Raw genomic sequence first — 57,671 nt, 5'->3', positions numbered from 1 at the left:
TAAGGCTAAAACTGCTGCTAAGATTATAGATGACTTTCAAGAAAAAGTTGAGATTTATCAAGATTTAAATTCAAATAATGTGATTATTTCAGCTTTTTTATCACTTGGTGGTTTTACTGATGAGGCTATTGGGAAATGTAAGATGCTTGGAATTGCAATTGTTTTGATGTTTATTTAGCTGCGCTGACTTCGTATCTTAATTCGTTGTACTAAATAAACGAATTAAGTTTAGTCGGATAGGGAGCATTTTATATTTTTTTCAATTCATTAATTCAATCTCCGCCTCACTAAATCCAGCCGCTAATCGCGCTTCAACATTAGGCATCTTAACACTACCTGTAAAATATTCACTCATTAACTTTTTAAAAGTTGTTTCAGATTCTAAACTACGTTGTTCACAAAAATATTTAAACCAATATGAGCCAATAGCAACATGTCCAATTTCATCACGTAAAATTATTTCTAAAATTTTCACTAAATGAGATAAGCTTTGTGATTTTAATTTGGCAATAATTGGCGGTGTTGCATCTAAGCCTCGCGCTTCTAAAACTCTAGGCACTAAAGCCATCCTAACTAACACATCATGTTCTGTTTTAACCGCCATTTCCCATAATCCATTATGAGCAGCAAAGTGACCATAACTATATTCAAGTTTTTCTAATTGTTCATTTAATAAGCTAAAATGATAAGCTTCTTCATAAGCAACTTTAATCCAATCATCATAAAATTGACGAGGCAAATCTCGAAACCGATATACTGCATCCCATGCTAAGTTAATTGCATTAAATTCTATATGAGATATTGCATGTAATAATGCCGCTTGCCCTTCAATAGTAGAGAATTTACGGCGCGGCACTTTAGTTGGTGCTACTAAAACTAGCTTTTTTGGTAAGCCGGGCATTAAAATAGTTTTAATTGAACTATTGCTATTAAGGTTTAATTGCCCTAATTGCCATGCTTTTACCGTAGATTGTGTTAATTCTAGTTTTTCAGTCGGATCAGTTGCTATAATACATTGATAAGCTGCATCAAAAAGATTTTTTGTCATATATTTATAATGAGGTAATTATGTCTAATTCTCAACAAAACGGGGCTATTTTAATAGTTGTCTTATGGTTCATTGTTATTGTCACCATCATGGTAGCTACTTTATCCAGTGAAACACGCTTGTCAACTAAAATTGTGTTTTATAACAAAATGGGTTTACAAACATGGAATGATACTCTTGCGGCTTTACGCGCTGCTGAAATGGAATTACTCATCAATAAAATGCCTGATCCACCGGGAACAGAGGAAGACATTGATTTAAGTCTGCGTCGTGATAAAAAGTTTCGTTTCAATGGTGAGGTGTTAGAACTTGCCTATCCAAGCCCAGAAACTGTCAATGTACGTATTTATAATAATGCTGGTAAAATTAATATTCAAAAATTATCTAAGGCTAAAGTACGCGAATTATTAGAAATGTTTGTTGGTATGGAAGATCTTGAAAGGCTCACAACATTAGAAAATGCGTGGCAAGACTGGATAGATAAAGATGATATGCCGCGTTTAGATGGAGCTGAAAAAGATTATTATGAAGGCTTAACCCCACCTTATGAACCGCGTAATGCACCCATAGAAACAGTATCAGAAGTTTTATTAATCAAAGGATTTGATGAAGTCTTTAAAGATATAGAGATGGAAAATGTCTTTACTGTCTATGGTGGAACCGTTGATGGTATCAATCCTAATTTTGCCAGTCGTGAAGCTTTAATGTTATTACCGGGCATGGATACGAGTATTATTGATCGTATTATGACAGTCAGACGAGTCAAAGAAATTAAGTCAGTTAAGGATTTTGCATTTTTAGTGGAACCAGAACAAATGGCATTATTTCGATCATGGGTAAAATTTTCGACAAGTAATTTTTATACAATTGCCATACAAACTAAACCGGTTGCTGAAATTGCAGCAATTCAAGCTAAAAAGGCTGAAGAGCAAGAACAAGAAGTAGAAGAAGCTAATGAATTAGAACCAGAAATTGATGATCCATTTCATATTCCAGCATCAACATCAGAAAAACAATCTGCTTATATGGTAACAATACAACCTAAAGGGAATAATCAACTACCTATAATATATAAGGTGAATCCTTATGGGGTTTTACCTGATACTCGTCATGAACATATTCCCATTGAAAGATTGCAAGAAATGTTAGAAAATGGAATGTTGGAACTTGAAGGTGCAGAATTCAATGGTGGTGGTAGCTCAATGCCCTTTTAAATAGTATTGGCATAAAATTTGAAATCCATATTTAACACTAGATAAAATTATAAATTACATAAAGTGTTAAATATGAATAAAACCATCAACCTGTTTGATCTTGATTTTATTTCTGCTCCAAATCAGATACAAATTTTGGATCAAATTATAAATGCTAAAAGTTTTACAGATAACGAGGAAAAAATTCCATTCCTCATTACACCCAATGCTGATCAAATAGTAAAATTAGATCAAGTTGAACATAGAACTTTAAAGAAGGAACTAAGCAAGGCTTCATTCATTCTACCTGATGGGCAACCTATAATTTGGTTTAGCAAGTTAGTTGGTAAACCATTACAAGCCAGATTAGCAGGTAGTGATTTATTTCCTCAAGTATGGCAACGCGCTAAAGAAAAACAACAAAAAATTTTTATCGTTGTCAGTAATGAAAGTTTAGGTAAAAAACTTAAACAAGATTACGAAAATATTGAATATTATGTGCCACCTATGTTTGATCTACATACGGAAGGTTTTAATCAGACATATCAAGAAATTCTAAATCAAATTAAAGAATTTAAACCTAAATATTTGATTATAGGTGTAGGTTTTCCTAAACAAGAATGGTTAGGTTTATTTGTTCATAAAACATTAAAACAACAAAATATTCAATCACCACTAATTCTATGCTTAGGTGCGTCTGCGGAATTTTATTTAGGAATAAAAAAACGAGCACCAAGGTTTTTACAAAAAATCGGATTAGAATGGCTGCATAGATTACTAACAGAACCAAGAAGAATGTGGAAAAGATATATATTAGGTAGTGTATCTTTATTAAGTTTGTTTATTAAGGAAAGGAAAAAACACATTTCTCAAAAAACGACTACAGATGGAGAATTAACACATGAATAAGCCAGATATATCTATTATAATAGTATCTTTTAATACTGTTGATTTGTTGCGTGATTGCCTACAATCTTTGGCTAAAGAAGCCGGTAATGTTAATTATGAAACCATTATAATTGATAATGGCTCAAGAGATGGCTCGGCTGATATGGTAGAATGCGAATTTCCAGAAGCTAAATTAATTCGTAGTGATATTAATTTAGGTTTTGGTGCTGCTAATAATCTTGGTTTTGCCAAAGCGCGAGGTGAATATGTAGTTTTACTAAATTCAGATGCTTTTTTAAAACCACAGGCACTAGAAAAATCTTTAGCTTATATGCAAGCTGATTCTACTATAGGGCTTGGTGGCGCACGTTTAGTTGGTGCAAAGGAAGAATGGCAACCATCAGCTCGTATGTTTCCAAGTTTATTAAATGAATTTATTACCACATCAGGTTTAGGGGATAAATATCCGAAATCACGGTTTTTTGGTCGTGTAGATCGAACTTGGGCTGATCCAAATCAAGCCGCTATGGTAGATTGGGTGCCGGGTGCATTTTCCATCATTCCGCGTCGTGTACTTGAAGAAGTTGGTTATTTTAATGAAGATTTTTTTCTTTATTATGAAGAAGTTGAACTGTGTAAGCGAATTAAATCCGCTGGTTATAATATATGGTATTGGCCAGATGTAGTAGTCACACATTTAGGAGGTGAATCTTCCAAAACTCTAACACAATTTAGTATGTCTGATTCTGGCAAGCAAATTTATTTATGGGAAATGCGTAGTGCCTTGTTATTTTACCGTAAACATTATGGCAAATTCTCAGCATGGCTATGGTTGTATATGAAACGCTTATGGTTTAAATTACGTACTTGGAAAAACTCCTTCAGTAAGCAAACTGAAAGGAAAAACAAAGCGGCTCTATTTACAACAGTGCAAAAATTACTAAAGCAAGCATGGGTTGATACTGAAGGTGGACGTATTTCACCACCACGCCCTTGGTAATTTATAACTTGACTTATTTTTCTTAATAAGTATAATGTATGTGGTTTTTATTTCACCCATGAAATAAAAACCAATCTATCGATACTTTCTAAATTTTTCTTCCCTTTTCCTAAAAAATACTTGATTAATTTAGTAAAGTACTCAAATATCATAAAGGATATAAAATAATGAAACTTACAACTAAAGGACGCTATGCCGTCACTGCAATGTTAGATTTAGCAATTAATCGTGATCATGGCCCTATAACATTATCTGATATTTCACAAAGACAAGGTATTTCCTTGTCTTACTTGGAACAATTGTTTTCCCGTTTACGTAAAAGGGGTTTAGTCGATAGTACCCGTGGTCCGGGTGGTGGTTATCGTCTAAGTCGTGCCGCTGAAGCAATTGCTGTTGCTGAAGTGATTTCAGCAGTTGATGAAAGTGTTGATGCTACTAAATGTAAAGGTTTAAAAAATTGTGGTGAAGATAGTCGCGCTTGTTTAACTCATCAATTATGGAGTGATTTAAGTGGTCAGATTCATGATTTTTTAGGCAGCATTAGCTTAGCTGAAGTACTTAAAAAACGTCCTAATGAAGTTTCTGAAGAACTTACACGACAAGAAGAAGCTAAATCAGTTAAAAAAGTAGCGCCGCAAGTAGCCGCTGCTTAATTGTTACTCACATGCGTGCGGGAAGCCATTTGACTTTAAATAAAACAAAGAGAGAAGTATGAATTTACCAATTTACCTTGATTATTCAGCCACCACACCAGTTGATCCTCGTGTGGCAGAAAAGATGATGCAATATTTGACTCAACAAGGTCAGTTTGGTAATCCTGCATCACGTACACATAAATTTGGCTGGGATGCTGAAAAGGCAGTAGATGAGGCAAGGGTGCAAGTAGCTGCATTAATAAATGCAGATCCAAAAGAAATTGTTTGGACATCTGGTGCCACAGAATCAGATAATCTAGCTATTAAAGGGGTTGCTCATTTTCATCAAAAAAAGGGCAAGCACATTATTACTAGTAAAACTGAACATAAGGCAGTATTAGACACATGTCGTCAGTTAGAACGCGAGGGATTTGAAGTGACCTACTTAGATCCTGAAGCTAATGGCTTGATAGAACTCAAAAAGTTTGAAGCCGCTATTCGTGATGACACAATATTAGTAAGCCTTATGCACGTTAATAATGAAATTGGCGTGATTACAAATATTGCCGAAATCGGTGAAATTACTCGTGCCCGCAAAATATTATTTCATGTTGATGCAGCTCAAAGTGCTGGTAAGGTGCCTATTGATCTACAGACTATGAAAGTAGATTTAATGTCTTTTTCAGCCCATAAAATTTATGGTCCCAAAGGTATGGGTGCGCTTTATGTGCGTCGTAAACCACGTGTGCGTATAGAGGCACAAATGCACGGCGGAGGGCATGAACGAGGTATGAGATCTGGAACTTTGCCTACTCATCAAATTGTTGGTATGGGTGAAGCCTTTCATATTGCTAAACAAGAAATGGCAGTTGAGAACGAACGTATTAATCAATTACGTAATCGTTTGTGGGAAGGCTTAAAAGATATGGAAGAAATTTATATCAATGGTGACTTCGATAATCGTATTCCGGGCAATTTGAATGTCAGCTTTAACTTTGTTGAAGGCGAATCATTAATAATGGCATTAAAAGATTTAGCAGTTTCCAGTGGTTCAGCCTGTACCTCCGCTAGTTTAGAGCCGTCTTATGTGTTACGAGCCATAGGGCGCAATGATGAACTGGCGCATAGTTCGATTCGTTTTAGCTTTGGTCGTTTTACTACTGAAGAAGATATTGATTATTCTATTCCTCTTATTCGTTCTAAAATTGAGAAATTACGTGCATTATCCCCATTATGGGATATGTATAAAGAAGGAATAGATTTAAATTCTATTAAATGGGAGCATTAGATATGGCTTATAGCGACGCAGTTTTAGATCATTATGATAATCCACGTAATGTGGGTGTAATGGATAAAGATGATCCATCAGTAGGTACTGGTATGGTTGGCGCACCTGCCTGTGGAGACGTAATGCGCTTACAGATTAAGGTAAGCGATGAGGGTGTTATTGAAGAAGCGAAGTTTAAAACTTATGGTTGTGGCAGTGCCATCGCTTCAAGCTCATTATTAACTGAATGGGTAAAAGGTAAAACTTTAGATGAAGCGGCAGCAATCAAAAATTCTGAAATTGCTGAAGAATTAGCACTTCCACCGGTTAAAATTCATTGTAGTGTGTTGGCAGAAAGTGCGGTTAAATCAGCTATTTCTGATTATCAATCAAAACAAAAAGCTGCTTAATTTATGGCACTAACACTTACTGAAACCGCAGCTAAACACATTGAAAAAAGTTTTGATAGTCGAGGTAAAGGCATAGGTTTACGTCTGGGCGTAAAAACTACTGGTTGTTCTGGTATGGCTTATGTTATGGAATTTGTCGATACTCTTGATGATCAAGATCAAGTCTTTGAATCTCAAAACATTAAACTTATTATTGATCCTAAAAGTTTGATTTATATTGATGGTACTGAACTTGATTTTGTACGAGAAGGTTTAAATGAAGGTTTTAAATTTAATAATCCTAATGTTAAAGATGAATGTGGTTGCGGTGAAAGTTTTACCGTCTAATTATGTCTTTATCTGCTAATCATTTTGAGTTATTTCAAAATGCGGTTACTTTTGAGATAGATATAAATAAACTTTCTGAAAGTTACCGCAATTTACAACGTACTATTCATCCTGATAAATACGCCAACGCGCCAGAAAGAGAGCGTCGCTTAGCGATGCAAAGGGCGGCGCAAATAAATGAAGCTTTTCAAACTTTAAAAAATCCTATCACACGCGCACTGTATATATTGCAATTGCAAGGCATTAACACCAATGATGAATACCATACCACAATGGATGGTGATTTCTTAATGATGCAAATGGAATTGCGTGAACAGTTGGCTGAAATTACGCAATTAGAGCAACTTAATGAGTTTTTAAGTCGTATTGAGCAATATCAAGACAATTTAAATCAGAAATTAAGTCAACAATTTGCTGAAGAAAATTTGCAACAAGCTCATGATTCAGTGCGTCAATTTCAATTTTTTAATCGTTTACATGAGCAAGCTCTTCAACTTGAAGAAGAACTTATTTAAAATATGGCGTTGTTACAAATCAGCGAACCGGGGCAATCTACTGCCCCACATCAACACCGTCTTGCCGCTGGCATTGATTTAGGCACTACTAATTCTTTAGTTGCTACTGTGCGTAGCGGCATTGCAGACACTCTTCCCGATGCTGACGGTTATCATTTATTACCCTCGATTGTACATTATGCTGATGAGCCGCTAGTTGGTTATGCTGCCCAAAAATTAGCTAATAGTGATCCTCTTAATACTATTGCGTCTGTGAAACGACTTATGGGGCGTGGGTTAGCAGATATTAAAACTACTGGCACACGCTTGCCTTATGATTTTGTCGAAACTGATGCAATGCCAATGATTAATACAGCGGCAGGAAAACTTAGCCCAGTACAAATATCGGCAGATATTCTTCAAAATCTGAAACAACGAGCAGAAAAAAGTTTAGATGGTGATTTAACTGGTGTAGTTATTACTGTGCCGGCTTATTTTGATGATGCACAGCGTCAAGCTACTAAGGATGCTGCTACTTTAGCCGGTTTAAAAGTGCTACGTCTGTTGAATGAACCTACAGCAGCCGCTGTTGCTTATGGTTTAGATAAAAATGCTGAAGGTATTCATGCTATTTATGATTTAGGTGGTGGTACTTTTGATATTTCAATTCTACGTTTGCAAAAAGGCGTATTTGAAGTCATGGCAACTGCTGGTGATTCTGCCTTGGGTGGCGATGATTTTGATCGTTTGATTGCTGAATGGATTATGCAACAAGCTGGAATTGCTGAAGATGCTGAACATCAGCATATTCGTCAATTGTTGGAAATAGCGCGAACTGCTAAAGAGACTTTAAGCACTGAAGATTCTGCATTGTTAAATGTTAAATTCATTGGATGGCAAGGTGAATTAAATCAGCAACAATTTAAGCAGTTAATTGATCCATTAATTCAAAAAACCATTATGCCCTGTAGGCGAGCATTGCGCGACGCTGGATTAACAGTTGGTGATATTAATGATGTGGTAATGGTTGGCGGTTCAACTAGAATGCCGCGTGTACGTGAAAAAGTTAGTGATTTTTTCAAATGTGAACCACATGTTGATATTGACCCTGATAAGGTTGTTGCTATTGGTGCCGCTATTCAAGCTGATATTTTAGCTGGTAATAAGCCTGATGATGAAATGTTATTGTTAGATGTAACTCCATTATCATTAGGTATTGAAACTATGGGTGGTTTAGTAGAAAAAATTATTCCTCGCAATACTACTATACCAGTAGCCAAGGCACAAGAATTCACTACTTTTAAAGATGGGCAAACAGCAATGGCTGTTCATGTGGTGCAAGGAGAACGTGAGTTAGTTACTGATTGCCGCTCATTGGCTAGATTTGAGCTACGTGGAATTCCTGCTATGGTTGCAGGATCAACACGAATTGTGGTTACTTATCAAGTAGATGCTGATGGTTTACTCAGTGTATCTGCAACAGAAACAATTACTGGAATACACAGTGAAATTACTGTGAAACCATCTTATGGCTTAGAAGATCAAGAAATTGAACGCATGTTAAAAGATTCATTAGAACATGCGAAAGATGATGTAGCAACTAGAACTTTACGCGAACAACAAGTAGAAGCAGATCGTGTAATTAATGCTTTACGAGCAGCACTGAAAATAGATGGTGATCGCTTACTAAAACAAGACGAATTCTTAACTATCAATACAGCCTTAGATCAGTTATTAAAATTAAAAGATGGTACAAATGCTCAGGCAATTAAACGTAGTATAGAAAAACTTGATGAAGTTACAAAAGAATTTGCAGCTAGAAGAATGGATGCCAGCATTAGTAAGGCTATGAAAGGGCATACTGTCAATGAATTTATGGAGAATTAAATAGATGCCAAAACTAACATTTTTACCAGAAGGTAAAGAGATTGAAGTAGAACAAGGAATAACTATTTGTGATGCGGCATTAAAAAATGGAGTTGAAATAGAACATGCCTGTGAAAAATCAGCCGCCTGTACTACCTGTCACATCATTATTAGAGAAGGTTTTGACTCACTAGAAGAGGCAAGTGAAATAGAAGAAGATTTGCTTGATAAGGCATGGGGATTAGAACCAGAATCACGTCTAAGTTGCCAAGCATTGGTAGCAGATGAAGATTTAGTAATAGAAATACCAAAATACACAATTAATATGGTATCAGAAAACCATTAACAGAGGATAAGACTCATGAGCTTAAAATGGACAGATACACTAGACATTGCAATAGAACTCTATGAAAAATATCCAGATATAGATCCACAATATGTAAATTTTCCAGATTTACATAAATGGATTTGTGAACTAGAAGACTTTGATGATAATCCAGAAGCTAGCGGCGAAAAAATTCTGGAAGCTATTCAGATGGCTTGGATTGATGAGGCTAGTTAGTGACTTAGACCTGACAGGTTTTTAAAACCTGTCAGGTCTTTGGACTATTATTTTAATTTTTAAAACAAATTTCCCCCCAATATCCAGCTCGTTCCAGAGCATCTTTTTTAAGTTGTTCTGACATGGTTTCAAATGGTGCAGAATAGAATTCTTTCCATGCGCAGCTCATTGTCATGTTTTTGCCTTTGTGTATTCTATATAATATTTTTCCTTTTTTGTTGTTATTCTGTATGCTTGCATATATTCCACCTATACAATTCCTTTTTGCTCGGCAGTAGATATTCATTGAATATTTTGTTATATCAATTGGTACTAATTGCCATTTGTTGTTGATTTTGTCAATAATAGCAGCCACATTGCCGTTTGGCAATTGAGTGAGTGCTGATCTAAACATTTCTGTTGCTAGTTGTTTTCTCTCGGTAAATTCCTGTACTGTTGCTGGTTTTAGCTTGGTTTTAATTAGTTTTTTTTTTCTGACTTTATTTGGACATGATTTTGTTATAAATTGCAGTGTGTCAGTTTCAGAAAATTTGATCTTATCCCATTTTGCCGCTTTGAAATCTGTGGCTGTGATTAAAGCTGTTTGAATAGATAGTTGTTTCTGTTTCAATAGTGTTGCTGTATCAAAATTAAAAGGCAGTATTTTGGTTAAATTAGCAATTGCTGGAGTTGCCGCTATACGAGTGCGTGCATTTGGTAATAGTCTAGTTGCTGGTATTTCTAATTTTGTGATCAAGATTTTTTTCAATTTCCATAAGTGATCTTCAAATGTGTTAGTTGTTTCTGGTTTTTTGAGTTTTAACAGTGAAGTTAATGACTTGGTACGTTCAACTAATAGAAATAATTTGTAATCTTTGCCATCTGCTGGAATTTGACTGGTAGCAAATCCTATTTTGATGGCAGGAATTTTTGAGTTAATTGCCAAAGTTAGTTGGTTTGGCATTGAACATTTAGTTTTTGTAGTGATTGGAGTGCAAATTTGTGCGTTGTCTGTTTGTAATTCATCTAAACAGATAGTAGCAGCACTAAATTGACTATAAATACTGATTGTTGAAATTAAGATTGCTTTTTTTAACATTGTTATTATCCTTGTATTGCCATTGCTTGTATGCCTTCTAAAAAACGTTTTTTCATTTGTTCTTCATTTTCTACAGGAGAAATATCTTCATTTATATTTATTTGTGTAGGAGCTTGGGTAATATCTCGCCCTATTAATCGTTTTGAAAAACGGCTAAGTTTTTCATGTGTACGAAAATTTGCTATTGTTAAACCATTGATATATAAATCAACAAAGCCTTGTTCGCGTATGGAATAATGATGAGATTCTAAATAACCTTCCTTTTTAAAACCAAATCTAACTGTTTGTTCTTCTGAAGATTCATTATAGTCATATACATATGTATAAATCTTATTTAAATTATAGACATTAAAGGCTAAATCTAGCATTAAAAGTGTAGCTTCAGCACCATAACCTCTTGATTGATATTGTTCTTCAAATAAACCAATTAGAAATTCAGCTCGTTTATGATGGGGTGCATAATCACCAAATGCTGCTACACCAATCGCACCATGCTCTTTATGTTCTATCATAAATTCTAAATAACCTAATTGAGTTGGATGAAGTTCAGTGCGTTTTTTTAAACCCTCAACTAGTTGTTCTTCTTTTGGAGTGACGTTATTAGAACGGTAGAGGCGGATAAAAGATTCATCGTCGTAGGCTTTTAATAAGATTGGAGCGTCTTTTGGTTCGGTTTGACGTAGGTGTAATGATTTTCCTTGGTTGGAGATAATCATGGGTTTTTATCCTCAAAAGGGCAACCACAAGGGATTGCCCCTACATTAATTAAAATTTACTACTTCTCATAAGTACTGGGAATTGATATGAATTATTATTTTCATCAATAACTTCAATCACTGATTGTATATCGCCTGAACCAAATAAGTTGGTTAAGACTTGAGTTGATAGGCTGCCTCGTGGAAAGGTTCTTATATATGTATATAATTTATCGCCATTACTTAGTTGTTGTTCTTCTGTTAATGGGAAAGAACGTTGACCATTATTTTGTTGCCATGTTACTGATTTGATAGCGGCACCACCGGGGCGAATCATAGCTTTTACTTTATAACAATTATCACCAAAATCTACTAGTGTTGGATCAAAACCTGCGGCTAATACCATTGGCATTAGGGCTGTAGGACCTTGTGCGGTGTAGATTGGTGATGTTGTATCTAAGTTATCGTTTAGTGGCATTTCAGCATTATTACCAAATTCTAAATTTGGAAATGAATGGTGATTACGATTATGATCGGCTATGGTAATTACATATTGACCAGCCTTGGTACCAAATACATTGGCTAGGGGTACATCATTAGGTAGAATATTGCTTTCTAAGCGAATTATCCATACTTGATCTCCATTTTCCCATTTACCAACTTTTCTCATTGGCCAACCTAAACCTAATGAATTCATACCGTTAGATTGAATAGGATCAACGGTAACATTAGCAATTGGATTGCTACCTTCACGTACTGTTGCTATGACATCAAAGGTTTTGGTATTTTTACCAATTACCGGTGGATCAAAGCCAGCCATAACTACTTGTGGGCGTATTCTGATTTTACGACTTGAGCATTGTCCTTTTTCAACAGTAGGTTCTTTGTTGTCAAGACAAGGGCTGCCGGGGCAAGTTCCACAACCTTCTGTGATTCTTTCAATGTCAATTGAAGTGGATTCACTTTGATTATCAGTATCAACCGCAGTAATGTTGATTGTATTTTTACCTACTGCTAAATCAATAGGTGCAGTAAAAATACCAGTACTCATTGTAATATTAGCTAAAGTATCAGTTGTCAGATTTTTAACTTCTACACTTTGAATACCAACTTGTCTAGCATCTCGAAATAATTCTGCTAATTTTTGGGGATCACTTGCAGCCATTAAGGTGCCTTTGCCTGCATCTGCAATAGCTTGGTTTTCAGGTAGATTAAATGCCTCTGGACCTAAAGCAACAACATTGACTATAGCATGAGCAGAAGCGGCTGTAGCAGCTCCAATTGGATCTGAACCTCCATCTATACCATCAGTAAATACCATTATCACATGTGTAGCACCAGCACGACCATTAGCTTTTAGTTCTTCATCAGCTATTCTAATGCCTTCACCAATTGCTGTACCACCACCGGGCTTTTGGTGATCTAGTATTTGTTGATTAATTGCAGGTATAACAGTATTTAATTTAGCTAAAGGTACATTTAATGTCGCAGTTGATGTAAAAAATACTAAACCTAATCTTAAATTAGCATCTGGACCAAAACTATTTAATAGTTCTGTAACAGCATTAAAACGTGTAGCAGCAGGATCAGTATGACTTAAACTACCTGAATCATCTAAAACTAGTATTATATCAATACCTTGACCACCACCTACTCCGGTTGCAGTACCAGTTAAAATGAAATGATTATCAGCTTGACTGCAACTAGCAGTGGGTTTATCAAGATTGATAGTTGGGGTTGCATATATCGGTGACGTGAATATTAATAGGATAAATAAAGTTAGGAATTTCTTGGACATGTTATTTCCTTAATAGGATTAATGATACTATCAGACCTGTCAGGTTTTTAAAACCTGACAGGTCTTGACTTATTCAAACTAATGTGGTTTGCACATTATTCTATTTACCACCAGTATTAGGATTAGTAGCCTCTGTCTGATCATGACCACCACCATCAGATAGTTGACTACCACCTTTACCATCAGTAGATCCATGATTTACATTATCACCAGCGGCACAGTTATTAGGAACAAATCCGATAGTATCAACTTCTGATAAAATCATTTCATCAAATCTTCCGGCATTATAATTGCTTTTACTTAATAAAGCTGCTTGGAAATAGACTTTTGAATTATCGCGTATAAAGCCGGGTAAGACGCTAGTATCGAAGTTAAAATTAAAACTTACTGCACTATGTGGTCTTGGATCAGCAGCTCCTAAACGACTAGAACCTTGAGTTAGAAGTCTTTGAGATGGAATATCCATAATTGCTACTATTTCTAATCCAGAAAGATCAATACCTAATTTATTTGTTGATTTAGGAGTAGGTATTTGTGGAGTAGGTGAAAGTTGAGAACTATATACTAGAAATAGCATCTGATCTTGACCTTGTGCTAATACATCTCGCACTAGAAATTCCACAGCCATGAAATTATGAGTAAAAGGATCAACTGCAATTGTTAGATCATTAGGTACAGTATTGGTTGAACCTTTAGTAGTGTTAGCGTCTGGATTAGCACAAACGCTAGCATTATTCCCCGCAAATTCTTCTAATGTCAAATGATTGACACCTAATTGGCTTTTGCCGCCTTCAGAAGTGCCATCACCACCGCCTTTTGCCCAAGCTGGACTTGTAGCTAACATAGTCGCGCCCACTAGGGCTTTTTGCATTGTTTTTTTATCAATTTGATTTGCCATTTTTTTTATCCTCTCATTTACCACTGGTGCTGTTAATTTCAACATTTTCAGCTGTTATGTTAGTTGATTTAGTCAATCCACCCTCATCATCATTACCTACAGTTTGCTGACCAGCTGTACAATTATTAGCAACAAATCCGATAGTATCGACTTCAGATAAAATCATTTCACTAAAGTTTCCAGCATTAAAATTGCGTTTGCTTATTAAAGCAGCTTGGAAATAGACTTTTTCATTATCGCGTATAAAGCCGGGTAAGGTGCTTGTATCAAAATTAAAATTAAAACTTACTGCACTATGTGGTCTTGGATCAGCCGCTCCTAAACGAGTAGGACCTTGGGGTAGGAGTTTTTGAGCTGGAATATCTAAGATTGACACTATTTCTAAAGCAGATCTATCAAGACCCAACTTATTTGTGGATTTAGGAGTAGGTATTTGCGGAGTAGGTGATAATATAGGGCTATAAACTAGATACAATATGTAATCTTGATTATGAGCTACAACATCTCGTACTACAAATTCTACACTAATGAAATTGCCTTCAAAAGGATCAACTGCAATTGTTAAATCATTAGGTGTAACGTTAGTTCCACCTTTACCAGTATTTGCAGTTTCATCTGCGCAAACAGTCGCATTACGCCCCGGAAATTGTTCCAATGATAAATGATTAACACCTAATTGGTTTTTGCCGCCTTCAGTGGCACCAGCACCACCGCTTTTTGCGAAAACTGGAGCTGTCGCTATCAGCAATCCACCAGCTACAGTGTTTTGTATGGTTTTTTTCTTATTTTGACTTCCCATTTTTGTATCCTCAAATAAATTTTCATTGACTTCAGTATATATATTAATACATTTTATTAAAAATGCAAACTATTAATAAATTTTTTCTGAATATTTGATGATATTTTTTTTGGGCTTAGTTTCATTGGTTTCTGAGTCACATCTCGTCCAATTAGTCGTTTAGAGTAGCGGCTAATTTTTTCATAACTTCTAAATCTAGTTTCTGTCATAGCATCTACATATAGGTTTATAAATTGTTGCCTTTCTATTAAAAAATGATGATCTTTTAATATGCCTTCATGTTCAAAACCAAATTTGAGCATATTTTTATGAGAAAAATTATTGTACTCATAAGCGTATGCAAAAACTTTGTGCAAACCATAGGCGTTAAATGCTAAATCTAGTACTAATAATGTGGCTTCGGTGCCATAGCCAATTGAACGGTGTTCTGTTTCAAATAAGCCTATCATGAATTGGGCGCGTTTATGGATAGCAGCATATTCAGTTAAAGTGGCTATGCCAATTGCCCCATGTTGTTTGTGTATTATTAGATATTCTATAAAGCCTAAGTCTTCGATGCTGTAATTTTGACGTTCGTATAATTGTTCTTCGGTTAGTGGTGTCATATTGCTACCATAAAGACTCATGAATTCTGGGTTTTTATAGGCTTCAGTTAATATTGAGGCATCTTTTGGTTGAATTTGACGAATTTCTAGTGAATTACCTTGGTTAAATAGAATCATAAATATTAGCCTCTCCTTGGGGGCGATCTTTAAAGCGTCGATGTACCCATAAATATTGTTCGGGTGCGTTTCTAGTCTGTGTTTCTATCAGTTGATTAATTTTAGTAGCGTCTTGTAAAGCCCCTTGCATGTTTATAGCTGGCAATAATATTACTTTATAGCCATTTTCTATTCTTTGAGTGAAAAATGGAATTACAGCGGCACCAGTTATTTTAGTAATACGTGAAATTGCAGTATTAGTTGCCGCTGGAATTCCAAAAAAATCTGCAAAGAGGCTATTTTTATGTCCAAAATTTTGATCGCTGGCAAACCATAATGCTTTGTTTTGCTTTAAGCTACGTATCATGTCTCGCACTGCTTCGCGAGGTATGGCTTTTTCAGCACGACTTTCTCGGCTTTTTTGCATAAAATGTTCAATTACTGGGTTTTCATGTGGGCGATAGGTGGCATGAATTGCTGTGTGCATGGTTAAAAAGCGAGTGCCAATTTCTAGTGATGTAAAATGGGCACTTAGTAAAATTACGCCTTTGCCGCGTTTTAATGCGGCATCTAAGTGTTCTAAGCCTGACACTGTTCCTAGAGATTTTAGACGTTTATCTGGCAACCACCATGCACTTAACATTTCTAGTAATCCCATTCCTAATGATTCAAAATGTTGACGTACTAGTTTATGTTGTTGTTTTTCATTTAGTTCAGGAAAACATAGTTTGAGATTTATGCTTGCAATTTTACGACGACGATTAGCAAGTTTATAAAATAATAATCCTAGTTTTTTGCCGGTAAAACGTTGCCATCTATGTGGTAAACGGGTTAAACTCCATAATAAGCCTATTCCAGCCCATAATAGCCAATAACGTGGTTTTAGTAAGGTAATAAAATTTGAGTTCATTAGTTAGTATCCAGTTGTTTATGATTCTTAATAACTCATGTTACGCACAGTTGTTCTATCTGTTTATAAATTTTGTAGGTTGGGTTAGATTATCAAGCGTAGCGCGATAACGTAACCCAACATTTAATGGCACATTTTTGTTGGGTTACGTTTTTTTACTACGTAAAAAAATCTAACCCAACCTACAGGATATATCAATGTTAGAAGGCTTGTGCGTAACATTTTATCTATCAAGTAGATTTAATTATGTGTATTCGTTTATCCACGTAATTCGTTGTACTTATTTACTTATCTTACGCTGACTCACTGCCATTAAGTTAAGCGAATTTGAACTCCTGAAGTTCTAAAATTACTTTAATTTGTTCTATTTGTGTTTTCATAAATATTAGCCTCTCCTTCCAGGCGATCTTTTGATATTAATATTGTATGCTTAGCAATATTTGAACGAATATTTTTTTCTAAGTTAGAAAATGGTGCGTTTTGTTTGTAATAAACAGCATAAAAGTTATATTCACCACTTTGAAATGTGTCAGGAATTTTCGGTAAGTTAAGAAGCCGTAATTTGGATTTTATTCGGGATTTTTTAAAAGGCTTAGGATAAATGCTAAATGGTTCTGAATTATCATTTGTTAAATACAGTATTCGTCCGTCTGGTCGTTGTATGGCAACTAGTAAGTCCACTTGACTATATGATGTAATTTGGCTTATGTCTTCAAGATCAATCGTGATTGGTTCATTAATTTGGTAAACTGTTTTGACTTCTGTAAAGTTCAGGCAAGAGATATTATGAGTATTATCATATACTAAGGATGTTTTAGCAGGCAGTTCGCTATTCAAATAATCAAAAGAATAATCTGGGCATGGTTTACAAACAGTAGGAATTTGGCTACGAAAACTAGTTCTGAAATTTTGATATTGTTGATTGTTCCAAATTTCTAAAAAATTCTGTTGAAAGATATTTCCAAAAGAAATTATGCTAGAATCTGCGCAATTCATACATGGTGTTACATCGCCATTAACGGTAATAAATACACTGTTCCATGGCAAGCTACAAGCTGCTTTATTTTCATGGAAAAATTTTATTTTTAATTTTCCTGATTGATTTATCTTTTTGCAAAGTTGTAAAACTTTATTAAGATCTTGATTAAAGTCTTGCTTTATACTTATATTTTGTTCTGTATAGGTGGTATTAAGCCCTGTAATAATTAGTCTATCTATTTCAAGAGTGGAAATAAAATTGATTATATCTATCAGTTCTTTTACATTTTCACTCATTGTAACGGTACTAATACCAATTAAAGGAGTCTTACTGTTAGCTGCTTTTTTGCAGTCAATTAAAGTTTTGAGATTTTGAATAACTTTTTCAAAATTTGAACCAACTCTAATAGATTCATACTTTTGAGGATTCACGCTATCTATAGAAATGTAGATGTTGCTCAGCCCAGCTTCAATTAATTTATTAATTCGTGTTTCATTAAACAATGTGGCATTAGATACAAATTCTGTTTCAATATTTCTATCATGACATATTTTTATCATCTCATATATGCGTGGATTATTTAATGGTTCACCAATACCATATAAACCTATTTTTGTTAGAAATGGAAACTGTGATAGAATATGTTTAAATTCATCAAGAGTTAATTTTCTTTTAGGAGCTTCAATATCATCTATTGGGCACATTATACAATGAAGGTTACAGATATTTGAGACTTCAACTTTAATAAAATTTGGGCTAGCTAATACGTTGAACGAGCGAGATTGGAATGATTTATTTAATAAATCATTATTTATAGTTTCAATTGATTTATTTTGCATAATATAACTCTTTAATCATAAACATTAACTTTTCCTTCCGGGCGATCTTTAAAGCGTCGATGTACCCATAAATATTGTTCGGGTGCGTTTCTAGTCTGTGTTTCTATCAGTTGATTAATTTTAGTAGCGTCTTGTAAAGCCCCTTGCATTTTTATCTATCAAGTAGATTTAATTATGTGTATTCGTTTATCCACGTAATTCGTTGTACTTATTTACTTATCTTACGCTGACTCACTGCCATTAAGTTAAGCGAATTTTACCTCTTGAAGTAAAATGTTCTAAAATTACTTTAATTTGCTATCCTTGTAATTTTTAAGGTAAACATAATAAGGTAATAAAATATGAGTTCATTAGTCAGTATTAAAAATTTTTCAGTTGCTTTTGGTAACAAAGAAGTTGTTCATAATATTAGTTTGGATATTCAAGCCGGCGAAAAATTAGCCTTAGTTGGTGAATCCGGTTCTGGTAAATCAGTCACGGCTTTATCTATCTTACAATTACATGATAAGCGGCGTGTTACTTATCCTAGTGGTTCTATAGAATTGAAGGGTAAAAATTTGCTCGAATTTAGTCAAACTGAATTACGCCGTGTGCGTGGTAAAGATATTGCGATGATTTTTCAGGAGCCAATGACTTCTTTAAATCCTGTTTATCCTATTGGCACACAATTAATAGAACCTTTATTAATACATGAGAATATCAGCCGCGCTGCCGCTCGTCGTCGTATGATTGAGTTATTGGATTTAACCGGTATTCCTGAACCTGATAAACGTTTTAATGTTTATCCTCATACATTATCTGGTGGGCAACGTCAACGAGTTATGATTGCAATGGCTTTGGCTTGTAATCCTAAATTGTTGATTGCTGATGAGCCTACTACTGCATTAGATGTCACAATTCAGTTGCAAATAATTGAGTTGTTGGAAAAGATGCAACAGGAATTTGGCATGGCAGTATTGTTAATTAGTCATGATTTAAATTTGGTAAAACGCTTTGCTAAACGCATTTGTGTGATGCAACAAGGCAATTTAGTTGAAACTGCCACTGTAGATAATTTATTTAAAAATCCTCAACATTCTTATACCAAACACTTATTAAATAGCCAACCTGAACGAATTCAAACTGAATATGATTACAGCTCCAAACCTGCCCCTTTATTAAAGGCTAATAATGTTAATTGTGAATTTGTAATCAAAAATAGCAAAATTAAAGCGGTTGATAATGCCAATATCCAGATATTACCCGGAGAAACTGTAGGTATTGTTGGAGAATCAGGCTCAGGTAAAACAACATTAGGCATGTGTCTATTAAAATTACAAGATTGTAGCGGCGATATTGATTATTCGCAATTAAAGCCTTTACGTCGTAGTTTTCAAGTAGTTTTTCAAGATCCTTATTCTTCCTTATCACCACGTATGACGATAGAAGATATTATTGGTGAAGGCTTAGTAATTCATTCTCCAGAATTAAGTCGTAAGCAACGACGTGAACGTATTATCAATATCTTAACTGAGGTAGGATTAGAAACTAATGTGTTAAAACGTTATCCTCATGAATTTTCAGGTGGGCAACGACAACGTATTGCGATTGCGCGAGCTGTGATTTTAGAGCCAAAATTAATTTTACTAGATGAACCAACATCTGCTTTAGATGTATCCGTACAAAAACAAGTGTTAAAATTATTAGAACAATTACAACAAAAGCATAATATCAGTTACTTATTTATCAGCCATGATTTAAAAGTAATTCGCGCAATATCTCACCGTATAATTGTAATGCGTCATGGTAAATTTGTGGAACAAGGTGAAACTGAGCAACTATTTAAGCAACCACAACATGATTATACACAGGCTTTATTACACGCATCTTTATTTACGGTATAATCATTATTTTTGCATTGGATTATAAATAATGTCATACATACTGGATGCTATCAAAAAAGCAGAACGTGAACGCAATGTAATTCAATTTATTGATTATAGGAATAAAATATCATACCAAGTACCAGCTTGGCAACGAAAAACTATTATATCCATAGTAATTATGATGTCTCTAATAATGTTATTATGGCCTCAACTACCATTGATCCCAAAAAAGACTTATATTATTAAACCTACAATTTATCAATCCATGCCTCTATATAGAGTATATAATTATACTCCTACTACATCTATGATAAGCTCTACCAAGATTTATCATCGTGATGAAAAATTAAGTTTTTATAAGAAAAGAAGCAGAAAATTGATTGATTATGAAAATTAAAAATCGTTGGAATAAACGTGCAAAACCGCAAACTACTGAAGATATAGCAGGAGCATTAGGTTTTATTAGTTGGACAATTTCTGCTAATGCAGTATTAGAATTAGAAAAGAAAGGTTATGAAACGACAAGTAATAACCATCGTCTGGATATAATAGGAGAGTTTTTAACATTTTTGCTGCAAGTTGCTGATAGATTAGCCTATAAACAAATGGATGATGAAAAGCGGCAAACTTTTATTGTTGCTTTAGCGCAACATATAGCAGATACTTTTGCTGGAAATAAAACAGATTTATTAGGAGAAGGTGAATACCGTCAAGCGTTTATTGATTTAATAAATAAACGAGCTGGAGAGTATGCTGAATTAAGCTTTAAAAATGGTGAAGCTGGCTTTGATTTTCTACGTTATTTTGGCGAACAAGTCGAAGCTTTGATGAAAGAAAAACATTTTGCCAGCCAACAAATTATGGATATAGAAGCACCAGATGCAATTAGGGAATTTAAACAGGCAATGACGAATTTATTTAAATAAAATAATTTCAGTTTCTGGAAATGGCCTATTTTTAGGCCATTTTGGATTTTGATACCATTCCGGTTTTTCGCTTGATATATACAATGTTCCCGTCTTTAAGTCTCTCCAGCTATATATAATAACTATATTAGTTATAGTGTCTTTTTCTATACGACATGTTTTATGAATCGCAATACAAGCATTACCACAAGCTTTGCCTCGTTTGCATTGTATTGCTTCAACATTTGTATAAATAATATTTAAGCTAATTATTAAAAATATTTTCAAACGCCAGTAAATCATCTATAGTCTCACGTCTCCGTATTAGAATCACACGATCTTTATCTACCATTATTTCTGGTATTCGTGGGCGACTATTATAATTAGAACTCATGACAAATCCATAGGCACCGCTACTACGTATTGCTAATAAGTCGCCTTCTTTTAAAGCTAAGTCTCTGTTTTTTCCTAAAAAATCTCCAGTTTCACATATTGGTCCAACAATATCATAGTTTTGTACTGGTTCATCTTCTCGTGGTTTGACTGGCACTATTTGTTGCCATGCACTATATAATGCTGGGCGAATTAAATCATTCATTCCAGCATCAACAATCGCAAAATTTTTGTCAGCGGTGTTTTTTAGATATTCTACTTGGGTGAGTAAAATACCTGCATTGGCTGCAATCGCACGCCCGGGTTCAATTAAAATTTCATATGGAAAGTCATCGCCTAATACTTGTGTTAATGCTTCTACATATTCATTCGGTTTTGGTGGAGTTTCATCATCATAAACTACTCCTAAACCGCCACCTAAGTCTATATGTTGTAATTTTATACCTTGAATGCTTAATTTTTCTATTAATATCAATACTCGTTTTAAGGCATCTACAAAAGGCTCAGTTTCAGTTAATTGTGAACCAATATGACAATCTATACCGGTAATTTGCACATTGTCTAATGATGCTGCTTTAGTAAAAATATTTATTGCATCATCAATTGCAATACCAAATTTATTTTCTTTTAAGCCGGTAGAAATATAAGGATGGGTGTGAGCATCTACATCTGGATTGACTCGAAATGAAATTGGAGCAGATTTACCCATGTTAGCGGCAATCTCATTTATACGATATAATTCTGCCTCAGATTCAACATTAAAACATCGAATTCCTACATCTAAAGCGCGGGAAATTTCTGCCTTTGTTTTACCTATGCCAGAAAATACGATTTTTTCTGCTTTTCCACCTGCTCGTAATACCCGTTCTAATTCTCCACCTGATACAATATCAAAGCCGCTGCCTAAACGTGCTAATATATTTAAGATCGCTAAATTGGAATTGGCTTTAACGGCATAACAAACCAAATGCCGATAATTTTTTAAGGAATTATCAAAAACCTGCCAATGTCGTTCCAATGTAGCGCGAGAATAGACGTAACAAGGTGTACCATAAGTTTCAGCAATGCTGCTTAAATCGACATTTTCAGCATATAAGCAAGCATCGCGATAATCAAAATAATCCATTAGTTTTTATCCGTTATTGTTTGTTCTGATGGTAATGGGCGTATTAAGTCGCCTTTTTGACCACAAGCAGTAATACTTATTACAAGTAAGGTAATTATTATAGTTACTATTTTCATTAAAATTGCATCCTAAAAATTATTATGGAAAATTTTAAATCAGCTCTTAAAGCCTTTTCTAAAAAGAAGTTAGATATTCAACAGTTAGCGAGTAAACTTGACGCTGTTTTACAAAAAACACCCGCTCGTGCTATGTATTTATTGTCTTATTTACAAGAATTAAAACGAGAAGGCAAAATTTCTTTAGATGATTATTTAGTTCTTAAATCTCGAATTGAACCCTTTTATGATAAAACTGTAGTAACAGCAGAAGATGAAGAACAACAACCACTACCAGTAACTGATTTATCATCAAATGATGATAGCAATATTAATTCCGGGCAAACAATTCAAGATGATCATCAATTTCGTTTAGGTGCAAAATTGTATCTTGATGATACTGGTGCTGTATGGCAAGCTACTGATATTGTTAGACAACAGTCTGAATATCCAGATACTTTTGTTAGTATTAAATTTTTTGATGATAAATTTAAAGAAATGTCAGGAGTATTAAAGGCATTAGTCTATGAATTTCATCGTTATCAACGATTAAATCATATTAATATTGCCACTGCATATCAATTAGCCAAGACGCAAGAACACTTTTTTTTAGTTACAGAATATTTTAAAGGCTTACCATTAAAGACGTTTATTGAAAAACACCCCAGTGGCATTTTAATGACAGATGCGAAGCCTATTATTCAAGCTATGGCTGATGCGCTGGAATATGCTCACCATAATAATATAATGCACTCTGATTTTAATTCAAGCAATGTATTATATACGCCTGACAATCCACAACTGAAAGTTACTAATTTTGGTATTTCTCATGTTATCAAACGTCAACAACCATCAGAATTGGATTTTGATCCTCGTGATGATGTTTATGGTTTAGCTAGTGTTACTTATGAGTTATTAAGTGGTAAAACTGTTGATAAAGATTTTTTTGAACCCATAAAAAAATTAAATCGAAAACAAAATAAAGCATTACGACGTGCTTTAGCTGAGAATGATGGAACCTCTACTGTTAGACAGTTTATAGATGAATTATTTTCTCAGAAACAGAAAAAATCTTGTTCTTCATCATCTATGGGAGTGATGATTTTTGGTTTGATGGCTGTAATGATTGCCGCTGCTGCTGGTAGCATTTTTCAACCAGTAAAAAAAGTTCAAGAATATGTGCTGGTTGCTCAAACTGAACAGATTCCAGTAGTAAGAGCAACACCAGAACCAATACCAACACCAGAACCAATTCCACAACAAGCACCTATTCCAGTAGTTGTTAATGAAGTAAATCAACAAGAAATTATTAATTTATTGCAAGAGTGTAAATCATATATAGATTCTGATAATTTAACTACTAGTATCCGTGGTGATAAATACACTGCTCTTGCCTGTTATCGAGAGGTATTAAAAAAATCACCTAATGATAGTGAAGCTATTACCGGCTTAAAATACATAGAAACTCGTTATATACAATGGAGTGAAAAACTTTTAACTGAACAAGATTTTAGAAAAGCAGGTAAATATATTAAGCGTTTAGAAGAAGTTAATCCAAACTCAATAGTTCTACTTGACTTAAAACAACGTTTAAAACAAGGTTTTTTAGCTGAAGAGTCACGTAAAATTGAAGCAATACGTAGTACAGAAGAAGCTATGAAACAGGCAATTCAGAATAATACTGATATTAAGAATAATACTGATATTACTATTGAAGTTGAAACTATCCCTGAAGAATTACCAGAAGTAGATAAAGAAAAAGTAACTCAACTGCTTGTAAAATGTACAAGATTATATAAAAAACGACATTGGACAGCTGGGCGTAATGGTAATGCTGTAGCTTGTTATAAAGATGTTTTGAAAATCGATTCAATTAACCTTGATGCCTTAGATGGAATCAAAAAGATAGAAGCTAAATATTCTAGTTGGATAGAAAATGCTATTAGAATTAAAAATTTCAGGAAGGCAGAACGTTTATTAAAACGCATGAAAAAAATCAATACTACAACTGCAAAGAATTTGAAACAACGTATAGCAGATGAACGCAAAAAATATTTAGAAGAAAAAGCGTTGACTGAAACTTTTGTTAGTGAATAGATGATTATTAGCCGCTATTTATTTCGCGAAATACTAAATACTTTATTAGCAATTGCTTTGTTGCTAGTTATGATTTATATAAGTCATCGTTTTATGAAGTATTTAGTACAAGCGTCGGTAGGTGATTTGCCTGCTGAATTTATATTTCAGTTATTAGGTTTACGTCTATTAAGTGATTTAATGCTAATTTTGCCATTAGCATTTTTTTTAGCATTATTATTATCTTTAGGGCGTTTATATAAGGATAATGAAGTTACAGCTATGGTAGCTTGTGGTATTCCATTGCCATTTAAAAGTATTATTGGTTTTGGTGTAAGTTTTGGCTTTGTCATAGCGTTATTATCTTTAGTATTAGCCCCTTGGGCTGAAGAAAAACGAGGCATTTTACAAGTACAATTAACGACTTCGGCGGAAATGGGAGGCATTGCTGCTGGGCGTTTTAAGGAGTTTAGTCATGGTAATGGTATATTTTATGTTGAGGAGTTAGACACTGATAGTAAATTGATGAAGCGGCTATTTGTGCAGGTTAATTTACCTAACAAACGAGTGGTAATGATAGCAAAACGCGGTTATCAATTGGTAGAGGATGGTGAATTATTTTTAGTTTTAGTTGATGGTAATCGTTATGAAAGTGAAATAGGCAAATTAAACTATCTTATAACTAACTTTGCTGAACATAGAATTAGAATTCCCAAACGTCTTGATGCTATACCAAAAAATACTCGAATTGAGGCGATGCCTAGTTATTTATTATTTCTGTCAGAAAGAAAGGAATTGCAAGCCGAATTACAATGGCGTTTATCTTTACCGTTATCTGTAATCCTATTAGCGGCATTAGCGGTGCCGCTATCTCATACCACCCCGCGCCAAGGGCAATATTCTAAAATAGTTTTAGGTATTCTTATTTATTTGATTTATAACAATTTATTGAATGTTGCAAAAAAATGGGTAGAACGCGGTGATGTTGCTAATTGGGTGGGAGTCTGGTGGGTGCATTTGGTGTTGTTATTTATCATAATTGTTTTGTTTAATTATGGTCATATTAAAAATGCTATAAGGGGTTTATTTAAAAAGGCATAAGAGCTGACTGGTCTGAAGTACTAGTGCAAGAAAGCGGAACTATCCATACCTTATGTTAGTACAACGGATTTACGGAAAAAACGGATTAACAATACTATTGTATGGATATTTCCGCTTTCCAGTACTAGTAGTCTGTCAACTTTGTTTTGAGGGTACGACTCAAACTAAAGTTTGGACTCCTACTAGGTTCTCATCTTTTAAGAAAGTCTAAGGATGCTAGGAATATTGTTAGTTTTCAATGGGAACAAGTTTAATTGTAGGGGTTTTAGACCTGACAGGTTTTTAAAACCTGTCAGGTCTGAAAGTATACTCATCATTGAAAAATCGGTTATAATCACCGAGATTTCAATGATGAGTATAAAATAGATGATAATTCAACGTGATATTGATTATGCTAATATTAAAAAAAGGCTATCTACATATAGGGTAACTGCCTTATTAGGTCCTAGACAATCAGGAAAAACAACCTTAGCTAGACAATTTCAATCTAATCATTATTTTGACCTTGAAAATCCAATGGATTTAGCTCAATTTCAAAATCCACAGTTGACACTGACACGTTGTAAAGGTTTGATTATTATAGATGAAATTCAGCGTAAACCAGAATTATTTGCCTTAATACGTTATTTAGTTGACACGATTCCTGAACAAAATTACCTCATTTTAGGAAGTGCATCACGAGATTTAATTCGGCAAAGTTCAGAAACTCTTGCTGGTAGAATTTCTTACTATACTCTGTTAGGTTTGAGAACAATGGATATTAATTCTGACCAAATAGAACAATTATGGTTCACAGGAGGCTTGCCTTCTTCATTTTTAGCCGCAGATGATGCTATAAGTTATCAATGGCGCGAAGATTACATTAGAACCTTTCTGGAACGCGATATTCCAGCATTAGGAATTACTATTCCAGCCGAGACTTTACGACGATTTTGGCATATGGTAAGTCATTATCATGGCAATATAATCAACTTTGCAGAAATAGGGCGATCATTTGGTATTGCTGATACTACTGTGCGGCATTATATAGATATTCTAGTTGGAACCTTTATGCTAAGAATACTACAACCGTGGTATGTGAATGTTGGTAAACGCTTGGTGAAACGTCCAAAACTTTATTTTCGTGATTCTGGCATTTTTCACAGCTTATTAGCTATTGAAACGCCAGAAGTACTTTATAGGCATCCCAAATTAGGCAGTTCTTGGGAAGGATTTGCTTTGGATTGTGTGTGGAGAAGTGTTGGAAAACCTGATTAACAAGCCTACTTTTGGGCAACTCATTCAGGAGCAGAAGTAGATTTATTTTGGCAACACCAAGCTAAAAGTTGGGCTTGTGAATTTAAGTTTTCAGATGCACCAACTTTAACAAAATCAATGCTTTCTGCTCTAAAAACCTTGAATTTAGAAAAATTATGGGTAATCTATCCCGGAAACACAAAGTATTATATACATGAAAAAATTGAAGTTTTACCATTAAAAGAGATTCCCAGTAATTGGGAATATTGAGACACTTAAAACTGCAAAATAATGAAAATTACCAACATTGAAATTGAAAATCAAACGATTTTTCAACATGCAAAACTAACATGCTCCAACTTAAATGTGATTGTAGGTGAAAATGGTAGTGGTAAATCTCATTTACTCAAAATGATTTATTCTATTTTGGCTGTGAGTGCTGAAGAAGGACGTAAACATAATGCAACTCATCCAACTAAAATTCTTTTGCAAACACGATTGGCTGATAAATTAATTAATGTTTTTCGTCCAGAAATTCTAGGACATTTGGTGCGGCGCAAACTTAAAAATCGTCAACGATGTAAAATTTCAGCCTTTTTTGATGATCAAAAACTGGATATACAGTTTAGCTTTGCTAGTCAAAGTAGAACTGAAGTAGTAATTGATCAATTACCCTCTATTTGGTTAGATAAACATCCTGTTTTTTTGCCAACTAAGGAGTTATTAACAATTTATCCAAATTTTGTATCAGTTTATGAAAATCATTATATTGAATTTGATGAAATTTATCGTGATACTTGTATTCATTTGGGAGCCTTGCCTATAAAAAATATCAATGAAACACTTTTATTAAAATTACTTCAACCATTAGAACAAGGTATAGGGGGGCAAATTAAATTAGATAAAAATGGACGCTTTTATTTAATGATGCCTAAGCAGAAGAAAATGGAAATGCCATTAGTGGCAGAAGGTTCACGTAAATTAGCAATGTTAATTCAATTAATTGTAAATGGAGCTTTATTAAATAAAGGTTATTTGTTTTGGGATGAACCAGAAGCTGAACTAAATCCACGTTTATTGAAGCTTATAGCAGAAACGCTTTTTAGTTTATGTGAAAATGGTATTCAAGTATTTATAGCTACTCATAGTTTATTTTTACTAAGAGAATTAGAAATTTTCAGACAAAAAACAGAATATAAACAACAATCAGCACGGTTTTTTGCATTAGAAAAACATCAAGACAAAGTCACAATAGAACAAGGAAATAGTATAGAAGAAATTGATCCAATTGTAATGCTAGATGAAACAATGAATCAATCAGATCGTTATGTGGAAGAAACATGGCACAACAAATAATTGAAGGTGAATTAATATTTGAATTTCCAGACAATTGGCTGGTATCAAAATATGATGATTGGACTTTTTATCGTAAACATTTTCAAAAACAATTACAAGGGCAAAAAGCTGTTGATATTATTGCAATAGAACCAAAAAACCAATGTCTATGGATGATTGAAGTAAAAGATTACAGAGCTAATCGTCGCACAAAACCTTGTGATCTGATCAATGAAGTTGTAGTAAAAATTATTGACAGTCTATCCGGCTTATGGGCAGCCAAAATAAATGCTACAATACCTGCTGAAAGAGAATTAGCAATAGCGGCAGCAAAATGTAAACAATTAAGAGTGATTTTACATCTGGAACAACCACAAAAATATTCTAAATTATTTCCAAAAGTGATTGATCCTGCTAATGCGAGTGTTAGACTTCGTAAATCCATTCGAGCTATTGATCCTCACGCCAAAGTTTATAACCAATATAATACGCCAAAACATTTATGGCATGTACGGAGTAAATTACATTAGAACCTTTCTGCAACGCGATATTCCAGATTATATACATGAAATTTTAGAACTTACTATGCAAAAACAAACAGGTTTATTAAGGCTAATAAAAGCATTTGGCTATTCATTAGCTGGTTTAAAAGCGGCATTTATTCATGAAGCTGCTTTTCGTCAAGAGGTAATTTTATCTCTTCTATTAATACCTTTAGCATTGTTTTTAGGTGCTAATGGTATTGAACGCGCATTATTAATTTCTGGTTTATTCGTGGTATTAATAGCTGAATTGTTTAATTCAGCTATTGAAGCAGTTGCTGATCGTATCAGTGAAGAAAAACACCCCTTAATTAAGCGGGCTAAAGATATTGGATCAGCGGCTGTGCTGGTTGCACTTTGTTATGCTGTTTTAGTTTGGTTGTTAGTGCTATGGGGTGGCTAACAAAACCAACAAGTTATCATCAACCACCGAAGGTGGTAAATTTTGATTAAAACGAGGCACCTTATTTTCTAATACCACTTTAATTGCATCATTTGGGCGATAATAGCTGGATTTATATCTATTGATGTTCATCATTTTATTGCCTTTCAGTCTCACATTTATATATTTTTCACCTACAATCGAAGTATTATAATAACCTTTTGCTGTTAATGTTACCCATTGCTGATGTTTAAATGCTACCATTTGTGCTATTTCTTTAGCAGTTGCTGTTTCCCATAAACGTATAGTTCCATCAGCACTGGCTGATAATATTAATTTGCCATTAGGGGAAAAAGTCACTGATTCTACAAAAGAAGAATGCCCTTTAAAATTACGAATTAAGCGTCCATTTTTGATGTTCCATAATTTTATAGCTTGATCTCTACTTCCAGATAAAGCCATTTTACCATCAGGAGAAAAAGCCACATTAATAACAGGATTTATATGGCCATGAAAATTACGAATTACTCGCCTTTTATTAATATTCCATAATTTCATAGTGTTATCAGAACCACCAGATAAAGCCATTTTGCCATCAGGGGAAAATGCGACACTATTTACACCATAACGATGATCTCGGAAAGTCGCAATTAAACCGCCTGTATATAGATTCCAGAGTTTTATAGTATGATCATCACTTGCAGATAAAGCTTTGGTTCCGTCAGGAGAATACTTAATGCTATTTATGGTTTTATGATGTCCATATAAAGTATGGATTATACCTCCATTTTTAACATTCCATAATATAATGCTTTTATCTAAACTAGCTGATAAAATCGTTTTTCCATTTGGAGCAAATGCAACACTATTTACCCAAGAAGCATGATCCTCAAAACTACGTATTAAATAACCATCTTTAATTGACCATAATTTTATCGTATCATCCCAACTTGCAGATACAACCGTTTTGCCATCAGGAGAAAAGGCAACTGATTTAATCGGTAAAAAATGTCCATAAAACTTTTTAATTAACTTACCACTTTTAAGAGACCATAGTCTTAGTGTTTTATCTATACCACCAGATAGTGCTAATTTACCATTAGGCGAAAAGGCAATAGCATTAACTGCTTTAGTTTTACCTTTGAATTCCTTGATTAATCTTCCACTATTCACAGACCATAACTTAATAGTTTGATCCGAGCTAGCGGATAAAACTTTTTTTCCATTTGGAGAAAATGTAACACTATTCACCCAAGAATCATGTCCATTAAAAGTGTGAATTAATTGCCCAGTATTCACCTTCCATAATTTCATGGTTTCATCAACACTAGCTGATAAAACAGTTTTACCATCAGGTGAAAAGGCTACCTTATTCACCCAGAAACTATGCCCTTTAAAACTACGAATTAAGCGTAATCGTTTCAGATCCCATAATTTTAGTGTCTTATCCCAAGCAGCAGATATAGCCTTTTTACCATCAGGAGAAAATTTTATATCATGTATATATGATGTATGTCCTTGAAAGGTATGAATTGTTTCTCCTGTATTAATATTCCATAATTTTATGGTTTGATCCCAGCTAGCTGATAAAGCTTTTTTTCCATTAGGCGAAAATGCAACCGCTGTAACATTCCACGAATGCCCGTAAAATGTACGTATTACACGCCCAGTTTTAATATTCCATAATTTCAGAGTTTTATCATAACTACCAGTTAATATCATTTTTCCATTAGGAGAAAATGCCACACTATTTACATGTTTATAATGTCCCTTAAAAGTACGAATTAAAGCTCCATCATTCAGATTCCACAGTTTTACTGTTCTATCTGAACTAGCAGATGCTAGTATTTTTCCATTAGGAGAAATAGCGATACTTTCTATTGATTCAGTATGTGCATGAATACTTCTAATCAAACACCCAGTTTTTTGATCCCATAATTTGATGGTTTGATCATCACTAGCGGATATAATTTGTTTGCCATCTGGTGTAAAAATTACATGATTTATATCGCCAATATGCCCTAATTGTAATAACAGTTTATCTATTGCAGGAGCTGCATATAAATAAGTTACTGTATTACAAATTAAGAATAATGTTATAAATTTTTTAAACATTCTATAAAACCATGCAATCTGAAGGCTATTTGAGTATTTTTTAATTGAAGAGATTGTTCCACAGCTCTTTGCGCTTGATCAACTTTATTTGTTGTCAATAATTTAATTGCTTGTTCACAAAAATGCGTTGCCTGAGATTCAATTGTAAACAATTGAGATAAATCAGTGCCACAACGATTACAAGTTGAATTTTCTTTGATACGTGCCTTACAAATTGGACAACGTTGCATTATGATTCCAAATAATAAAGAATATCAGATAACTGATCCATTGACTCTTTTAAATCAGTTTTATCTTTAATCGCTTCAATTAAATTTATAATATCTTCACTATCCTCAGCAGAAGCTTGATCTAACATACGTTCTGCTTTTTCTATTAAAGCTTTGGTTTGTACAGTCGTATGATGATCTTCATCATCACCACCAAATATTGCATCAATACGTTTTTGTGCCGCTGCCATTTCGTCTGCTTCAAAACGAGAAATTGCATTATCTATTACAATAGATTTTGCTAATCCAGTATTTTTTTCTACTGCTGATACATCTAAAATACCGTTTAAATCTAATTCCAATTTCAGTAAAATTGGATTACCTTGAGGCACTTCATTTAAACCCTCAACCATGAATTCACCAATTTGAATATTGTTGAGGGCATCGCTATCTTCGCCTTGATATATTTTTATATCTACCGCTTCTTGATTATCCCGCATTGTATGGAACACGTCAGTTTTCATAATCGGTAGCGAACTATTTTTTTGAATAATTGGCACATACATATAAGGATATAATTCTCCATTTAATTCACCTATCGCGCTGGTGCCATAAGTATATGGAGTAATATCAACTAATACAGCAGATGTTGCGATTTTATCGCCTGCAATTATAGCAGCTTGAATCGCTGCGCCTGTAGCAACACATAAATCTGGATCAATTTCTAGTCGTGGTTGTTGCTTGAATTCTGCTTCTAAACGTTGACTGACTAATGGTGTGCGAGTGCTACCTCCAACTAATAAAATTTCATCAATATCAGATGCAAGTAAATTGGCACCATTTAGTGCAATATGTACAGCTTCTAAGGTTTCATCTATATACTCAGCAATCATTGATTCATAATCATCTCGTGATAATTCGAGTGATAAATGTATTGGAGTACCATTTTTTTCTTCTAAATATTCTTCTTCAATCATCACAAACGGCTGATTAGATAAAGCGCGTTTTGCTGCTTCAGCGGCACGATTAATACGTGCCATCGCCTTAGATGATTGTGGTTTTATATGATCAATAATATATTCTATAATTTTTTGATCAAAATCATCGCCACCTAATTTATTATTACCATGACTAGCTAAGACTTCTACTACGTCTTCTTCCAAACTAACAACTGAAACGTCAAAAGTACCACCACCTAAATCATAAACCAGAATATGTTTATGAGTTTTATGATTAGTTTCATAAGAAAGTGCAGCCGCTGTTGGCTCATTAATCATTCTTACAACTTCTAAGCCTGCAATTTCCCCAGCTTCACGAGTAGCTTGACGTTGAGCGTCTGAAAAATAAGCAGGAACAGTAATAACCGCTTTATTTACTGGTTCATTTAAATATGATTCTGCAATTGCTTTGAGGCGTTTCAGAATCATAGCTGAAACTTCTTGCGGAGTATAAGTTTGTGCAGCTAATTCTAACTTAGTTTCTTCACCCATATGACGCTTAACTGATTTAATAGTGCGTTCTGGGTATAAAGCATATTGATTTTTAGCTGGTTCACCTACTAATATTTCATCATTCTCGCCCATCCCTACAAATGATGGAATAATTTTACTACCAGCTTCTTCAATTACGATGACTTTGCCATCTTGAACTACTGCTATTTCAGAATTGGTAGTGCCTAAATCAATACCGACGATAATTTCATTATTCATATTTTATTAACCTTAACCTCTGCAAGACGTAAAATTTCATTTTCCCACATAAAACCTTTACGTAATTCGCCTGTAACAATACCATTGTCTATTTTTACTTGTTTATCAACTTCAACAGCTCGCATCAAATGTGGATCAAGAATTTTATTTAACACATCTATTGGCAATACTTTATGCTTAGCCAATTGCTGCTCAAAGCGTCGCAATGTCATTGCTTGACCTTCTTTTATACTTGCTATAAGCGCAAATTCTCGTTTATAAAACAACTTCCAAAAAGAAGGTTTATAATTATTTAAACTAAGCATACCGGCATCTAAACGATCATAGACATCTAAAAAATCTAATAACACATGGCGCATCAACTCACGATCTTGATTATTTTGCTTGAACATATCCAAGGCTTTTTTGACTTGACGCGATTCTAATTTGACTTCATTACGTAATGCCGCTAATTCAGTAAATAAGGCAAATAAATCTGTTGTATTTGTATCCTCAATGTCATCAACAGTTTGGTGTAAATAAGTTTCAAATTGTGTAAGCAATTCTGCTTTTTTACTATCATCCATGAGTTTCTAATAAAACTTTTGTTAATAACTTTTCATTAGTGGCTTGTAATTTACCTGCTGATAAGCTATCTTCTACAAAAGCAAAAATATTTGGCATGTCAGTATTAAATAATTGATATTTAATACGTTTTGTTTCAGTATTGATTAAATCAAAAGCAGAACGAATTTTTTTAAATTCATCTGGAGCTTGTTCTGGGCTATAAATTTTGACTTTTTGTAAATAAGCTTTTTTGATTTCATCATTAGTTGCATCTATATTTACACCTAAAATATCAAAGGCTGTTATCATAAAAACCTCTTAAATTAAGTACAGCGAATTACGTGGATAAACTAATAAAACTTCACAATTCGTTTATCCACGTAATTCGCTGTACTCCTTTCTGTATATTATTAGCATATAGCCTTAATAATTATTATTGTAAATTAATTTATCATAAAATTAATAATCATCATTGCTGTACGGTTATCTCCTTGAGTGTTTGCAATACTCATTGCTTCATCAATTATTTGAAATTGATATGGTTCTAAATTAAAAATTTTACCATCAATTTCAGCATAAACTTCATAAAACATAAATGCTGGGTGATTTGACCAACGTTTATTGGCAGTAGTTGCAAATTTGCCTAATAAATCATAATTGGCTAAGTCTTTAAAGCACTCACATAAACTCAACATTTCGTCTTGAGAAAAATCAAGTTTAGCCATTTTTATAATAGTAGGTTTGATTTTCTGCACACTTTCGTTAAGACAATCGACTTTTTGTTCCAAGTAAGCATTAATTATATTAAGTAATTTTAAAGCATCATTTTTATTAGGGATAAGATTTTGTTTAGTTAGTTTCAAATCAAGAAACTGACGCTTACTTTCAACAATTATTCTAAATTGATCACAGATATCATCATTGACAAATTGTTTTTCAAACTTCTTAATAGCCATTGCTTGATTATCGCTAGTATGTATGGCTAATAAAGCTTGATTGATTTGCACAATACCATTAGATTTTTTTTCTAACCGCATAGCAGAATCTAATTCTTTAACAGCTAAATGGTATTTCTTCGTTTTAATTGATTTACGAGCATGAGATATATGAGATGCGATAGCACAATCACGCGCTTTTGCATTAATTGGATCTATTTTTAATAAGCTTTGAGCAAATTTTACCGCTTTCTTAAAGGCTTTTTTGCGTGTGGCAGATGCCATAGCAAGCAATAAAATATCTGGATCTGTGGGTAATTGTTTCAGTGCAGTATCAACACATTTATGATAGGGTTTTAATTCACCCTCATCTTCATACCATTTAACTAAGTTGAGATAAGTGTTTTTATCTGCTGGATCATATAATAAACTTGCTTCTAAATCAGCTACTATATCTTCTTCATTGTCAGATAATTCGGCTAAATGACGATAAATAAAAGCGATTTTTAATTCATTATTTTGTTCCTGTTTCAGATATTTGATACATTTACGCCAATACTTATCAGCTTCATCTTGTTCAGAGCGAATTGCGAGAATACGATTTTTTTCAAATGATGATAATGATCCAAATTCACTTTCATAAGCTTTAATTCCTCTAGGATAATGAGGCAATAAAGCTAAGCAAAATTGACTACTTTTTTCTTTACCGAAAAGTTGCCAATTTTTTATCACTATTTCTAATAATGTTTTATTGTTGTGTGGTTTTCTTAGTTGATTAATAATGTTAATTTGCTTATTATTCCAGCCTTTCAGACTAGCTATCAAAGCTAATTCAGCAGGATTTAACTGCTTATTAACTATAGATTCCAGCGAATTTGTTGATAAACTAATAACAGTAGCTAAGTTCTTATATGGAGAATCTGCTGGAATTTTATTAAACAGTTGCAAACTAGCATCAGTTTCAATTGAGATTAATCCCTTAATAATAGTACTATAATCTCTATAAGGTGAACGGAAAGGAATTTGCTTTAAAGCCGCTTTACAAGCTTCATAATCTGTTTGTTCATAGCTTGACAGAGCATCTTTAATGAAAACCAAGTGTTTTACTAAAATATGATCTTCAGGAAATTCAATGCCATTAACACCAGCGGCTAATAACATTCCAAATAACAGATTTAATTCAGGCATAGAATCGTTTGATTCAATAAAAAAACGCGCTGCTTGTGTATAACTCTCAGCTTTAATCAGCCAAAATATATACTGATCCAAATTATCTGGTTTATTACGAATTTCCCATAATGCAGCCGCTTCTTTATACATGCCCTTATTAGCTAATTCATGAGAACGTAACAAATAAGCTTTTGCTAGCGCGTCAGACCATTCTTGACGTGGTTCTGATTTTAATAATTTTTTATAGGCAGCTATAGCATCTTTATATTTATGGTTACTTAATAACTTAGCTGCATTGGCAGGTGACAAGGTTTGAGATTGTTTTTTCTTTTTACGCATAGGATGTTATTATATAGTTTTAGTACAAATAGTATAAGGAGATATAAATAAATATGACTGACAACGTAGTTGAAGATAATAGCAGACGACGCTTCTTAGTTGCAGCTACAAGTGTAGTTGGAGCTGTTGGAGCTGGTTTTGTTGCAGTACCTTTTTTAACATCCTTTTCTCCAAGTGCTAAAGCACAAGCTGCTGGCGCACCAATAGAAGTGGATATTAGTAAAATCAAAGAAGGTCAAAGGCTTACCGTTGAATGGCGCGGTAAACCTATTTGGATAGTTAAAAGATCAGAACAAAACTTACAAGAATTGTCAAGTTTAAATAATAAATTGCGTGATCCTCATTCTGAGGTAATTAGTCAACAACCTGATTATGCTAAAAATGCTGGGCGTTCAATTAAACCTGAGTATTTAGTATTGATAGGTATTTGTACCCATTTAGGCTGTTCACCTTCTTATGTTGAAGCCGATAATCCGGCAGGGAATGACATTGATCCTGACTGGAAAGGTGGGTTTTTCTGCCCATGTCATGGTTCTAAATTTGATTTAGCAGGGCGAGTATATCAGAGTGTTCCAGCACCTACCAATTTAGTTGTGCCTCCTTACACCTATTTAAGTGATACTCGTCTGTTAATAGGAGCTACTGCTTAATGAATAAAATGTTAGATTGGGTGGATAGTCGTTTTCCATTAATGAGTTTATGGAATGAACATCTTGCCAAATATTATGCTCCAAAAAACTTTAATTTTTGGTATTACTTTGGATCATTAGCATTATTAATGCTGGTATTGCAAATAGTAACTGGTATTTTTCTTACCATGAATTATAAACCAGATGCAGAATTAGCATTTGGCTCTGTTGAATACATAATGCGCGATGTCAATTATGGTTGGTTGATTCGCTATATGCACGCAGTTGGTGCATCATTCTTTTTTGTCGTGGTTTATTTACATATGTTTAGAGGTTTGATGTATGGTTCATATAGAAAACCGCGTGAATTAGTATGGTTAATAGGCATGTTTATTTATGTATGTCTAATGGCAGAGGCATTTTTAGGCTATTTGTTACCTTGGGGGCAAATGTCTTATTGGGGTGCGCAAGTTATTATTTCTTTATTTGGTGCAATTCCTTATGTTGGTGAAGATTTAGCATTGTGGATACGCGGTGATTATGTAATTGCTGACGCTACTTTAAATCGTTTCTTTGCTTTTCATGTAATTTTAGTACCTTTAATTTTATTAGTATTAGTAGTATTACATATTATGGCCTTACATGAAGTAGGTTCTAATAACCCTGATGGTGTTGAAATTAAGAAGAATAAAGATCCAAAAACAGGTATTCCTGTAGATGGAATTCCTTTTCATCCATATTATAGTGTTAAAGATATTGTTGGCGTAACAGTATTTTTAATGTTGTTTGCTGGGGTAATATTTTATGCACCAGAATTGGGTGGTTATTTTATTGAAGCTAATAACTTTTTCCCTGCTGATCCATTAAAAACACCTGAACATATTGCACCTTTATGGTATTTCACACCTTTTTATGCAATATTGCGTGCTATACCTGATAAATTAATGGGTGTAATTGCTATGGTTGCAGCTATTGGAATTTTATTTGCTCTACCTTGGTTAGATAGAAGCCCAGTAAAATCAATTCGTTATAAAGGTTGGATTTATAAATTGGCTTTAACTTTATTTATTATCAGCTTTTTTGGTTTATGTTATTTAGGCATGGTGGGACCAACGCCAATTAAAACCCTTTTTGCACAAATATTTTCCGCTATATATTTTGCATTTTTCTTATTAATGCCTATTTATTCTAAACTAGATAAAACCAAGCCGGTTCCAGAAAGGGTGACTGACTAATGAAAAGAGTAATTTTAACTTTAATTTTTTTAATACCCAATATTAGTTTTGCTAGTGGTGGTGTTCAGCTACAACATGCAAATAATGACATTACTGACAAAGCTTCTTTACAACAAGGAGCTAAGTTATTTGTCAACTATTGTATCGGTTGTCACACTGCAAAATATATGCGTTATCAACGCATTGGTAAAGACTTAGGTTTAACTAATGAGGAATTACAAGATAATTTAATGTTTAGTGCTGAAAAAGTCGGTGAAACCTTAGATATAGCAATGGATAAAGATGATGCTAAAAAATGGTTTGGTGTAATTCCACCAGATTTAAGTGTTACTGCTCGCTCTCGCGGTACAGATTGGTTATATACTTATTTATTAAGTTTTTATTTAGATCCATCACGCCCAAATGGTGTCAACAATCTAGTGTTTAAAGATGTTGGTATGCCTCATGTTTTATGGGAACGTCAAGGTTGGCAAAAACTGGTTGATCATAAATTAGAATTAGTAAATAAAGAAGATGAAGCCAAAGCTAAACAATATCGTCAAGATGTACGTAATTTGGTGAATTTCTTAGATTATGTTGGAGAACCTAATAAAGCAGCGCGTTATGATTTAGGTTGGAAAGTCATATTATATCTTGCAATATTTTTTCTATTTGCTTATGCATTGAAAAAAGAATATTGGCGCGATATACATTAGTCTATTATAAACCTGACACCTGTCAGGTTTTTTTTCGGAGAAACTTATGACATCAATGCAACCATATTTATTACGTGCTGTACATGAATGGATCACTGATAATGATTTTACAGCATATATATTGGTGAATGCGGATTATGAAGGCTGTGAAGTACCTCGTGAGCATGTTGATAATGGTAATATAATATTAAATATATCAACAACAGCGGTAGAAAATTTAGTATTAAATAATGATTCGGTGGATTTCAATGCTCGATTTTCAGGGCAACAAGTTAATGTATTTATTCCGATACCAGCAGTATTAGCAATTTATGCACAAGAAAATGGCAAAGGTATGTCATTTCAAGCTGAGCCAGAAGAACAGAAGGCAGTGTCTCCACCGCCAAAAAAACCAACACTTACATTGGTTGAATAATTCGATCCATATGAATAGTCGAGAAATTATAAAGCGGCTGAAAAATGATGGTTGGGTATTGCATCACACTAAAGGTGATCATCATCAATTTAAACATCCAACTAAATCTGGTAAAGTTACAGTGCCACATCCAAGAAAAGATATAGCTATAGGTACACTTCGTAGTATCTATAGACAGGCAGGATGGGAGTGGAATTAAAATGAAATTTCCTATAGTTATACATAAAGATACTGAATCTGACTTCAGTGTAACAGTACCTGATCTTCCGGGGTGTTTTTCAGCAGGTTCAACCGTAGAAGAAGCTATGGATATGTCACGTGAAGCAATTGAGTGCCATATTGAGGGCATTTTGATAGATAATGAGCCAATTCCAATAGTTTCAGCTATAGAGCAACATCAACAAAATGAAGATTTTAAAGATGGTATTTGGGCAATTATTGATGTAGATTTGAGTAAACTTTCAATACCATCAAAGTCTGTAAACATTGAAATTCCAGAAATTTTATTAAATACGGTAGATAATTATGCTAGAAAGCATGGTAAATCGCGTTCTAGCTTATTGACTCAAGCAGTAACAGAGTATATATCTACTCATTAAATTGGTTGAATAATTCGATCCATATAACCGGGCATCTCTAACATTTCTAAGGAGATGCCACGCATTAATATCCTTCCCGTCTGACGCTGATTATTACCATCGTCAAATTCAAATTGATATAGTCTTTGCACTATTAATTTACCATGATTATTACGTTTTAATCTGATTCGTATTAATGCAATGGTATCATCTAATAATTGTAGTTTTAATTCTCTACAACTTTGTTTACAAATATTTTTTGCCCTTTCACGTGATTTTAATGTGTCAAACCAAAACCATGTTAGAAGGCTTATTAATAATAATAGTATTATTGTTGTTATCATGATCGTTAGTGAACCATAATCAATTCACTAGGAATTGTTCTATTTAAAGAGCTTGGAATTGATGATAGTTCGGTTGGTATGGTTTCTTCTCCTTGTCGCCATTTTATCCATTGTTGATTTTCTTCTGCCATTATCACTATGTCTGCGCGTTCTAGTTGGTAAATTATGGCGCGTTGGTGTTGTATTTCTCGTTCTTCTGTTGTTAGTGATGTTGGTTGTTTCCCGGCTGGTAGTAGGTCTATTATCCAGTCGGCTTCTGGGTATTTTTGTTCGTTTGGGTAGGGGCGGGGTATTATTAATTTTAGCTTTTCTTCAATGGCTATTTTTGCAAATTCCTGTTCTAGGGGGTTTTGTAAGGCTGTCATAAATGTTATATGGTAATCATTATGTTTTGTTAATAGTTGTTTGATGAATTCTTTATTCAGTTGTGATTCTTTTGTCGCTAGTAAGGCTATTGTTATCGCTTTACGTACTTTTTCTCCTTGTTTGGGCTGTTGTGATGAGAAGAAGTTTTGTAAGTCTTGTATGTTGGTTCTATCTTTTTGTTTTTCATCTTCTGGTAGTTGCTCGTATGGTACTAGGCATGGGTGGATTTTGCGGTTGTCATCTCTTGTGGTTCCGTATTGCCAGCCATTTAGTCGGCGTTCGGCGTACCAACGCTTGTGTTCTAGTTTTGCTAGTAATTCTTGGTTTTCGGTTAAATCTACTGTTTGGCTCCAGTTGCTTGGATCTTCTGGTATCCAATAGGCTAGGCTGGCTAGTTTTACTGTTATATGATCTGCCGCTCCCCGATTGGCATCGCGGTAGGTTTCTGTTAAGTCTTGCCATTTTGTGCCTTTTCCATAGCGGCTGTTGTAGGCTTTATGTATGAATTTTGCGAGTTTGTCGCTACTTGCTTCTACTATTTCTTGCCAACTACATGTTTGTTCTAGTTGTCCAAAATGTTGAACCACTTGCTCAAAATAAGGGGTTTTTTCTACGGGTATTGATAGGGCTGGTAAGTCTTGTGTCATTTCAACAAATATTGGTGCTAGTGCTATACGTGTTTGTTGGGTTTTTATTCGCAATCGTAGGGAGGCGTTTATATTTTTCTTGTCTTGTTCAAGGCAAAATAAGATTGCTGTCAGGTTTTGACCGTAAGCACTGTTTCCTTGGTTTTCAAGTGTTTGTAAAAATTCTGCGTCTGGTGTTTGTGTCTTTATGTTAAAGTCGATGAAATTAAGTTTGCAGATTTCTGGGTCTTGCAAGCCGGGGTAGCGGTTTATAAATTGTTGTCCGCGTTGTTTGGCTTGGGGGTCTATTATTATTATTTCTGGGACTTTGAAGTCTCGGTAGTAGCTAGAGCTGGCTAGTTGGAGTAGCATTTGTTGTGCTTTATTAGCAAATCCAAATATGGCTACTCGGATTCTATCTTGTCCCCGCATATCTGCATATTGGTATAGGGGGTAGCTTAGTAATAAACGTCGTGCGGTTAGGCGGTGTCTATTGAATGTTATAACTTTTAAGCTTTGGTCTGATTTTAGGAATTGTGGGTCTTCTTTTAATGATTCGATTAGGTTTGGGTCGTCTATTTGAATATGGGCATATTTGGTGGTGGTTGTGGGTTGTTGTTGCAATATTTGTCGTAAGTTATTTACTCCTTGGATATTTAGGAGGTTATTTTTATTGGCAAAAATCACGCGCTCGGTTTGGTGAGCTGCGGCTTGCAATAATGTGGTTTTGTCTGTTGGATCGGCTATTAGTAGGCTTATATTGTTGTTTTGCATGATAAATGCTTGTTGTTGTAGTTTGGTTTCTAGTTCAATTGCAATGACATTTTTGTCTTGGGCTAATGCTGCTATTGCAATTTGTTGTCCACATTCTGCAAATCATGATATAACAATATGATTTTTATTGTGTTGTAGTCGCCATATTTGGTATTGGTTGATAAATATTTGAAATATTACTTGGGCGATTATGATGAAAGCAACGACAGTTCCCAAAAATTTGGCAATTGCTAGATACCATGCTCCTTCTGGAACTTGTAGCAAGTCTTGTTCGGGTATAAATAGTTGTATGGTACGCGATAGGTTGTCGAATATTGTTATTATGTTATTGGCTGGGTAGGCTAGGAAGTTACTTATTAGTCCTAGAATTAGTACTATTAGGCCGATAATTCCTATAAATTGCCAGTGTAGTAGGTTTTGGCCTTTTTTGTGGATTTGGTAGTTCATTTTGTTTTTTTCCTTTATTAATTTAGTTGTCTGAATCAGGATTTACAGGATTTTAGGATTTTCAGGATTTCACTTTGATAAAGAATGATATATCCTGTAAATTCTTTAATTTTGTAAATCCTGATTCAGACAATATTGTTATTTATTTTTCTATTTTGGCTCTGCAATATTCTAAATTATCGCGGACTGTTACTGTATTGGGATGTTCTGCACCTAATACTTTTTCAAATATTTCTAAGGCGCGTTTGTAAAGCGGTTCTGCATGGTCATAGTCTCCTTTCGCTTCAAGTAAACCCGCGAAATTATTCAGAGAACTCGCCGTGTCGGGATGCTGCTTGCCCAAGACTTTTTCATTAATTTCTAAGGCGCGACGCAACAAAGGAATAGCTGCTGAAAAATAACCAGCTTTATTAAAAAATAAACCTAAATTATTCAACACAATACCCAAATTATTTTCTTCAGGCTGTTCAGTTTCTTCATACTTTGCTAAACTCTCACCATAAGCCTCAACCATTGTCTTATCAGGTTCAAGCCCCAACCAATAGCCCCACAACTCATATTCTTGACCATTAAACTGCAAAAACATCGAAATATCACTAATACAATCCCGCAACCGATCTTTCTCTCCAGCCTGTTGCAATTGCCAAGGCAATTCATTTGCAATTCTGCTATCAAGTTCTTGTTCTTCAAAATAATTAGCTAAGCGTAAATGCCACTGTTGTTGATCTTCACAGCTAGACAAATAACGATTCTCTACCGCTTGCTTTAAATAATCATGGAAAAAACTCAACAAACCCTCACGGCTAACTAAAGTATTTTGTAAAGCCAAATATAAAGGCGACCAAACTGCTTGAGGTATATCCAAAATTTTCAATAATTCCGCTTCGTTTAGCCCCTGTCGTGATGCCCATAACAAACTCAAACTATCTGCGACTAAATGCGGAAATTCTTCTGCTTGATAATCAGCCTCTAAACGTGCCAGAACTTTATCATATAAAGCCGGAATAGTTTCAGTTTTCAAATGCTCTTTAAGGTGAGCTTCCAATTTATCGAACTCACCAAAAACTCGTAACTCCTCTAAAATTACTTGTAAATACAAAGGATTTGCCGTTTGTGAATGCTCCAATAAATCTTGCATTGGTGCATCCGCCAAACTTTTGCCATATTGTTGTAAATATTTAGTAATTAATTTTTTACGCTCAGATTTATCAGTTAATAAAGCCAACTGAAACCGTTGCCAATCAGCCGGCAAATCATCTGCCGAAATTGTCGATACAAATAAACGAATTTTAGCCGGAATAAAATGCAACCAACCGCGTGTAATATCAGATTCTTGTAATTGATTGAATCCATCAATGATTAAAATTACTGGCTTAGTGGCTTTGGCTAACCATTGACCAAATTGATCCTTAATCGCTTCAGGAGTAGTCGGCAATTCATCTTCCATCTCAAAAAAGCTTTTTAAATTCAACATAATCCGCCGTAACAACACAATTGGATTAGTGCTATCTGCTGAACTGCCGCAAAAATGCCAAATAACTAATTCATCAGCATGATTATCCTGATATTCTGCGCCCCAATTGGCTAATAATGCCGTTTTACCACTACCAGACTCAGCCCAAATAACTAAAGGGGCATCATCACTTTGAGCATGTTGACTAAGACGCTCAAAATCAAGATCACGTTTAATATAAACTCTTTGGCGACTATTAGCAAAAGCATCATGCTCAAAATTGAGTTGTTGTTTTGCGGTAAGAGTATCAGGAAACCTATGACAAATTTGCTCCCACAGCGGCTCAACAACCAAAGATTTTAAATCATCAGGTTGATTATAAGGCTCAATATGGCAACCATGCTTTTGCAAACGCTGTTTTAAACTTGCTTGTTTAACACTATTTTCAGCATTAGTTTCAGCAACAGAATATGCAGAATTAGGATCACGAAAATAAAATAAAGCTTGATTTGGCTCAACATTCAAAACTGCGTAAACTATCTCTAATTCAGTAATACTCTCAGTTTGCTGATCAGAAGTAGCACCATAATATTCACCCAACAAGCCGAGAAAAAAGGGCTGACAAGTATCAATTTGCTGAAAACAAATCGACGCAGCCAAACCTTGATCAACATCCTCAGATCTAATCCCCCAGCGCAAATCAACCTCAGTAAAGCCAATACCCTGCTTTGCACAACGACGGCGAATTTCAGGAAAAACATGATCAACTAAAGCCTTGCGATCATCATGCATACCCCGAAAAGTCGAAGAAATAAAAAGACGAACCTCACGATTTTCAAATTGCTTCATAATAATTTACCTTTTGGTCGTTTATTGCTGTACTACTATAGCAAATTATTATCCATATTTGTAAAGTGTTGTTTGCCCCTGAAAGGGGCAGACATACCAGCCTAGGGCAACGCCCTAGGATTGATTTAGTTAGAATGTTAGCCCTCTTAGGGTGATATATAATTAATGCTTATCAATTAGATATTTTTGGATAATTTTCAGGAAATAATTCTCAAAAGTCATGTATTATGTATCGCCCTTTCAGGGCTAAAATGATGAACCAATTTTGCTCTCCCGACATTAGGAGGGACCTTGTATGTTTGCCCCTTTCAGGGGCAGCAAATTAGAATCAAAACTTTAGTTTGGGCGAGACTGTATCCAAGGTGAAAGACCTGACAGGTTTTTAAAACCTGTCAGGTCTAAAACCCCGTTACAAATTCCGAATTTTATCCACTAACTTTTCTGGATAAAGTTGCTCTATCTATTTGTAAAGACTGTGCCGCTTTTGTGATATTAGCATTACTTATTAGTCATAAAATGTTGGGTTACGTTTTTTTACTGCGTAAAAAAATCTAACCCAACCTACAGAATAAATTTTAGCCGCTATTACATCCCTGCTTATATGCAATCTCTGTAGTTTTTTTGGGATTTGGAATTGCCCTGAAGGGGCGAAATAATATAACCTAGGGCAACGCCCTAGGATGGTGCATATTAATATTTAATCTGTTGATCCGCATGATAAGACGAACGAACCATTGGACCACTTGCAACATTTTTAAAACCCATTTTCTCCCCTTCAATCCTTAAATTATCAAATTCTTCAGGAGTAACATAGCGTTGCACCGCTAAATGATGAGGGCTAGGTTGCAAATATTGCCCCAATGTTAGCATTTCACAATTATGCGCCCGTAAATCTTCCATTACTTCTAAAACTTCTTCAATTTCCTCACCTAAACCTAACATTAAACCAGACTTAGTCGGAACATCAGGATGTTCAGCCTTAAAACGTTTTAACAATTGCAATGACCACTTATAATCTGCACCCGGGCGAGCCTGTTTATACAAACGCGGTACAGTTTCTAAATTATGATTTAACACATCAGGTGGTGTTTGATCAAATATATCTAAAGCAACATCCATACGCCCGCGAAAATCAGGAACTAAAATTTCAATTTTAGTATTTGCTGATTGTTCACGTATTGCCTCAATACAAGCGACAAAATGTGCAGATCCACCATCACGTAAATCATCCCTATCAACTGAAGTAATAACAACATAATTTAACTTCATATCAGCAATAGTTTTAGCCAAATTATCCGGTTCCTCAGCATCTAAAGGCGCAGGCCGACCATGTGCAACATCACAAAAAGGACAACGTCGGGTACAAACATCACCCATAATCATAAAAGTTGCAGTACCACCAGCAAAACACTCATTTAAATTTGGACAAGCCGCTTCTTCACATACAGTATGTAAATTATTTTCCCTAAGCTTCTCTTTTAAACGATTCACCGTATTACCAGAAGGTATTTTCATACGTATCCATTTAGGCTTACGTAATGGAGTTGTCGTAGCAACAACCTTAATAGGAATACGAGCCGTTTTATCAGCACCACGCTGTTTAATAGGATTCATAATTAAAATTTTATAGGTCCTCGATAAATAACCATAGTAGTTCCCACTGATTGTTTTTTATTATCATATCCAACCAAACGGATATGATCGGTTGGATGAATTCGGTGACAAGTTTTTGCCTCAGCTAAAATATTATTCACCTTTGATTCACCAAACATTGGTAACTTCCATAAATACCAATAATGACCATCAACATTATTAGGTTCAGTATGTTCAATAGCTGGAACCCAGCCTTTATTTATTATATACTTAATCTGTAACTCTATATGCTCATCGCTCATTTCAGGTAAATATGAAAAAATTTCAAATTTTCTACTATTTGGATCATTTAAACCTGAATGATAATCTTGCATTGCATTCATATTATTTTTATTACTAAAATTCGTGCCATGTTTTCATAGCAATTTTAAGTTCAGGGCTATGTTGAGCTGCATCCCTTAAAATATCCTTACTGTGTTCTTCCAAATCAATCTCTTGGTTGCGTGCATCTATACAAGCCTCCAGCGCAACCCGATTAGCAGCAGCTCCTGCTGCATTACCCCAAGGATGCCCAAGCGTAGCTCCACCAAATAAAAATACAGCATCATCACCAAAAATTGACACCAATGCAGGCATATGCCAAACATGAATACCACCTGAAGCAACAGGAAATATTCCCGGTGTTAATCCCCAATCCTGATCAAACATTATGCCATAATCAGGGTTTTTCTTAACATATGATTCGCGTAATATATCAATACAACCTTTAGTGGAATTGCGTTCAGATTCTAATCTTCCCACAACTGTACCCGTATGTAAATGATCACCACCAGATAAACGTAATACCTTACTAAATACACGTGAATGTACTCCATGAAACGGATGACGGTCAATAACCGCGTGCATAGTACGTTGAATATGTAACAACATACCATTCTCACGACACCAATTAGCTAATCCTGTATTTGCACAAATACCACCAATAATATAATCGTGCATAATAATAGGCGCACCTAACTCTTTCGCAAACTCAGCGCGTTTATACATTTCTTCAGGAGTAGCCGCAGTTACATTTAAAAAATGACCTTTACGCTCACCAGTTTCAGCCTCAGCTTTTTTTACCGCCTCCATTACAAACTCAAAACGATCTCGCCAACGTATAATAGCTTGAGAATGCAAACTCTCATCATCCTTAGTAAAATCTAAACCGCCTCGTAAACACTCATAAACCGCACGACCATAATTTTTAGCTGATAAACCTAATTTCGGTTTAATTGGACTACCAAGTAAGCTACGACCATACTTATTTAATTTATCGCGTTCTACCAACATACCATTAGGTGGACCACCGCAAGTCATGACATAAGATATTGGAAATCTTATATCTTCTAAACGTAATGCCCTTAATATTTTAAGGTTAAATACACTTCCTAATAATGAGGTAAAAACATTTATAATAGAACCTTCCTCAAATAAATCAATTGGATAAGCAATATAAGCATAAAAAGTCTTTTCATAACCCGGTATCTCTTCTATCTGATAGACACGAGCCTTATAACGTTCTAAATCAATAAATAAATCAGTCCATACATGGGTCCAAGTACCAGTTGAAGATTCTGCTGCTACTGTAGCCGCTGCTTCCTCATAGGATACAGCATTTTTTGTGGTAATTTTAAAACATGCCAGAAAATCTGTTTCTTTTGGCGTATAATCTGGTTCCCAATAAGTATTGCGATATTGTTGTACACCAGCCTGATAACTTTGATTTGACATCAATGTCTCCTTATCTTATAACTAATAACAGGTATTAAAATGCATATGACTTTACGTCAATTAACTTTATTTAAAGCGGTAGCACAACATTTAAGTTTTACTCGCGCTGCCGCAGAATTATGTCTAACTCAACCAGCTGTTTCAATACAAATAAAACAGTTAGAAGGGCATATGGGTATGCCTTTATTTGAGCAAATAGGTAAGCGTATATTTTTAACAGATGCAGGGCGTGAATTATATGCTGCTAGTGATGATATTTTTAATCGTATTGAAAGTTTACAAACATCTCTTAATGAATTACAAGGCTCAATTAAAGGGCAATTAAAATTATCTGTAGTAACAACAGCGACATATTTTATACCATCTATATTTAAAAGTTTTTTAAAAAAGTATCCAGAAGTCAATCTTCGCCTCACAGTTAGAAATCGAACTAATGTTTTAGAACGGCTAACTAATAATGAAGAAGATTTAGTAATAATGGGGCAAGTGCCAGAACAATTACATGTTACTGCTCAACCATTTTTAGATAATCCTTTAGTTGTATTAGCACCGCCAGAACATGCTTTGGTAAAAAAATCTAAGATTTCATTAGAAAGATTATCAAAAGAAACGATCTTACTTCGAGAAGTAGGCTCTGGAACACGTATAGCAATGGAACGTTGTTTTGCCTCACATAATTTAGAATTACCACAAATAATAGAATTAGGTAGTAGTGAAGCAATTAAGCAAGGCGTGATAGCAGGATTAGGAATATCCGTATTATCAAAACATGCTGTTAATTTAGAATTAGAAAAAGGAATAATAAAATTATTAGATGTAGAAGATTTTCCTTTGCAACGTAATTGGTATGTAGCGCATTTAACAGAGAAAGAAATGTCTTTAGTGGCTCGTACTTTTTTAGAATTTTTATTAAATCATAAATAGCATCAAGCTGACAGGTTTAAAAAACCTGTCAGGTTTTTTAGATTCTAGCTAAACTTTCCAATTATCCAATTTCAAAGGGTAACCTAAATCTTGAATATATTCGTAATGTTGCAAATTTCCCGTTGTTAAGACTAAATCATTTTCCAAAGCAATAGCCCCAATCATGGGATCTGCGCATCCAATAGGTTTTCCAGTTTTTTCCAAGTCTGCATAGATTCGCCCCGCTAATTCAGCATTTTTCATATTTAGTGTCAATATTTCTGCTGTTCTTATACTAGATAAGAACCGTTTTATATGTTCTTCACGTTGTACCTTATGAAAACCTTTAATGACTTCCATTACTGTAATTATCGAAATCGTGTATTGATCAAATTGTGCCAAGTAGTCATTTGCTTTTTGTTTCACTTTGGCATTTTTTTCTTTGAAAATCTCAGATAAAGTGTCTGTATCAAGTAGCGATTTATTCATTTTCATCAAAATACCTCAAAGGATGGTTTTCACGGGCTTGCATAGCTTCTGCTGTAATTTTATCAATTAGCTCCGCATCATCCGAAAATAAACCTAATAATTGATCCTTTTTTACCGTATCAATCTTTTTAATGGGTAATTTATCGAGTATGGTAATATGTACAGTTACTATGCTATGTGTCAATTGCTTGGGAATTTGATCCAACCATTCTATACGATTGTTATTTAATACTGCTTTATAAGTCGATAACATATCAATGTACCTTTGTTAAGTTAAATTTCTAATCACCTTCAACCTGCCATCATTACGAACAACAGTTTCATCTAAAATGCGAGTTTTTTTAATAAAAGCAATAATTTCATTACGATAAACATAACCAGTATCATCTTGAGGCAGATGTCTTAAATTATTCCAACCTTCAGCACCACGTAAAGTCAAAAAATCACTTAAAGCAAACTTAAAAACCTGATCTAATTGTTGATCAATTGGCTTATTATGCAACATAATATTTTCTGCAACAGCGGCAGTTGCATCACTATTTAACTTAATCGTATAACGTATGGCACTAGAAAAATGTAAAAATCCACGTGAAATATAATCATTTAAATCAATAAGTTCTTCAGGGCGTACAATACGTTGCGCATTACTCATCAACATATCCTTAATTTGTTGCCCTGTCATATCTACTATAACTATAGTGTCTGCGAATGGCATTACTTGATACCAATCATTAAAACTAATTTCTGAATTAGCACTAATACCACCATTAATACCAGAAGCATTAAAAGCCGCAATCTCAACCTGATCAATTTGTGCGACAATAGCATCATTCATAAAATTTGCGATTACCGTTTCACCAAGATAACGATCTTGCAGATTTTTACTACAACTAATATCCTCTGTTGAACAATTTAATACCCCAATAACTTCTTCTAATTTATTATCTAACATAGCATATAATGGAGCCATCACCGACTGTTCAAACTCTATATCTATATCATCTTCAGATTCATGTCTTTTTATCGAAATCAGATTGGCATTAACTTCTGAATCTAAAGCTTTTTCTGTTTGTCGCAAAGAAAAAACTACTTGACCCAAATAATTACCTTTTGCGCCAGCTTGCACAATTGGCACATTATGATCACATATTTCTAACCCATTTTCATTCAACTTTAAGTGCATATGCCCACCAATAACAACCATTGGCTTATCAGTTATTGATGCCGCTGTCTGAGCAATATCCATATCACCTACATCAAGCTTATGTCGAATTTGACCATTCATTTTACCGTTATAACCAACATGAGATAAAATAATGACCATATCTGATAATGGCGCAATATGAGAAATTGTAGTTTTTAAACTAACTAATAAATCACCAACATCAAAATTAGGATCATCCTTTTGCCTGATCAATGTTTTTTGTTGAGTCGTTAAACCAATAACACCAACTCGCAAACCCTTAGCCATACCAATGATAGCTGGATGATAATGATCAGCAGTTAAATTTTTAGAACCATATAAATTAGCCGATAAAACCGGAAATTTAGCATTAGCCTCAATAGCCTTAGCAAACAACTCAGAACCTCGATCAAGTTCATGATTACCAATAACCGCAGCATCTAAACCAGCCTCAGAATAAGCAACATATGCAGCACTAGCCTTAAAACTATCAACATCAAAACCCAATAATTCATCTAACGGATTAGACATATGATCATCACCAGCCGAGACAAACAATATAATTTCATTATCAGCCGCCTGCGCTTTTGCATCTCTAACAATTTTGACCATTTGAGAAAAAATATGAGTATCGCTTTTACCCTTATGTATAATTCTCAATTCATTATGTAAATCGTTAAAGTGAAAAATACGCACAGTGACTTCATCACCTATTTTAAGTTGTGATTCTGGAAAATCACCAGTTAAATTAGGATCATTAGCATCTTCAAGAATATATAATGAGTCAAAATTGCCTTTAGAGTTACATCTACCTAGTTTAATATTAGCCATATTAATAATTTATAGTGGGTATATAAGTTTGTAAATCATCAGGTGCATTCAATAATCCACCCCTACCAGTAACAACAAAACTACTAGATTCAGTATCATTTACTATTGAACAATCTTGTGCGATTAATAAATTATCATCATCTACAAATTCTATTGGCAAACTGCTTATGCCTACATTATAAATATCATCAATTTTAATATCGCCAGCACGCCCAGTTTCAGAAGAAGCCGCTATTTGATTACTTCTTGAAATCGCAGATTCACTTATAATTAAAATAAATCCACCATCACCGCCGCTAGCATTAGCAAAGATTTTACTATCTTCTATATTAAATAAGCTAGGATTACCTATTGCCAAATTACCACCCTTACCTATCCCACCTTTTACAGTAGCACTTAGCTCACTAACATTCATTTTAAAACATTCTCTGACATTCAGAATAATATTTCCACCCTGAGCCGCCTCAGCATTAGTAGAAATAGTACTATTAATCAATTCCAATTCATTGGCATTAATAAAAATATTACCAGCATCTCCACCAATTCCCTTATTCAATGAAGTACTACTAATTTGACTTTGTTGATCAAGTATTGCTTTCTGAGCCACATTAATAATAATAGTACCAGCGTTACCGGGGCCAAAGGTATCGCTCTCTATTTTTGAATTATTCATAATAAAATCATCTGCTTGAATATCAATCAATGCAATATCTTGTTCTATAGTATTAGCTAGAATATTACTGTTCTTTAATATGAATTTACCAGCGCGAATATAAATTTCACCCGTTTTTGTTTTACCAGCATTAATATTACTATGATTCAACTCTATACTATTAAGAGCAGTAAGATTAATACGCCCAGAATTTGCAGTTAAATTAGCCTCATTCAATTTAATATCACCAGCAGAAATTGACAAAGTATTACCTGCTCGCACAAACAATTCACTACCTTCAAACTCTATAGCAGCAGCATCCAAAAAACCAAAATCGCTAGGAGCGGCACTAACTAAAACACTAGCCTTCTCTGGATTCGCCTCAAAAACACCCGTATTCCCTAAATATATTTTACTCGCAGTAGTTAAATGTATAGAACCTTGAACATCAAGCACAGCATTTGGACCAAAACTAAATCCATATGGATTCATTAAATATAAATTAGCATTAGCAATTTCTGAACGGATTTCTCCATCAATAACACTTTCTTTACCGCCAGTAATACGCCCAATAATATTCTCAATATCATTGGAACCAGAAAAAACCACCACTTGCTCTTTATTTAAATTAAATCCATCAAAACTATAAAATACATTACCACCAAACTGCTTACCCATACTTGGTGTAACTTGAAAATTAATACCATCAATCTTTATTGGAGCAGCATATATAACCGAAGAATATAATAATAACGCAATAAAAATAATCATTAATCAAAAGCACCAATCATTAAAAACGGTGCCCAATATAAAGGATGTTTATATTTACCATGCAATAAAGATAATTGTGCCGCTTGCAAAGCCTTAGCTTTAGGTAATTTTTGCAACTGTTGATAAAACTTGATCATTAAAGTTGTTGTAGCCTCATCATCAATTAACCATAAACTTGCCAAAGCACTTCTAGCACCTGCCTTAATTGCAACACCAGCTAAACCCAATGCCGCTTGATCATCACCCACCGCTGTTTGACAAGCACTTAAAGTTAATAATTCCAACGGTTGTTGACGACGCTTATTTAGTTTTATTAAAGCTTCTAATTGATTAAGTTGTATTTTATTATCATAAGCAACTAAAAAAGTTTGATCAGGCTGACTTTTAAATTGACCATGTGCAGCAATATGTATAATAGAATAACTATTTGTTTTTAAAGCTGAACTAAAATTTTTGACGGTAAATTGTCGATTTAATAATAGAGTGACATTTTTATAAAGTCTATTTATAGCTTTAACTTCACGAGAAACACTAGACAAAGCCGGAAAATTTTGCACAGCTTCTGATAAGCCAGCTAAAAAAATATTGTTATTTTTGCTTTGAAATTTAGAATTAGTAATCATTAAATTAGGCATGGTGACAATAGCATATTTACTAATCAAAAATTGTTTGCCGTCATGTAAAGCAGCAAAAGGAATGGTACGTAATACCCCATCAGGCACTACAATTAAAGTATCTAAATTAGCGATCTGATTTGATAATGGAACAATTAACCAACGATATAAAATCTGAGCATAATTCAAATAATCGCCTTGGTTTTTTGTTTCTAACTCCAGACGAAAATCATTCACTTTATCTTTTAACTCAATTGCAGTAACTGGTATAACAAAGCTTTGGATATTGTTATCAGAAGTAATTAATAGAATTTCAATGCGATTGCTTAAAATAATTGGATATATAATACCTACATTACTATCCATATCCAAATCTAAAAGATTTTCCTGTGTTACAAAAGAACAATAACTGTCAAAATAATCCTCCAATTCAACTGATTTAAAATCTTCAATAACATCAATTGCCTCCCTAAACCTCTTTTGCCGCAATAATAAATCAGCTAATTCAAAATAAATTATACCAATTCGCTCACGAAAAGACTTAATTGTGTTACGATAACCAATCATTAATGGCTTACGAATTTTCTGTAAACTATGTTCAGCTTGTTTATAAACCTTAATTGCTTCATGTGTTTTACCTAATCTGTTAAAAATTCGCCCTAATTGCCATTGCCAACGAAATAGAATTTCAGGGCTTTGTTCCATAAAAATTGCTCGTCGCGTTAAACTTAAAGCCTCAACATAACGCTGCTTGATTTCATATAAACGCCCCAAAAAACCGTAACTATAAGACATTAAAGTACTATTTCCTAAATTTTTAGCTAAAATTAAACTCTGATAAGCCAATTTGGTATCATTAAGCTCTAATGCTAACTTGCCAACACCTATAAAACCAAAGGCTTTGGCGTAAGTATTGCTTGATTTTAGTTTAAATTGTTGTTGTGCAGCATATAAATTCTTGATAGCATCTTTAAAATTTTGATTATAATAATTAGCGTATGCCATATTTATCAATATACGCCCTGCTAAAATGTGATTTTTTGCAGCTAATTTTAAAGCTTTATTATATTTTTTGATAGCTGTAGCATAATATGCTTCAACAGTTAATATATTACCTAAATTATTTAGGATACTAGCATCTAATATAGTCGGTATATTAACATTGGTACTTAATTTTGTAATTTTATCAGCATATTCACGCGCTTTTAAATCTTGTCGTTTAGCCAGATAATCATCACTCTTTTTGAGCAATGATTGAATTTCTGTATTAGTATTAGCAAGAACAACGCTGCTTAAACATAACAATAATAAATATATATTTATCTTCATAATGACTCCCTGTATATTTTTAATGGGTCCAACTGCATCGGGTAAAACCGACTTAGCATTATCTTTAGTTAAACATTTAGCTTGTGACATTATTAGTGTTGATTCCGCTATGGTGTATAAACAGATGGATATTGGCACAGCTAAACCTAGTAAAGAGATTTTAGCTCAAATCCCACATCGTCTGATTGACATTCGCGATCCTGCTAATCCCTATTCAGCAGCTCAATTCTGTCAAGATGCCCTAGCCGAAATTAAAACTATTCATGCCGCTGGTAGAATTCCCCTATTAGTAGGCGGTACAATGCTCTACTTTCACACATTACAACAAGGTATCTCTGATTTACCTTCAGCTAATCCAGAAGTACGTACACGTTTAAATCTTGAAGCAGAACAAATTGGCTGGAAAGCTATGCACCAACGTTTAAGTGAAATTGATCCAGTTTCAGCCCAACGCATTCATTTCAATGATCCACAACGTATTCAAAGAGCATTAGAAGTCTATGAAATATCTGGTGAAACCATGACAGAATGGTATGCAAAAAAACCAGCACAAGCTTGGTCTTATCCAACCATTAAAATAATTTTATCCCCAACAGAACGACATATTTTACATGATAAAATCGCACAGCGTTTTCAAATTATGCTATCACAAGGGTTTATTGAAGAAGTTCGTGCCTTGTTTGAACGCGGTGATTTAAATTTAGACTTACCCGCGATTCGTAGTGTAGGCTATCGTCAAGTGTGGAATTATTTCATCGGTAAATCGAATAAAGAAGATATAGCTGAACTGGCAATTATTGCCACTAGACAATTAGCTAAGCGGCAACTAACTTGGTTACGTACTCAAAAAGATGCAATTTGGTTTGATAGTCAAGAGCAAAATATAACATCAACTGTCTCGATAATAAGGAGAGAAATCTTATGAGCAAAGGGCAAACATTACAAGATCCTTTTTTAAATGCCTTACGTAAAGAACGTATATCAGTCTCCATTTTTTTAGTAAATGGCATTAAGTTACAAGGGCAAATTGATTCATTTGATCAATTTGTAATTCTATTAAAAAATAGTGTTAGTCAAATGGTTTATAAACATGCCATCTCTACCGTAGTTCCATCACGCGCCATCAAAATTCCTTATGACAATCCAGAAGAAACTGAAAAAGAAGCAGTATAAACATGTTTGAACGACCAAATAGTGGTGGTGAAAATGCAATTTTAGTATCAATTACATTTAGCAGCGATATAGATCAACCACCACTAAACGAATTTGCTGAATTAGCAACTTCAACCGGTGTTAAACTTGTGGCTTCAATTACTGCTACACGTGTTACACCAGATCCGAAATCTTTTATCGGATCTGGTAAACTAGCAGAAATTGAAGCAATGATCGCTGAAAATGAAGTTGATGTAGTCTTGTTTAATCACACTTTAAGCCCAGCACAAGAACGTAATTTAGAACGTATCTTATCTTGTAGGGTATTAGATCGAACAGGAGTAATATTAGATATATTTGCTCAACGCGCCCGTTCTTTTGATGGTAAATTACAAGTTGAATTAGCACAACTCAAGCATTTATCTACACGTTTAATACGTGGTTGGACTCATTTAGAACGGCAAAAGGGTGGAATTGGTTTACGCGGACCGGGTGAAACACAATTAGAAACTGATCGTCGTTTAATTGGTGGACGTATAAAAGCAATTAATAAACGCCTATCCAAAGTAACACAACAACGAGAATTAAGTAGAAAAGCCCGTAATCGTGCCCAATTACCTTTAATATCAGTAGTTGGTTATACTAATGCAGGTAAATCTACCTTATTTAATAGTTTAACCAAGGCATCAGTTTTCGCTGCCGATCAATTATTTGCAACTTTAGATACTACATTGCGTAGAATGACTTTGCCAAATAATTCTGCAATTATTTTAGCTGATACAGTTGGTTTTATCCAACAATTGCCACACAATCTTATAGCTGCATTTCGTGCAACTCTTGATGAAACACGTGAAGCAGATTTATTGTTACACATTGTTGATGCAAGTGACGCTGAACGACAGTTACGGATTGAACAGGTAAATGAAGTTCTAACTGAAATTGGAGCTGCTGAAGTGCCACAAATTATTGTCTATAACAAAATAGACAAATTGGATAATTGCCCAGCTCGTTATGAACGTGATGCTAATGGCAAGATCAATAAAGTTTGGTTATCAGCAGTTACTGGTGCAGGTATTGATTTTTTAACACAAGCATTAACTGAACGTCAAAATAATGCTACTTGTAAAATACGTGTGCCAGTGAATGCAGGTGATATACGTGCGCTTTTATATGCAGAAGCTTTAGTATTAGATGAAAAATATGCAGATAACGGCGATAGTTTGATTAAAGTTCAAATATCCGCCGATTTATTAAATAATATCAACAAAAGGAATATACATGGCTTGGAATCAACCGGGTGGTAATAATGAACAACGCCCACCTGACTTAGATGAAGTATTTGACAAGATACAAAGTAAAATGGGAAACCTATTTGGAAATGGCAATGAACCAGGTGGCAACGGTGGCGGAAGCCTCAGTTGGTCAGCCATCAGTTTTTTAGCTGTAATATTCGTATTAGTATGGAGTTTATTCGGTTTTTATACTATACAACCAGCAGAATTGG

62 protein-coding genes (2 of these 62 cut by a window edge) are annotated in these 57,671 nt (G+C 34.3%); 32 read left to right on the top strand and 30 right to left on the bottom strand.

What is annotated here, in order from left to right; all coding sequences use genetic code 11:
• Nucleotides 1-178 carry the 3' portion of a hypothetical protein gene (locus BHU68_RS13795; protein WP_069472682.1) on the top strand. 107 nt of this gene lie to the left of the window's left edge, so only the last 178 of its 285 coding nucleotides appear in the window; its start codon lies beyond the left edge, outside the window; its stop codon occupies nucleotides 176-178.
• 81 nt (nucleotides 179-259) lie between these two features.
• On the opposite strand, the gene BHU68_RS13790 is transcribed toward BHU68_RS13795, so the two are convergent.
• The gene (locus BHU68_RS13790; protein WP_069472683.1) at nucleotides 260-1,048 is read right to left on the bottom strand and encodes a ferritin-like domain-containing protein; all 789 of its coding nucleotides are present in this window, start codon (nucleotides 1,046-1,048) and stop codon (nucleotides 260-262) included.
• Nucleotides 1,049-1,068: 20 nt separating this feature from the next.
• Here BHU68_RS13790 and BHU68_RS13785 point away from each other — a divergent pair, with 20 nt between their 5' ends.
• The 11 genes from BHU68_RS13785 (at nucleotide 1,069) to iscX (ending at nucleotide 9,690) form a co-directional block, all read left to right on the top strand.
• Nucleotides 1,069-2,262, top strand: coding sequence for a type II secretion system minor pseudopilin (locus BHU68_RS13785; protein ID WP_069472684.1), 1,194 nt, complete (start codon nucleotides 1,069-1,071; stop codon nucleotides 2,260-2,262).
• Between the two features lie 72 nt (nucleotides 2,263-2,334).
• Entirely contained in the window at nucleotides 2,335-3,150 is an 816-nt protein-coding gene (locus BHU68_RS13780; protein WP_069472685.1) for a WecB/TagA/CpsF family glycosyltransferase, read from the top strand.
• A complete protein-coding gene (locus BHU68_RS13775) occupies nucleotides 3,143-4,129 on the top strand; it encodes a glycosyltransferase family 2 protein (protein WP_069472686.1) in 987 nt (328 codons plus the stop codon). The genes BHU68_RS13780 and BHU68_RS13775 overlap by 8 nt, the downstream gene beginning before the upstream one ends.
• Before the next feature lie 167 nt (nucleotides 4,130-4,296).
• The gene (iscR, locus tag BHU68_RS13770; protein ID WP_069472687.1) at nucleotides 4,297-4,782 is read left to right on the top strand and encodes a Fe-S cluster assembly transcriptional regulator IscR; all 486 of its coding nucleotides are present in this window, start codon (nucleotides 4,297-4,299) and stop codon (nucleotides 4,780-4,782) included.
• Nucleotides 4,783-4,840: 58 nt separating this feature from the next.
• Entirely contained in the window at nucleotides 4,841-6,052 is a 1,212-nt protein-coding gene (locus BHU68_RS13765; protein WP_069472688.1) for an IscS subfamily cysteine desulfurase, read from the top strand.
• Nucleotides 6,053-6,054: 2 nt separating this feature from the next.
• On the top strand, nucleotides 6,055-6,441 hold the full coding sequence (gene iscU, locus BHU68_RS13760) for a Fe-S cluster assembly scaffold IscU (RefSeq protein ID WP_069472721.1): 387 nt from the start codon (nucleotides 6,055-6,057) through the stop codon (nucleotides 6,439-6,441).
• A gap of 3 nt (nucleotides 6,442-6,444) precedes the next feature.
• Complete coding sequence (gene iscA / locus BHU68_RS13755; RefSeq protein WP_069472689.1) at nucleotides 6,445-6,768, top strand: iron-sulfur cluster assembly protein IscA; 324 nt, start codon at nucleotides 6,445-6,447, stop codon at nucleotides 6,766-6,768.
• 2 nt (nucleotides 6,769-6,770) lie between these two features.
• Entirely contained in the window at nucleotides 6,771-7,283 is a 513-nt protein-coding gene (gene hscB / locus BHU68_RS13750) for a Fe-S protein assembly co-chaperone HscB (protein ID WP_069472690.1), read from the top strand.
• Between the two features lie 3 nt (nucleotides 7,284-7,286).
• Nucleotides 7,287-9,149 (top strand): Fe-S protein assembly chaperone HscA, encoded by a 1,863-nt coding sequence (hscA, locus tag BHU68_RS13745; RefSeq protein ID WP_069472691.1) that lies wholly within the window; start codon nucleotides 7,287-7,289, stop codon nucleotides 9,147-9,149.
• A gap of 4 nt (nucleotides 9,150-9,153) precedes the next feature.
• Nucleotides 9,154-9,474, top strand: coding sequence for an ISC system 2Fe-2S type ferredoxin (gene fdx / locus BHU68_RS13740; protein WP_069472692.1), 321 nt, complete (start codon nucleotides 9,154-9,156; stop codon nucleotides 9,472-9,474).
• 15 nt (nucleotides 9,475-9,489) lie between these two features.
• Nucleotides 9,490-9,690: a Fe-S cluster assembly protein IscX gene (gene iscX / locus BHU68_RS13735; RefSeq protein WP_069472693.1), complete on the top strand. Its 201-nt coding sequence runs from the start codon at nucleotides 9,490-9,492 to the stop codon at nucleotides 9,688-9,690.
• Nucleotides 9,691-9,742: 52 nt separating this feature from the next.
• Here the strand turns inward: iscX and BHU68_RS13730 are convergent, their stop codons facing one another.
• From BHU68_RS13730 to BHU68_RS17010, 9 genes are all read right to left on the bottom strand, one after another.
• Nucleotides 9,743-10,768 carry a hypothetical protein gene (locus BHU68_RS13730; protein WP_069472694.1) on the bottom strand — a complete coding sequence of 342 codons (1,026 nt, stop codon included), beginning with the start codon at nucleotides 10,766-10,768 and terminating at the stop codon, nucleotides 9,743-9,745.
• A gap of 5 nt (nucleotides 10,769-10,773) precedes the next feature.
• Nucleotides 10,774-11,484, bottom strand: coding sequence for a GNAT family N-acetyltransferase (locus BHU68_RS13725; protein ID WP_069472695.1), 711 nt, complete (start codon nucleotides 11,482-11,484; stop codon nucleotides 10,774-10,776).
• 49 nt (nucleotides 11,485-11,533) lie between these two features.
• A complete protein-coding gene (locus BHU68_RS13720) occupies nucleotides 11,534-13,261 on the bottom strand; it encodes a vWA domain-containing protein (RefSeq protein ID WP_069472696.1) in 1,728 nt (575 codons plus the stop codon).
• Nucleotides 13,262-13,361: 100 nt separating this feature from the next.
• Nucleotides 13,362-14,159: a hypothetical protein gene (locus BHU68_RS13715; protein WP_069472697.1), complete on the bottom strand. Its 798-nt coding sequence runs from the start codon at nucleotides 14,157-14,159 to the stop codon at nucleotides 13,362-13,364.
• A gap of 13 nt (nucleotides 14,160-14,172) precedes the next feature.
• Nucleotides 14,173-14,958, bottom strand: coding sequence for a hypothetical protein (locus BHU68_RS13710; RefSeq protein WP_069472698.1), 786 nt, complete (start codon nucleotides 14,956-14,958; stop codon nucleotides 14,173-14,175).
• A 56-nt stretch (nucleotides 14,959-15,014) separates the two neighbouring features.
• Nucleotides 15,015-15,680: a GNAT family N-acetyltransferase gene (locus BHU68_RS13705; protein WP_069472699.1), complete on the bottom strand. Its 666-nt coding sequence runs from the start codon at nucleotides 15,678-15,680 to the stop codon at nucleotides 15,015-15,017.
• A complete protein-coding gene (gene lpxL / locus BHU68_RS13700) occupies nucleotides 15,667-16,569 on the bottom strand; it encodes an LpxL/LpxP family Kdo(2)-lipid IV(A) lauroyl/palmitoleoyl acyltransferase (protein WP_069472700.1) in 903 nt (300 codons plus the stop codon). The genes BHU68_RS13705 and lpxL overlap by 14 nt, the downstream gene beginning before the upstream one ends.
• A gap of 354 nt (nucleotides 16,570-16,923) precedes the next feature.
• Nucleotides 16,924-18,387 (bottom strand): radical SAM protein, encoded by a 1,464-nt coding sequence (locus BHU68_RS13695; RefSeq protein ID WP_069472701.1) that lies wholly within the window; start codon nucleotides 18,385-18,387, stop codon nucleotides 16,924-16,926.
• Nucleotides 18,388-18,398: 11 nt separating this feature from the next.
• Complete coding sequence (locus BHU68_RS17010) at nucleotides 18,399-18,536, bottom strand: LpxL/LpxP family acyltransferase (protein ID WP_141699543.1); 138 nt, start codon at nucleotides 18,534-18,536, stop codon at nucleotides 18,399-18,401.
• A 192-nt stretch (nucleotides 18,537-18,728) separates the two neighbouring features.
• On the opposite strand from BHU68_RS17010, the gene BHU68_RS13690 reads away from it, so the two are divergent.
• From BHU68_RS13690 to BHU68_RS13680, 3 genes are read left to right on the top strand one after another with little or no spacing between them, the layout of a single operon-like run.
• Nucleotides 18,729-20,270 carry an ABC transporter ATP-binding protein gene (locus BHU68_RS13690; RefSeq protein ID WP_069472702.1) on the top strand — a complete coding sequence of 514 codons (1,542 nt, stop codon included), beginning with the start codon at nucleotides 18,729-18,731 and terminating at the stop codon, nucleotides 20,268-20,270.
• A gap of 28 nt (nucleotides 20,271-20,298) precedes the next feature.
• On the top strand, nucleotides 20,299-20,649 hold the full coding sequence (locus BHU68_RS13685; RefSeq protein ID WP_069472703.1) for a hypothetical protein: 351 nt from the start codon (nucleotides 20,299-20,301) through the stop codon (nucleotides 20,647-20,649).
• Entirely contained in the window at nucleotides 20,639-21,178 is a 540-nt protein-coding gene (locus tag BHU68_RS13680) for a hypothetical protein (protein WP_069472704.1), read from the top strand. The genes BHU68_RS13685 and BHU68_RS13680 overlap by 11 nt, the downstream gene beginning before the upstream one ends.
• Here the strand turns inward: BHU68_RS13680 and BHU68_RS13675 are convergent.
• Genes BHU68_RS13675 through lptM form a run of 3 tightly spaced genes read right to left on the bottom strand, consistent with a single transcriptional unit; the run spans nucleotide 21,167 to nucleotide 22,792 of the window.
• Nucleotides 21,167-21,460, bottom strand: a complete 294-nt coding sequence (locus BHU68_RS13675) for a hypothetical protein (protein ID WP_069472705.1) — start codon at nucleotides 21,458-21,460, stop codon at nucleotides 21,167-21,169. The genes BHU68_RS13680 and BHU68_RS13675 overlap by 12 nt on opposite strands.
• Nucleotides 21,423-22,676 carry a diaminopimelate decarboxylase gene (gene lysA / locus BHU68_RS13670; protein ID WP_069472706.1) on the bottom strand — a complete coding sequence of 418 codons (1,254 nt, stop codon included), beginning with the start codon at nucleotides 22,674-22,676 and terminating at the stop codon, nucleotides 21,423-21,425. The genes BHU68_RS13675 and lysA overlap by 38 nt, the downstream gene beginning before the upstream one ends.
• On the bottom strand, nucleotides 22,676-22,792 hold the full coding sequence (lptM, locus tag BHU68_RS17005) for an LPS translocon maturation chaperone LptM (protein ID WP_141698863.1): 117 nt from the start codon (nucleotides 22,790-22,792) through the stop codon (nucleotides 22,676-22,678). The genes lysA and lptM overlap by 1 nt, the downstream gene beginning before the upstream one ends.
• Before the next feature lie 24 nt (nucleotides 22,793-22,816).
• On the opposite strand from lptM, the gene BHU68_RS13665 reads away from it, so the two are divergent.
• From BHU68_RS13665 to BHU68_RS13640, 6 genes are all read left to right on the top strand, one after another.
• Nucleotides 22,817-24,868, top strand: coding sequence for a protein kinase domain-containing protein (locus BHU68_RS13665; RefSeq protein WP_069472707.1), 2,052 nt, complete (start codon nucleotides 22,817-22,819; stop codon nucleotides 24,866-24,868).
• A complete protein-coding gene (lptF, locus tag BHU68_RS13660; protein ID WP_069472708.1) occupies nucleotides 24,869-25,948 on the top strand; it encodes an LPS export ABC transporter permease LptF in 1,080 nt (359 codons plus the stop codon).
• Nucleotides 25,949-26,314: 366 nt separating this feature from the next.
• Entirely contained in the window at nucleotides 26,315-27,205 is an 891-nt protein-coding gene (locus BHU68_RS13655) for an ATP-binding protein (protein ID WP_216092599.1), read from the top strand.
• Between the two features lie 270 nt (nucleotides 27,206-27,475).
• Nucleotides 27,476-28,540, top strand: a complete 1,065-nt coding sequence (locus BHU68_RS13650; protein ID WP_069472709.1) for an AAA family ATPase — start codon at nucleotides 27,476-27,478, stop codon at nucleotides 28,538-28,540.
• On the top strand, nucleotides 28,525-29,049 hold the full coding sequence (locus BHU68_RS13645) for a hypothetical protein (protein ID WP_069472710.1): 525 nt from the start codon (nucleotides 28,525-28,527) through the stop codon (nucleotides 29,047-29,049). Before BHU68_RS13650 ends, BHU68_RS13645 begins: the two co-directional genes overlap by 16 nt.
• Complete coding sequence (locus BHU68_RS13640) at nucleotides 29,027-29,464, top strand: diacylglycerol kinase (protein ID WP_083234198.1); 438 nt, start codon at nucleotides 29,027-29,029, stop codon at nucleotides 29,462-29,464. Before BHU68_RS13645 ends, BHU68_RS13640 begins: the two co-directional genes overlap by 23 nt.
• On the opposite strand, the gene BHU68_RS13635 is transcribed toward BHU68_RS13640, so the two are convergent.
• From BHU68_RS13635 to BHU68_RS13610, 6 genes are all read right to left on the bottom strand, one after another.
• Nucleotides 29,450-31,558, bottom strand: coding sequence for a WD40 repeat domain-containing protein (locus BHU68_RS13635; RefSeq protein ID WP_069472711.1), 2,109 nt, complete (start codon nucleotides 31,556-31,558; stop codon nucleotides 29,450-29,452). The two genes, BHU68_RS13640 and BHU68_RS13635, sit on opposite strands and share 15 nt — an antisense overlap.
• Nucleotides 31,540-31,788 (bottom strand): hypothetical protein, encoded by a 249-nt coding sequence (locus BHU68_RS13630; RefSeq protein ID WP_069472712.1) that lies wholly within the window; start codon nucleotides 31,786-31,788, stop codon nucleotides 31,540-31,542. The genes BHU68_RS13635 and BHU68_RS13630 overlap by 19 nt, the downstream gene beginning before the upstream one ends.
• Nucleotides 31,788-33,476: an Hsp70 family protein gene (locus BHU68_RS13625; protein WP_069472713.1), complete on the bottom strand. Its 1,689-nt coding sequence runs from the start codon at nucleotides 33,474-33,476 to the stop codon at nucleotides 31,788-31,790. The genes BHU68_RS13630 and BHU68_RS13625 overlap by 1 nt, the downstream gene beginning before the upstream one ends.
• Entirely contained in the window at nucleotides 33,473-34,042 is a 570-nt protein-coding gene (locus tag BHU68_RS13620; RefSeq protein WP_069472714.1) for a nucleotide exchange factor GrpE, read from the bottom strand. The genes BHU68_RS13625 and BHU68_RS13620 overlap by 4 nt, the downstream gene beginning before the upstream one ends.
• Nucleotides 34,035-34,331 (bottom strand): J domain-containing protein, encoded by a 297-nt coding sequence (locus BHU68_RS13615; RefSeq protein WP_069472715.1) that lies wholly within the window; start codon nucleotides 34,329-34,331, stop codon nucleotides 34,035-34,037. The genes BHU68_RS13620 and BHU68_RS13615 overlap by 8 nt, the downstream gene beginning before the upstream one ends.
• Before the next feature lie 134 nt (nucleotides 34,332-34,465).
• The gene (locus BHU68_RS13610; protein ID WP_069472897.1) at nucleotides 34,466-36,466 is read right to left on the bottom strand and encodes a hypothetical protein; all 2,001 of its coding nucleotides are present in this window, start codon (nucleotides 36,464-36,466) and stop codon (nucleotides 34,466-34,468) included.
• A 53-nt stretch (nucleotides 36,467-36,519) separates the two neighbouring features.
• On the opposite strand from BHU68_RS13610, the gene petA reads away from it, so the two are divergent.
• Genes petA through BHU68_RS13580 form a run of 6 tightly spaced genes read left to right on the top strand, consistent with a single transcriptional unit; the run spans nucleotide 36,520 to nucleotide 40,039 of the window.
• Nucleotides 36,520-37,116: a ubiquinol-cytochrome c reductase iron-sulfur subunit gene (petA, locus tag BHU68_RS13605; protein ID WP_069472582.1), complete on the top strand. Its 597-nt coding sequence runs from the start codon at nucleotides 36,520-36,522 to the stop codon at nucleotides 37,114-37,116.
• Nucleotides 37,116-38,330, top strand: a complete 1,215-nt coding sequence (locus BHU68_RS13600; protein ID WP_069472581.1) for a cytochrome b — start codon at nucleotides 37,116-37,118, stop codon at nucleotides 38,328-38,330. Before petA ends, BHU68_RS13600 begins: the two co-directional genes overlap by 1 nt.
• Entirely contained in the window at nucleotides 38,330-39,025 is a 696-nt protein-coding gene (locus BHU68_RS13595) for a cytochrome c1 (RefSeq protein WP_069472580.1), read from the top strand. The genes BHU68_RS13600 and BHU68_RS13595 overlap by 1 nt, the downstream gene beginning before the upstream one ends.
• A 46-nt stretch (nucleotides 39,026-39,071) precedes the next feature.
• Nucleotides 39,072-39,440, top strand: coding sequence for a ClpXP protease specificity-enhancing factor (locus tag BHU68_RS13590; RefSeq protein WP_069472579.1), 369 nt, complete (start codon nucleotides 39,072-39,074; stop codon nucleotides 39,438-39,440).
• A 10-nt stretch (nucleotides 39,441-39,450) separates the two neighbouring features.
• On the top strand, nucleotides 39,451-39,639 hold the full coding sequence (locus BHU68_RS13585) for a type II toxin-antitoxin system HicA family toxin (RefSeq protein ID WP_069472578.1): 189 nt from the start codon (nucleotides 39,451-39,453) through the stop codon (nucleotides 39,637-39,639).
• A 1-nt stretch (nucleotide 39,640) separates the two neighbouring features.
• Nucleotides 39,641-40,039: a type II toxin-antitoxin system HicB family antitoxin gene (locus tag BHU68_RS13580; protein WP_069472577.1), complete on the top strand. Its 399-nt coding sequence runs from the start codon at nucleotides 39,641-39,643 to the stop codon at nucleotides 40,037-40,039.
• Here BHU68_RS13580 and BHU68_RS13575 read toward each other — a convergent pair.
• The 6 genes from BHU68_RS13575 to BHU68_RS13545 form a co-directional block, all read right to left on the bottom strand.
• Nucleotides 40,036-40,362 carry a DUF3301 domain-containing protein gene (locus BHU68_RS13575; protein ID WP_069472576.1) on the bottom strand — a complete coding sequence of 109 codons (327 nt, stop codon included), beginning with the start codon at nucleotides 40,360-40,362 and terminating at the stop codon, nucleotides 40,036-40,038. The genes BHU68_RS13580 and BHU68_RS13575 overlap by 4 nt on opposite strands.
• A gap of 5 nt (nucleotides 40,363-40,367) precedes the next feature.
• Nucleotides 40,368-42,128: a RyR domain-containing protein gene (locus BHU68_RS13570; RefSeq protein ID WP_069472575.1), complete on the bottom strand. Its 1,761-nt coding sequence runs from the start codon at nucleotides 42,126-42,128 to the stop codon at nucleotides 40,368-40,370.
• 589 nt (nucleotides 42,129-42,717) lie between these two features.
• A complete protein-coding gene (locus BHU68_RS13560; protein WP_069472573.1) occupies nucleotides 42,718-44,877 on the bottom strand; it encodes a tetratricopeptide repeat protein in 2,160 nt (719 codons plus the stop codon).
• A 690-nt stretch (nucleotides 44,878-45,567) separates the two neighbouring features.
• Nucleotides 45,568-46,491, bottom strand: a complete 924-nt coding sequence (lipA, locus tag BHU68_RS13555; protein ID WP_069472572.1) for a lipoyl synthase — start codon at nucleotides 46,489-46,491, stop codon at nucleotides 45,568-45,570.
• A 2-nt stretch (nucleotides 46,492-46,493) separates the two neighbouring features.
• Complete coding sequence (locus BHU68_RS13550; RefSeq protein ID WP_069472571.1) at nucleotides 46,494-46,853, bottom strand: ribulose bisphosphate carboxylase small subunit; 360 nt, start codon at nucleotides 46,851-46,853, stop codon at nucleotides 46,494-46,496.
• 13 nt (nucleotides 46,854-46,866) lie between these two features.
• Entirely contained in the window at nucleotides 46,867-48,243 is a 1,377-nt protein-coding gene (locus tag BHU68_RS13545) for a form I ribulose bisphosphate carboxylase large subunit (RefSeq protein ID WP_069472570.1), read from the bottom strand.
• 39 nt (nucleotides 48,244-48,282) lie between these two features.
• On the opposite strand from BHU68_RS13545, the gene BHU68_RS13540 reads away from it, so the two are divergent.
• A complete protein-coding gene (locus BHU68_RS13540; RefSeq protein ID WP_069472569.1) occupies nucleotides 48,283-49,167 on the top strand; it encodes a LysR family transcriptional regulator in 885 nt (294 codons plus the stop codon).
• Nucleotides 49,168-49,215: 48 nt separating this feature from the next.
• Here the strand turns inward: BHU68_RS13540 and BHU68_RS13535 are convergent, their stop codons facing one another.
• Genes BHU68_RS13535 through BHU68_RS13515 form a run of 5 tightly spaced genes read right to left on the bottom strand, consistent with a single transcriptional unit; the run spans nucleotide 49,216 to nucleotide 55,015 of the window.
• A complete protein-coding gene (locus BHU68_RS13535) occupies nucleotides 49,216-49,635 on the bottom strand; it encodes a type II toxin-antitoxin system VapC family toxin (RefSeq protein ID WP_069472590.1) in 420 nt (139 codons plus the stop codon).
• Nucleotides 49,628-49,888 carry a hypothetical protein gene (locus BHU68_RS13530; RefSeq protein ID WP_069472568.1) on the bottom strand — a complete coding sequence of 87 codons (261 nt, stop codon included), beginning with the start codon at nucleotides 49,886-49,888 and terminating at the stop codon, nucleotides 49,628-49,630. Before BHU68_RS13530 ends, BHU68_RS13535 begins: the two co-directional genes overlap by 8 nt.
• Nucleotides 49,889-49,903: 15 nt before the next feature.
• Nucleotides 49,904-51,649: a bifunctional metallophosphatase/5'-nucleotidase gene (locus BHU68_RS13525; protein WP_069472567.1), complete on the bottom strand. Its 1,746-nt coding sequence runs from the start codon at nucleotides 51,647-51,649 to the stop codon at nucleotides 49,904-49,906.
• A gap of 1 nt (nucleotide 51,650) precedes the next feature.
• On the bottom strand, nucleotides 51,651-53,072 hold the full coding sequence (locus BHU68_RS13520; RefSeq protein ID WP_069472566.1) for a two-partner secretion domain-containing protein: 1,422 nt from the start codon (nucleotides 53,070-53,072) through the stop codon (nucleotides 51,651-51,653).
• The gene (locus BHU68_RS13515; RefSeq protein ID WP_069472565.1) at nucleotides 53,072-55,015 is read right to left on the bottom strand and encodes a CHAT domain-containing protein; all 1,944 of its coding nucleotides are present in this window, start codon (nucleotides 55,013-55,015) and stop codon (nucleotides 53,072-53,074) included. Before BHU68_RS13515 ends, BHU68_RS13520 begins: the two co-directional genes overlap by 1 nt.
• 1 nt (nucleotide 55,016) lies before the next feature.
• On the opposite strand from BHU68_RS13515, the gene miaA reads away from it, so the two are divergent.
• The 4 genes in view from miaA to hflK are tightly spaced (at most 2 nt apart) and all read left to right on the top strand, a layout consistent with a single transcriptional unit that may run on beyond the window.
• A complete protein-coding gene (miaA, locus tag BHU68_RS13510) occupies nucleotides 55,017-55,940 on the top strand; it encodes a tRNA (adenosine(37)-N6)-dimethylallyltransferase MiaA (RefSeq protein WP_069472564.1) in 924 nt (307 codons plus the stop codon).
• Nucleotides 55,937-56,188, top strand: coding sequence for an RNA chaperone Hfq (gene hfq / locus BHU68_RS13505; RefSeq protein ID WP_069472563.1), 252 nt, complete (start codon nucleotides 55,937-55,939; stop codon nucleotides 56,186-56,188). The genes miaA and hfq overlap by 4 nt, the downstream gene beginning before the upstream one ends.
• 2 nt (nucleotides 56,189-56,190) lie before the next feature.
• The gene (gene hflX / locus BHU68_RS13500) at nucleotides 56,191-57,471 is read left to right on the top strand and encodes a ribosome rescue GTPase HflX (protein WP_069472562.1); all 1,281 of its coding nucleotides are present in this window, start codon (nucleotides 56,191-56,193) and stop codon (nucleotides 57,469-57,471) included.
• Nucleotides 57,446-57,671: the 5' end (the start) of an FtsH protease activity modulator HflK gene (gene hflK / locus BHU68_RS13495; RefSeq protein ID WP_069472561.1), read on the top strand. The gene runs 881 nt beyond the window's last position; only the first 226 of its 1,107 coding nucleotides appear in the window; the start codon lies at nucleotides 57,446-57,448; its stop codon lies beyond the right edge, outside the window. Before hflX ends, hflK begins: the two co-directional genes overlap by 26 nt.

The sequence above is a fragment of the Candidatus Marithrix sp. Canyon 246 genome, assembly GCF_001723685.1.
GTDB lineage: Bacteria > Pseudomonadota > Gammaproteobacteria > Beggiatoales > Beggiatoaceae > Marithrix.
Note: the sequence above shows the minus strand (reverse complement) of the source record. Positions and strands in the feature narration are given on the sequence as shown.

Coding starts and splice junctions, on each gene's coding strand:
- BHU68_RS13790 (WP_069472683.1), bottom strand. CDS start 1,048: ATGACAAAAAATCTTTTTGATGCAGCTTATCAATGTATTATAGCAACT.
- BHU68_RS13765 (WP_069472688.1), top strand. CDS start 4,841: ATGAATTTACCAATTTACCTTGATTATTCAGCCACCACACCAGTTGAT.
- iscR (WP_069472687.1), top strand. CDS start 4,297: ATGAAACTTACAACTAAAGGACGCTATGCCGTCACTGCAATGTTAGAT.
- BHU68_RS13705 (WP_069472699.1), bottom strand. CDS start 15,680: ATGATTCTATTTAACCAAGGTAATTCACTAGAAATTCGTCAAATTCAA.
- BHU68_RS13530 (WP_069472568.1), bottom strand. CDS start 49,888: ATGTTATCGACTTATAAAGCAGTATTAAATAACAATCGTATAGAATGG.
- hflX (WP_069472562.1), top strand. CDS start 56,191: ATGTTTGAACGACCAAATAGTGGTGGTGAAAATGCAATTTTAGTATCA.
- BHU68_RS13645 (WP_069472710.1), top strand. CDS start 28,525: ATGGCACAACAAATAATTGAAGGTGAATTAATATTTGAATTTCCAGAC.
- lptF (WP_069472708.1), top strand. CDS start 24,869: ATGATTATTAGCCGCTATTTATTTCGCGAAATACTAAATACTTTATTA.
- BHU68_RS13655 (WP_216092599.1), top strand. CDS start 26,315: ATGATAATTCAACGTGATATTGATTATGCTAATATTAAAAAAAGGCTA.
- BHU68_RS13625 (WP_069472713.1), bottom strand. CDS start 33,476: ATGAATAATGAAATTATCGTCGGTATTGATTTAGGCACTACCAATTCT.
- BHU68_RS13600 (WP_069472581.1), top strand. CDS start 37,116: ATGAATAAAATGTTAGATTGGGTGGATAGTCGTTTTCCATTAATGAGT.
- BHU68_RS13715 (WP_069472697.1), bottom strand. CDS start 14,159: ATGGCAAATCAAATTGATAAAAAAACAATGCAAAAAGCCCTAGTGGGC.
- BHU68_RS13610 (WP_069472897.1), bottom strand. CDS start 36,466: ATGCGTAAAAAGAAAAAACAATCTCAAACCTTGTCACCTGCCAATGCA.
- BHU68_RS13560 (WP_069472573.1), bottom strand. CDS start 44,877: ATGAAGCAATTTGAAAATCGTGAGGTTCGTCTTTTTATTTCTTCGACT.
- BHU68_RS13615 (WP_069472715.1), bottom strand. CDS start 34,331: ATGATAACAGCCTTTGATATTTTAGGTGTAAATATAGATGCAACTAAT.
- BHU68_RS13775 (WP_069472686.1), top strand. CDS start 3,143: ATGAATAAGCCAGATATATCTATTATAATAGTATCTTTTAATACTGTT.
- hfq (WP_069472563.1), top strand. CDS start 55,937: ATGAGCAAAGGGCAAACATTACAAGATCCTTTTTTAAATGCCTTACGT.
- BHU68_RS13635 (WP_069472711.1), bottom strand. CDS start 31,558: ATGTTTAAAAAATTTATAACATTATTCTTAATTTGTAATACAGTAACT.
- BHU68_RS13540 (WP_069472569.1), top strand. CDS start 48,283: ATGCATATGACTTTACGTCAATTAACTTTATTTAAAGCGGTAGCACAA.
- BHU68_RS13535 (WP_069472590.1), bottom strand. CDS start 49,635: ATGAATAAATCGCTACTTGATACAGACACTTTATCTGAGATTTTCAAA.
- iscX (WP_069472693.1), top strand. CDS start 9,490: ATGAGCTTAAAATGGACAGATACACTAGACATTGCAATAGAACTCTAT.
- BHU68_RS13575 (WP_069472576.1), bottom strand. CDS start 40,362: ATGATAACAACAATAATACTATTATTATTAATAAGCCTTCTAACATGG.
- BHU68_RS13665 (WP_069472707.1), top strand. CDS start 22,817: ATGGAAAATTTTAAATCAGCTCTTAAAGCCTTTTCTAAAAAGAAGTTA.
- miaA (WP_069472564.1), top strand. CDS start 55,017: ATGACTCCCTGTATATTTTTAATGGGTCCAACTGCATCGGGTAAAACC.
- BHU68_RS13710 (WP_069472698.1), bottom strand. CDS start 14,958: ATGGGAAGTCAAAATAAGAAAAAAACCATACAAAACACTGTAGCTGGT.
- petA (WP_069472582.1), top strand. CDS start 36,520: ATGACTGACAACGTAGTTGAAGATAATAGCAGACGACGCTTCTTAGTT.
- BHU68_RS13545 (WP_069472570.1), bottom strand. CDS start 48,243: ATGTCAAATCAAAGTTATCAGGCTGGTGTACAACAATATCGCAATACT.
- BHU68_RS13690 (WP_069472702.1), top strand. CDS start 18,729: ATGAGTTCATTAGTCAGTATTAAAAATTTTTCAGTTGCTTTTGGTAAC.
- BHU68_RS13640 (WP_083234198.1), top strand. CDS start 29,027: ATGTACGGAGTAAATTACATTAGAACCTTTCTGCAACGCGATATTCCA.
- BHU68_RS13725 (WP_069472695.1), bottom strand. CDS start 11,484: ATGATTATCTCCAACCAAGGAAAATCATTACACCTACGTCAAACCGAA.
- BHU68_RS13675 (WP_069472705.1), bottom strand. CDS start 21,460: ATGATTTACTGGCGTTTGAAAATATTTTTAATAATTAGCTTAAATATT.
- BHU68_RS13780 (WP_069472685.1), top strand. CDS start 2,335: ATGAATAAAACCATCAACCTGTTTGATCTTGATTTTATTTCTGCTCCA.
- BHU68_RS13515 (WP_069472565.1), bottom strand. CDS start 55,015: ATGAAGATAAATATATATTTATTATTGTTATGTTTAAGCAGCGTTGTT.
- BHU68_RS13680 (WP_069472704.1), top strand. CDS start 20,639: ATGAAAATTAAAAATCGTTGGAATAAACGTGCAAAACCGCAAACTACT.
- BHU68_RS13630 (WP_069472712.1), bottom strand. CDS start 31,788: ATGCAACGTTGTCCAATTTGTAAGGCACGTATCAAAGAAAATTCAACT.
- BHU68_RS13620 (WP_069472714.1), bottom strand. CDS start 34,042: ATGGATGATAGTAAAAAAGCAGAATTGCTTACACAATTTGAAACTTAT.
- hscB (WP_069472690.1), top strand. CDS start 6,771: ATGTCTTTATCTGCTAATCATTTTGAGTTATTTCAAAATGCGGTTACT.
- BHU68_RS13730 (WP_069472694.1), bottom strand. CDS start 10,768: ATGTTAAAAAAAGCAATCTTAATTTCAACAATCAGTATTTATAGTCAA.
- hscA (WP_069472691.1), top strand. CDS start 7,287: ATGGCGTTGTTACAAATCAGCGAACCGGGGCAATCTACTGCCCCACAT.
- BHU68_RS13785 (WP_069472684.1), top strand. CDS start 1,069: ATGTCTAATTCTCAACAAAACGGGGCTATTTTAATAGTTGTCTTATGG.
- BHU68_RS13695 (WP_069472701.1), bottom strand. CDS start 18,387: ATGCAAAATAAATCAATTGAAACTATAAATAATGATTTATTAAATAAA.
- lptM (WP_141698863.1), bottom strand. CDS start 22,792: ATGAAAATAGTAACTATAATAATTACCTTACTTGTAATAAGTATTACT.
- BHU68_RS13520 (WP_069472566.1), bottom strand. CDS start 53,072: ATGATTATTTTTATTGCGTTATTATTATATTCTTCGGTTATATATGCT.
- BHU68_RS13580 (WP_069472577.1), top strand. CDS start 39,641: ATGAAATTTCCTATAGTTATACATAAAGATACTGAATCTGACTTCAGT.
- lipA (WP_069472572.1), bottom strand. CDS start 46,491: ATGAATCCTATTAAACAGCGTGGTGCTGATAAAACGGCTCGTATTCCT.
- lpxL (WP_069472700.1), bottom strand. CDS start 16,569: ATGAACTCAAATTTTATTACCTTACTAAAACCACGTTATTGGCTATTA.
- BHU68_RS13720 (WP_069472696.1), bottom strand. CDS start 13,261: ATGTCCAAGAAATTCCTAACTTTATTTATCCTATTAATATTCACGTCA.
- BHU68_RS13525 (WP_069472567.1), bottom strand. CDS start 51,649: ATGGCTAATATTAAACTAGGTAGATGTAACTCTAAAGGCAATTTTGAC.
- BHU68_RS13650 (WP_069472709.1), top strand. CDS start 27,476: ATGAAAATTACCAACATTGAAATTGAAAATCAAACGATTTTTCAACAT.
- fdx (WP_069472692.1), top strand. CDS start 9,154: ATGCCAAAACTAACATTTTTACCAGAAGGTAAAGAGATTGAAGTAGAA.
- BHU68_RS17010 (WP_141699543.1), bottom strand. CDS start 18,536: ATGCAAGGGGCTTTACAAGACGCTACTAAAATTAATCAACTGATAGAA.
- BHU68_RS13595 (WP_069472580.1), top strand. CDS start 38,330: ATGAAAAGAGTAATTTTAACTTTAATTTTTTTAATACCCAATATTAGT.
- BHU68_RS13585 (WP_069472578.1), top strand. CDS start 39,451: ATGAATAGTCGAGAAATTATAAAGCGGCTGAAAAATGATGGTTGGGTA.
- iscU (WP_069472721.1), top strand. CDS start 6,055: ATGGCTTATAGCGACGCAGTTTTAGATCATTATGATAATCCACGTAAT.
- lysA (WP_069472706.1), bottom strand. CDS start 22,676: ATGGATTATTTTGATTATCGCGATGCTTGCTTATATGCTGAAAATGTC.
- BHU68_RS13570 (WP_069472575.1), bottom strand. CDS start 42,128: ATGCAAAACAACAATATAAGCCTACTAATAGCCGATCCAACAGACAAA.
- iscA (WP_069472689.1), top strand. CDS start 6,445: ATGGCACTAACACTTACTGAAACCGCAGCTAAACACATTGAAAAAAGT.
- BHU68_RS13550 (WP_069472571.1), bottom strand. CDS start 46,853: ATGAATGCAATGCAAGATTATCATTCAGGTTTAAATGATCCAAATAGT.
- BHU68_RS13590 (WP_069472579.1), top strand. CDS start 39,072: ATGACATCAATGCAACCATATTTATTACGTGCTGTACATGAATGGATC.
- BHU68_RS13685 (WP_069472703.1), top strand. CDS start 20,299: ATGTCATACATACTGGATGCTATCAAAAAAGCAGAACGTGAACGCAAT.